The sequence below is a fragment of the Zavarzinia aquatilis genome, from assembly GCF_003173035.1.
Lineage (GTDB): Bacteria > Pseudomonadota > Alphaproteobacteria > Zavarziniales > Zavarziniaceae > Zavarzinia > Zavarzinia aquatilis.
Window position 1 is genome coordinate 54,053 of record NZ_QGLE01000005.1, and the last position, 57,104, is coordinate 111,156.

Below are 57,104 nucleotides of genomic sequence, written 5' to 3' on the forward strand. Positions count from 1 at the left end.
GTCGCCTCGTCCACGATCACGGCGAGATTGCTGCTCTCGATCGACAGGCCGAGTTCGGTTTCCGGCGCGGCGCCCCGAATGTCGCGGAAGTCATATTCCCAATGGACTTCCGTCCGCCAGTCCTCGGGCGGCGCACCGCGCAGGAACGGCAGCAGACTGCGCCCGTCGCAGGTCAGCGGCACCTCGAGACCGAGGAAATCGAGCACGGTCGGCGTCACGTCGACGGATTCGGTGAAGGCCTCGACGATGGCGCCGCGCGTGCCGTCGGCCTCCGCCCGCGGATCGCGGACGATCAGCGGGATGTGAAAGCTCTGGTCGAAATAGCCGGATTTGCCCAGCAGCCAATGGTCGCCCATCTGTTCGCCATGGTCGCTGGTGAAGACGATCAGGGTGCGCTCGTATTGGCCGCTGGCCTTCAGGGCGGCGATGATCCGGCCCAGCTGGTCGTCGACCTCGGACATCAGGCCGTAGTAGGTCGCCTTGAACTGGCGCATCGCGACATCGTCCCCGGGGGCGCGAAATCCGGTGCGGTTGGTCTGGAACGCCAGCCAGGGGTGCTGCTCGCCCTCGGCCTCCCGCGTCTCGCGGCGGATGAAGCCGGGCACTTGTTCAGCGTCATACATCGTGTTGTAAGGCTCGGGCGCGATCCAGGGCGGATGCGGCCGCAGCCACGACAGATGGATGAACCAGGGCTCGTCACCCTTGTCCTCGATGTAGGACAGGACTTCGCCCGCGAGGAAGGCCGTGCTCGAGTCCTCGGCGCCGTAGATGGGCGGCGGATAGCTCGGACCCTTGCCCTCCGCCCCGGCATAACCGTCGACCGGCAGATAGATGTCGAAAGGCTCGGCCGGGGTCTCGATGCCCTTCGCGCGCAGCCATTTCAGCCAGGCCTTGGGGTCTTCCGGCAGATAGACCGCGGCGTCGAAGCCGGGCAGGACATTCTCGTAGGTCGCCAGTGCCGGGTCGGTCGCCGGCCGCGTGCGCGGGTCGAGCGCCGTGTCGGTATAGCCGAACAGCGCCGGGGCATAACCGATCTTCCGCGCCTCGAGGGCGATATTGGTGAAACGCGCGTCGAGCGGCGTGCCGTTGGTGCCCGAGCGGTGGTTCATCAGATACATGCCGGTCAGCAGGCAGGCCCGGCTGGGGCCGCAGGGCGCGGCGCTGGCGAAATGGCGCCTGAACAGCACGCCGTCCGCGGCGAGGGCGTCGAGGTTCGGGGTCCGAACCATATGGCCCAGCCGGCCGAGGCATTCCCCGCGCCACTGGTCCGCGGTGACGAACAGGATATTGGGGCGGGGCGGCAGGGTCATGGGGGCGTTACTCGGCAATGGTCACGCCCCTATGTAACCCGGGCCTATTTCTCGACGAAAGCCTTCTCGATGGCGTAGTGCCCGGCCTTGGAGAAGCTGGCCTCGGCATAGCCGTTGTCGTTGAAAAATTTCACCATCTCGGCCAGCATTTCCGGGCTGCCGCACAGCATCAGCCGGTCGTCGTCCTGCGACAGGGGCGGCAGGCCGATGTCCGAGAACAGCTTGCCCGACTTGATCAGGTCGGTCAGGCGGCCCTGGTTGCGGAACGGCTCGCGCGTGACCGTCGGGTAATAGATCAGCTTCTCGCGCACCAGTTCGCCGAAGAATTCATTGTCCGGCAGTTCATGCTCGATCAGGTCGTGATAGGCGAGTTCAGCGACTTCGCGCACGCCGTGGACGAGGATGATCTTCTCGAACTTCTCGTAAACCTCGGGGTCCTTGATGATCGACATGAAGGGCGCGAGGCCGGTGCCGGTGGACAGCAGATAGAGATGCTTGCCCGGCAGCAGGTTGTCGGCGATCAGCGTGCCCGTGGGCTTCCGCCCAACGAGGATGGTGTCGCCCACCTTGATATGCTGAAGGCGCGAGGTCAGCGGCCCGTCCGGCACCTTGATCGACAGGAATTCGAGGTGTTCCTCGTAATTGGCCGAGACGACGCTGTAGGCGCGCAGCAGCGGCCGGCCGTTCACCTCGAGCCCGATCATGGTGAACTGCCCGTTGATGAAGCGCAGCGAAGGGTCGCGCGTCGCCGTGAAGGAGAACAGGCGGTCGGTCCAGTGGTGGACGCTCAGCACCCTCTCCTGATTCAGATTGCTCATCGGGCCCTACTCTCGATCGGGCGGCGGGGGCCGCCGGAAAAACCGGGTCTTGGCATAGCCATATCCGGAGGGCCACGCAAGATTTCCCGGGGGCGGCGAATGAGCGCGGCGCGGCCGAAAGTGACGGAAGGTTCTTGCTGAGACAGGATGAAATGCGGTATATGGCTATTTATGCAGGATTTAATCCTGTTGAATAAGAATATGCCGGAAAAATGTAAGTACGCCCGCTGGCCGGTACTTCATGTCAATATCGCAACGGTGATGTGAAAAAATGCTCGACGATGTGGATCGCGCCCTGATCGGGCTGCTGCAGGCCGACGGAAGGGCCGGGGTCGCCGATCTGGGACAGGCGGTCGGACTGTCGCCCTCGGCCGCGAACGAGCGGGTGCGCAAGCTGCTGGCGCGGGGGGCCCTGCGCGGCATCGTCGCCCTGGCCGATCCGCTCATGCTTGGCCTCGGCATTGCCGCCTTCGTCACCGTCACCCTCTCGCCCGGGGCGGACGAGGCGGGATTCGTCGAAGCGGTGCTGGCCGATGGCGCCATCCTCGAATGCCATCATGTCACCGGCCCCGCCAATTACCTGCTGAAGGTCCGGGTCGCCGACATGGCCGGGCTGGAAGCCCTGCTGCGCCGCCTGAAGACGACCGGCGCGCTGATGCGCAGCGAAACCCAGATCGCCCTGTCCAGCCCGAAGGAGACGACCGCCCTGCCGGTCGGTGGCGCGTGATGCCCGATATGTCCCTGTCCCTTTTCGCCAGCGCCTTCGCGCTCGGCTTCTTCATCGCGATGCCGGTCGGGCCGATTTCCCTCCTCATCCTGCGCCGCACCGTCGCCGGGGGCATCGCGGTCGGCATCGCCACCGGTCTCGGTGCCGCCGTCGCCGACGCGACCTATGCCGCGCTGGCGGCCTTCGGCCTGTCGGCGGTCACCGCGCTGCTGGTCGAGGAAGCGGCGCTGCTCGGCATCCTTGGCGGTATCGTGCTGATCTGGCTCGGCATCGGCGGCTTCCGTTCGGCCGGCCGGCGCGGCGCGATGATGCCGGAAGCGGCGGGCGGTGCTGCCATGGCCAGCGTCGGTGCTGTCGGGCCGGCGTTCCTGACCGCGGTCGGCCTGACCCTGACCAATCCCCTGACCATCATTTCCTTTGCCGGCGCCTTCGCCGGCATCGGTCTTGCCGCGTCATCCGGCACCGGCGCCGCGCTGTCGACCGTGATCGGCCTTGGTCTTGGCTCCGCCTGCTGGCAGTTGGCGATCGTGGCGGCGGCGGGGGGCGCCCGGCATCTGCTGTCGGCGCGGGTTCTGGCGGCGATCGACCGCCTGTCCGGCCTCGTCCTGATCGTCTTCGGTATTCTGGCCCTGTGGCGCGCCCTGCAATGAATTCTTAACGCTGGCGCCGTTAACTCTGGGCGTCCGTCATGGGGCTGATGCGGGGGGTCGCCATCCGCCGCGGCGCCGTGGTAAGGGCAATGCGGGACGACGGCATTTCCGCCGCAACGGATTCGGAACAGCATGAGGCGTTTGGCGGTTCTCTTCCTCATTGTGGCTGCGGCCGTCCCGGTCGGTGTCGGCGGAGTGTTGCCGGCCCTGCTGATGAGCCGTTTCCGCAGCGAAGTGCCGCCACTGCCCGCCGATATTCCCGCCGCCCGCGTCAGCTTCCGCTCGGCCGACGGCGTCGACCTCGTCGCCTGGGCCGCCGAAGCGGAAGAGCCGAAGGCGACGGTGATCCTCGTCCATGGCGCCTCGGGCACGCGGGGCGATGCCTATGTCGGCCTCTACGGCATGATGCGTGACCTGCTGGGGCGGAATTATTCCGTGCTCGCGCTCGACCTGCGCAATCACGGCGAGTCGGGCGCCGGCCCGCGCGGCCCCAGCTTCGGCCCGGACGAGGCACGCGACGTGATCGCCGCCGCCGACTGGATCAAATCGCGCAGCGCCGGGCGTCGCATCGCCGCCTATGGCATTTCGATGGGCGGCAATGCCGTGCTCTATGCCGCCGCCGCCGATCCCCGGATCGAAGCCCTGATCACGCAGGATACCTATACGGTCGCGCCGCCGGTGATGCGTCGCGGCCTGATCGCCTCGACCGGCCTGCCGGAATTCGTCGCCGACGCCGTGCTGTGGTCGGCCCGTCACTTCTGGGGTCTCGCCGACGAGGCGGGGCGGGGCATCGAAGTCACGGGCAGCCTCGGCGCGCGGCCCTGGCTGGTCATCCAGTCCGCTGCCGATCCCATCGTCCCCGCGGGTGAGGGCGAGGCGCTGGCGGCTGCCGATCCGGCCGCCCGCCTGTGGCTGACGCCTGCGCCCGCCGCGGATGATCCGCTGCTTCTCGAAGCCGGGGCCTGGGGCAGCCATGCCCGCGACTATCTCCTCGCGCGGGAGGCCTGGGTCGACCGTGTCGCCGACTTTCTGGACGGCCAGTTCGCCGTCATGTTCGGGTGAGCGCCATGACCCCCGCGGCCGATGACGCCAACGCCGAAATCCGCCTGAGCCCGGGCTTCGACAGCCGCATTCTGTCAGTCAGCCCGGCGTTCTCGACCCTGACCGGCTGGCCTTCGGCCGAAGCGTCGGGCCAGACCCTGGCGATCCTGTTCGGACCCTGGAGCGACCGGGCGACCGCCGAGCGGCTGACCCGCGCTGTCGAACGGGGCGAGACCCTCGAAGCCCAGCCGATCAAGCTTTATAACTACGCTGGCAGTGCCTTCGATGCCTTCGTCGAAGTCGCTGGCGACGGCGAGGGCAACGCCCGCTGCATCCTGCGTGGGGCCGGGGGCGCGGCGCCCGCCGCCGTTCAGTCGGTCGCCCTGGGCGAGAAAAGCCGTCAGGTCGTGCCGCCGACGCCCGACCGCGTCCTGCCCGTGCTGATCGAGGCGCAGCGCGACGGTGTCATCGTGGTCGACGACACCGACCATATCTCCATGGCCAATCAGGCCTTCCTCCGCCTCGTCGGCCTGCAGCGGGAAGAGATCATCGGGCGGCCCCTGGCGGCCGTCGCCGAACTGCGCTTCCCGCCAGGCGATGGTGACGGCTCTATCGGCGCGGCCACCATCCTGACGCCCCAGGCCCTGGCTTCTTCCGCCGCCGTCAGCATGGGGCGCGGCGCGGACAATCGCGGGAATGGCTTCCGGGTTCTGTCGTTCCGGGCCAGCGCGGCGGCCGCCAACGGCGGACACCGCCAGACCGATCCGCTGGAGGCGCGGCCGGAGTTCTTCGAGACCGCCTTGATGCGCCGGCTCGGGGTCGACCAGCGACCGGTCGCGGTCGGCCTCCTTGAGATCGTGGCGGCGGAGGATCTGGCGGCCGATCTCGGCTCGATCTGGCGTGACACGCTCGAGCGCGTGCGCCTGACCACCGCGGCGGCCTTGGCCGGGGAGTTGCACCCGGGTGAATTGTTCCTCGCGCTGCGCAGCGATGTCTTCATGGTGCTGCTCTATGCGGCGCCGACCCTTGGCCTTGCCATCGACCGGATGCAGGCCATCGCCCAGCTGACCCGCCACCGCCTCGTCGACGAGGGCGGCGCCCTCGCCAGTTTCGAGGTTTTCGGCGGGGCGCTGATCTTCGATGGCGCCGAACCCGCGCTGTCCCCACTCGAAGGGCGGGGCACCGGGACTCTGGCGTCCGCCCTCGCGGAGCGCATCCGTAACGATCCGCACAGCGGCTACCGCACCGATTCCGTGATCGCCGATATCCTCGACGAGGGGACGGCCGAGATGCATCCGGTGCGCGGCCGCGACCTCGGTCCGGCCCGTCAGTCGCTGGTCCGTTTCGACGAACGCTCGTCGCGCTGGCTGGCCTGGCTGGCCCGTCGTCACCGCATGACGCCGGGCATGGCCCGTGAATTCGATGTCGCCCTGCTGGGCCGGGTGGTCGAGGCCATGCACCATGGCGCGACTCAAGCAGGCAGCGTGCTTGTCCCCCTGCAATATCCGAGCCTCGCCCACGCGCCGACGGCGGATCGGATCACCACGCTGGTGACCAGCCTGCCCCTGCAGTCCCGGGTCCGCCTTGGCGGTCTGGTGCGGGAATTGCCGCCGGATTTCGAGGGGGAGCGCCTGTTCGGCTTCCTGCGCCGGGTTGCCGTCGTCGGGCGCGGCGTCTGGCTGGTGTTCGACTCGCTCGACATGCGCGGCATTTCCGGCCGGCACGAGGGATTGCTCGGCATCGCCTTCGACCATGCCCGACTGAACTCCATGATCGAGCGCGATCCGATGCGGGTGAAGCAGTTCATCGAGCGCCTGCGCGCGGCCAATCAACCCGTGCTGGTTTACGGCGTCGAGCGGCCGGAGCAGGCGGCCCTGCTGTTCAACACTTTCAGCGTCACCCTGGTCGAAGGCCCGGGCTGCGAGCGTCTGGCGACGGCGCCGCGGCCGCCCCCCATGCCGGCCTGATCGGGGCCGACCCGATTACAGCGGCAGGGTGACGGTCGCCGTGGTGCCGAGATCCGGCCCCGCGCTGGCGAAACTGACCTTGCCCTTCAGCTGGGCGGCGAGACCGCGGATCAGCCTCATGCCCAGGCTCTTGGCCTTCTCCGCCGGATTCTCGCCGTCGGACATGCCCAGACCGTCATCGGCGATGACCAGGGTCAGTTGCGACGCGGTACCCTGCAGCGAGATGCGGATGGTGCCGCTGCGGCCTTCGGCGAAACCGTGCTTCAGGGCATTGGTCAGCAATTCGTTGGCGATGAGGGCGAGAGGGACCGCCCGGTCCATCGGCAGCGAGATGGTGCCGAGATCGAGTTCGAGGCCGACCCGGCCCCGCGCGGCGCCTTCGCCGGTCAGGCTCTCGCCGATCGAGCGCAGGAAGGCGCCGCAGTCGACGGTGGCGAATTCGCCGCCCTGATAAAGCTGTTCGTGCAGCTGGGCCATCGCCCGTATGCGATTCACCGTGTCGGTGAAACCCTGGCGCAGGATGGGATCGCCATATTGCCCCGCCTGTAGCGACAGCAGACTGGAGACGATCTGCAGGTTGTTCTTGGTGCGGTGGTGCATTTCCTTGAACAGGAGGGTGCGCGAGGCCAGCGCCTCTTCGAGTTCCACCGTGCGCGCGGCGAGATTGTCCTTGGCCTGGTCCTCCCGGTCGATGGCGCGCAGGCCGAAGAGGGTCAGGCCACCGACGAGCAGGCCGGAGCCAAGCACGAACAAAAGGCCGATGCCCGCGTTCTCGCGCCAGTTCTGCAGGGCCGCGTCGCGGTCGATGGTGGCGAGGGTGACGAGGGGCAGGCCGTTCATCCGCCGATAGGCGATGACCGAGGGGGTGCCGTCGACGATGGCCGGCGCCTCGACCGCCGCTTCCTCGCGACCGCCGGACAATTGTTCATGAAAGAAGGGCGTGTAGAGAAAATCGCGGCCGACCATGTCGTCGTTGATCGGCCAGCGCACCACGAGCCTTCCGTCGGTGCGGAACAGCTCCAGCGCCGTGGTCGAGGGCACATGCAGGCCGCCGTGGAACTGGGCGAAATAGCGCATGTCGATGGCCGCGAGGACGACGCCGGCGAAGCGCCCGCCGCGTTCCAGCCGGCGGCTGACGCTGAAATAGACGGCGTCGGTCAGGCGGCTGCGGTTGGCCGGGGTGATGTAGAATTCCTCGCCGCTCTGATGCGCCTGGAAGAAGTCTCGGTCGGCGAATTCGGCCGGCGGCCGGCGGCCCTGACTGGTGGAATAGACCACCCGGCCCTTGTCGTCGAAGAACCACAGCGAGCCGATCTGCGGCAGCAGGCGCGCCATGCCGATCAGACGCAGGCGTTTCGCCTCGGTCGAGAATTGCGGGTCGAGCCCGTCTTCGGCGACCATCTCCACGGCCTGACGCAGCACGAGGTCCGAGCCCTTGATGGTCCATTGGAAATGTTCGTCGACGACGCGGGACAGCAGCCGCGCCTCGGCGATGGCGGCGTTGAGGGCGCGGGTGTGGTTGGACCAGGTCAGGCCGAACCAGGTCAACAGGCCGACCCCGAGCAGGATCGAGATGATCGACAGCAGAATCGTGCGCGGCTTGCGCCCGGCCCGCTCGATATCTTCGAGCAGGGCATGGCCGCGCCGCGAGAATGCGTCCGGGCGCGGCGCGATGCCGCCACCCACCTCGGGGGATACGCTCAACCTTCCAGCCTTCCCGAATCCTAGCCGATCACGATGCGCGGCGCCGGGCGGCCATTGTCGTCGCTCTGGCGAAGCCGCGCCAGCACCTTGCGGGCAAGGGCGTGATAGGGCGCGGCCTGCGGGCTATCGGGGGCGGTGGCGACGATGGGCCGGCCCTCGTCCGAGGTTTCGCGGATCGCCATATGCAGCGGAATCTCGCCGAGGAAGTCGACCCCAAGCTCGTCCGCCGTCCGGTGCGCGCCGCCATGGGCGAAGATGTCCGACCGCTCGCCGCAATGGGGGCACAGGAAATAGCTCATGTTCTCGACGATGCCGAAGACAGGCACCGCCACCTTTTCGAACATGGCGAGGCCCTTGCGCGCGTCGATCAGGGCGATGTCCTGCGGCGTCGAGACGATGACCGCGCCCGACAGGGGCGCCCGCTGGGCAAGGGTCAGCTGCGCATCGCCCGTGCCCGGCGGCAGGTCGATGACAAGGACGTCGAGCGGCGCCCAGGCGACGTCGTTCAGCAACTGGCCGATGGCGCTCATCACCATGGGGCCGCGCCAGATCACCGCCTGATCCTCGGGCACGAGGAAGCCGATCGACATCGCCTTCAGGCCATGGGCCTCCATCGGCACCAGCTTCTTGTCCGCCGTCGTCTTCGGCTTGCCCGAAAGGCCGAGCAGGCGCGGCACCGACGGGCCGTAGATATCGGCATCGAGCAGCCCGACCTTCAGGCCGAGCGCCCGCAGGCCGAGGGCGAGATTGACCGCCGTCGTCGACTTGCCGACGCCGCCCTTGCCGCTGGCGACCGCGATCACCTTGTCGACGCCGGGAATGGCGACGCCCTGGGGCGCCGGCGAAGGGCCGGCCGCGCGGGGCGGCGGGGGCGGGGCGTCGCGATGGGCGGTCAGCACGGCGTTGACGCTGATCGTGCCGGGCAGGGCCATCACCGCCTTTTCGCAGGCGGCGCGCAGCGGCTCGAATTCGGCCGCCTTGCGCGGGTCGATCTCGAGGCCGAAGGCGACATGGCCGTCGCGCAGCATCAGGCCCTGCACCCGTCCGGCGTCGACCACGCTGCCGCGTTTTTCGGGGTCGGGAATCCGGGCGAGGGCGGCCAGAACGTCGTCGCGGGATAAGCTTGTCATTGCCTTCGTCCTTGAATTACCCGGCATTTCGCCCACATTGCGAAGGGCGACGGAAGGGTGCGGCTGAATCAGGGAATAGACCGGCCCCGCCTTGCGTATGTCTGGGGTATAGCGCATCGCGCTCCGGCACCCAACTGCCGGACGGCGATGCGGGTCTTTGTTGGGAGATTGCGACAGGATGCCATGGCAGAACAATGGCGGCCCCTGGGGTGGCGGCGGTAACGGCGGCAACCGCGGCCCCTGGGGACAGGGTCCAAGGGGTTCGGGCGGCGGACAGCCCCCCAATCTGGAAGATCTGCTGCGGCGCGGTCAGGATCGGTTCAAGGATATCGTGCCCAATGGCAGCTGGGGCAAGCGCGGGCTGCTGCTCGCCGGCCTCGTCATGCTGTTCGGCTGGGCCGCGACCGGCATCTACCGGGTCGAGCCGAACGAACTCGGCATCGTCACCCGTTTCGGCAAATGGGTGGAAACCACCGAGCCGGGCCTGCACTATCACCTGCCCGCCCCGATCGAGCGGGTGCAGACCCCCTCCGTCACCAGCCAGAACCGGGTCGACGTCGGCCTGACCACCTCGCTGGACGGCACGCGGAGCGTGCGCCGCGACAGCGCGGATGAAAGCCTGATCCTGACCGGCGACGAGAATATCGCCGACGTCGCCTTCTCGGTCTTCTGGGTCATCGACGACGCTGGCAAGTTCCTGTTCAACGTGCAGGATCCGGCCGAAACCGTCCGCGCCCTGTCGATTTCCGCGATGCGCGAGGTGATCGGCCGCTCCCGCCTGCAGGATGCCCAGACCGAGGGCCGCGAGAAGATCGCCCGCGAGGCGCGCGAGTTGATCCAGCAGGTGCTGAACACCTATGGCGCCGGCATCCAGGTCACCCAGCTGCAGCTGCACCGGGTCGATCCGCCCGCCGCCGTGATCGAGGCTTATCGCGACGTCCAGGCGGCGCGCGCCAATCAGGAACAGTACCGCAACGAGGCCGAGGCCTATTACAACGACAAGGTGCCGCAGGCCCGCGGTCTGGCCGAGAAGATCCTCCAGGAATCCGAAGGTTACCGCCAGCAGGTGGTGGCGGATGCGCAGGGCCAGGCCTCGCGCTTCCTGTCGGTGCTCAAGGCCTACAACATGGCCAAGGACGTCACCGTCCAGCGCATCTACATCGAGACGATGGAAGGCATCCTGCGCAACATGAACAAGATGGTGCTCGACGCCGGGACCAATACCCAGGGCGTGCTGCCCTATCTGCCCCTGCCGGAGATCGGCAAGCCGGGCGCCGGTCAGGCGGGAGGCGCGCCATGAGCAATCGTATCGCCATCGGCCTGATCGCCGCCGCCGCCGTCGCCTTCGTCGGCCTGTCCTCGGTCTTTACCGTCGACATGACCCAGCAGGCGATCGTGCTGCAGTTCGGCGAGCCCAAGCGCCAGATCAACGAACCCGGGCTCTATTTCAAGACGCCGCTGTTCCAGAACGTCGTCTATGTCGACAAGCGCGTCCTGAACGTGAACGCCCCGGCGGAAGAGCTGATCGCCGCCGACCAGAAGCGGGTGGTGATCGACGCCTTCGCGCGCTGGCGCATCGTCGATCCGCTGCGCTACTACCAGCGTCTGCGCACCCAGGACATCGCCGAGCGCCAGCTGGCGACCTTCATCTCCTCGACCCTGCGCGACGTCGTCGGCCGCGAGCCGCTGACCGCCCTGCTCATCGACCCAAGGGCCGAAGGCCATGCCGGCGGCCGCCGGGCCGAGCTGATGCGCAACATCAGCCAGCTCGTCAACGAGAAGGCCAAGGAGAACGGCATCGAGATCGTCGACGTCCGCATTCGCCGCGCCGATCTGCCCGACGCCAACAGCCAGGCGATCTTCCAGCGGATGCGCACCGAGCGCGACCAGGAAGCCAAGCTGATCCGCGCCACCGGTCAGGAAGCGGCCCAGAAGCGCCGCGCCGAGGCCGACCGCGAAGCGACCGTGATCATCGCCAACGCCAAGCGCGACAGCGAGATCAAGCGCGGCGAGGGCGATGCCGAGGCGATCAAGATCTTCGCCGATGCTTTCGGCTCCGATCCGCAGTTCTTCGCCTTCTATCGCTCGATGCAGGCCTACCGCGAAGCCCTGAGCGACAAGACGACGACGATGGTGCTGTCGCCCAACAGCGATTTCTTCCGCTATCTCGACAATATCGCGGGGGCGGTCAAGCCCGCGCCGGCCGCGCGCTGATCCGCTCTGGCCGGCCGCCGGGCGTCTTCGCCCCGCAGCCGGCCGAAAGCGGCCTTATTACCTCCACATTCCCCGCCTAAATCGCGACTTGGGGCGGCGGAAGCGACCCGCTGCTTCTCGAATCTATTGCAGGACGGGCTGGGACAGCCAATCCTGCAGGGCGCATTTTCAGGAGCCGTCTGGTGATGGAACCGATTCAATCAAGCGGCCGCTTCCGGGCCGAAGCCGCCCGCACCCTGGTGCTGGCCCGGGCCGGCAGTGATGCCGTGCATCGCCGTCTCTTCGTCATCTTCACCGCCCTGCTGATGCTCGCGGTGATGCTCGGCAGCCGTATCGCCGAAGCGCGCGGCGCGCCCGAGAGTTTCGCCGACCTGGCCGAGAAGCTGAGCCCCGCGGTGGTCAATATCTCGACCACCCAGACGGTGACCGGCGCGACCGAAGGCGAAGACGGCGAAGTGCCGATGCCGCAGTTCCCGCCCGGCTCGCCCTTCGAGGAATTCTTCAAGGACTTTCTCGAGCGTCAGGGCCGCGGCAACGCCGAGCCGCGCAAGGTCACCTCGCTCGGCTCGGGCTTCATCATCGACGCCTCGGGCGTGATCGTGACCAACAACCACGTCATCCAGGACGCGGAAGAAATCACCGTCACCCTGTCGGACGGCACCAAGCTGCCGGCCGAGCTGCGCGGCAAGGATCCGAAGACCGACGTCGCCGTGCTCGTCGTCAAGCCGTCGAAGCCGCTGCCCTTCGTCAATTTCGGCGACAGCGACAAGGCCCGCGTCGGCGACTGGGTGCTCGCCATCGGCAATCCCTTCGGCCTTGGCGGCTCGGTCTCGGCCGGCATCATCTCGGCCCGCAACCGCGATATCAACGCCGGTCCCTATGACGACTTCATCCAGACCGACGCCGCCATCAACCGCGGCAATTCGGGCGGTCCGCTGTTCAACATGGACGGCGAGGTGATCGGCATCAACACCGCGATCTATTCGCCTTCGGGCGGTTCGGTCGGCATCGGCTTCTCGGTGCCGTCGGCGCTCGCCCGTCAGGTCGTCGCCCAGCTGCGCGAATTCGGCCAGACCCGGCGTGGCTGGCTCGGCGTGCGCATCCAGTCGGTCACCGACGAGATCGCCGAAAGCCTGAACCTGCCCAAGGCCTCGGGCGCGCTCGTCGCCGGTGTCGACGAAAAGGGTCCGGCGGCCGAAGGCGGCATCGTCGCGGGCGATATCATCCTGACCTTCGACGGCAAGCCCGTCGCCGACATGCGCAGCCTGCCCCGCGTCGTCGCCGAAACCAAGATCGGCGCCACGGTCGATGTCGTCATCTGGCATGACGGCAAGGAAAAGACCGTGCAGATCAAGGTCGGCCAGCTCGACGAGGCGGCGACCGAAGTCGCGGATTCCGGCGGCAAGGGCAGCGCCCCGACCCCGGCCAAGACCCAGGTCGTGCTGGGCATGAGCCTCAGCCCGCTGTCCGACGATCTGCGCGGTCGCCATTCGGTGCCGGAAGACGTGAACGGCGTCGTCGTCACCGACGTGAAGAGCGACAGCTTCGCTGCCGAAAAGGGCATTCGCCCGGGCGACGTGATCGTCGAGGTGGCGCAGGACAAGGTGACCAGCCCGGCCCAGATCGCCGACAAGGTCAAGGCCGAGAAGGAGGCCGGCAAGAAGTCGGTGCTGCTCCTGCTCAGCCGCGCGGGCGACCTGCGCTTCGTTGCCGTCCGCATCGACAAGTAAGGCCGTCTTCGGCCCCTGATCGGGCGCCGCTCCCCATGCGGGGGGCGGCGCCTTTTTCTTTGGCTCAGGCGCTCTTCGCGGGTTTTTGTGCTCGTTCGAGGGCGGCTTCGAGTTCGGCCAGCGCGTCCGGCATCAGCGACATCATGAATTCGATGTCGGGCACGGCCTCGCGGTCGGCGGTCAGGCCGATGGCGATTTCGCTGCGGTAGGACATGATGGTGATGTTGAGGCCGATGCCCTCGACCGCGAGCGAGATCGGGTAGGAATGCAGCAGCTCCGCCCCGGCGAGATAGAGCGCGAAGGGCGGCCCCGGGACATTGGAAATGATCACATTGTAGGGCGGCCGGTGCAGGTCGGCGACCTTGTAGCGGGAATAGAGCCGCGCCGCCTGCGCCGCGACGAGCGGGGCGGCGAAGGCCGACCAGTCGGTCAGGGCATTGGCGGGCAGCGCCTTGTGCGCCTCCTTGGCATCGACGGTCGAGGCGCGAATGGCCGCCAGCCGCTCCAGCGGGTCGGATATGTCGGTCGCCAGCGACACGAACATGGCCGAAACGGCGTTGGACGCGCCGCTGTCCGTCCCCTCCGCCCGGACCGAGACCGGGCAGACCGCCAGCAGCGGCTTGTCCGGCAATTCCCCGGCATGGTCGAGGTAGCGGCGCAGGGCGCCCGCGCACATGGCAAGGACGATATCGTTGACCGTCGCCCCGGTCGCCTTGCGCAGGGCCTTCACCCGGTCGAGCGAAACCTCGCCCACGGCATAGCGGCGGTGGGGGGTAAGGGCGCGGTTGAACGGGGTGCGCGGCGCCTGGAACGGCGCGGTCGGCACTGGCTCGCGCCGGGCCAGCGCCCGCCGGCCGAAAGCGACCCCGGCGGCGACCACGCGCGGCAAGCGGCGCAGCGAGCGCAAGGGGGTGACGATGCCCCGCACCGACGCGCGCATCAGGATTTCGGCATCGGTCGGCGCCCGCTCGGGCACCCAGGGCTTGTCGGGCGGCGGGACTTCGCGCGGCTCGGGGCTGAAATCCAGCAGCGAGACCATCATTTCCGTGCCGGAGATGCCGTCGATGCAGCAATGGTGGATCTTGATGTAAAGCGCCACCTGATCGTCGGGCAGGCCCTCGATCACATACATTTCCCACAAGGGCTTGGTGCGGTCGAGGGCGCGGGAGTGCAGCCGGGCCACGAGTTCCAGCAGCTTGTGGCGGTCGCCCGGCGGCGGCACGGCGATATGGCGCAGATGGAAGTCGAGGTCGAAATCCGGGTCCTCGATCCAGATCGGATGGTCGATGTCGAGGGGAACCGGAATCAGCCGCCGACGGTAGGTCTTCGACAGATGCAGCCGGCTCTCGATCAGGGATCGCACGGCGGCGAAATAGCCGGTGCCGATGTCCGCCGGTTTCTTCAGCACCCACAACATGCCGACATGCATGTGGTTGCTGGGGGTTTCCATGTAGAGAAAAGTGGCGTCGATGCCCTTCAGGCGCTCCATCGGCGTGTCTCCGCGGCTTTGGGTCTGTCGGCAACACGTCACAGGCCGATGTCGCGGTGCAATCTATCCGGGGACCGGGGGGCGCGGATCGACCGAATGGACTAGCGACGTCACGCGCCGATGCTAGACTGCGGGGAACGAAGGCGGGGAGTGTGAAGACGGGGAGTGTGATGGTCAGTCGCGGCTTGGCGTCGTTTTCCGGGGGGGCCCGATGACGGAAGCTCCCTTCGGCTGGGGGCCGCGCGCCTATGAAGCGGCCGAACTTCGCGCCGACCGCATCGTTCACGTGGTCGGTATCGGCTTCGCCCTGCTCGGCAGCCTGTTGCTCATTGTCCTCGTCGGCCTGCGCGGCGATGGCGGGGCGATCTCCGCGACCTTGCCCTATGTCGCCGGGCTCAACGCCATGCTGCTGTGTTCGGCCGCCTATAATCTCACCCGGCCGTCGGCGCGGCGGGAATTCCTGCGCCGGCTCGATCATGCCGCGATCTTCGTCATGATCGCCGGCACCTATACGCCTTTCACCACCCGCTATCTCGACGGCGCCTGGGCCATCGCCATCACGGCGACGATCTGGGGCATCGCCGCCATCGGCGTCTATGTGAAGATCGCCTTTCCCCGGCGGTTCGAGAGGACATTTTTCGGCATCTATCTCGCCCTCGGCTGGATTCTGGTGATCCCGCTGCGTCAGCTGCTCGACGCGCTCGAGACCTCGACCTCGATCCTCATCGGGGTTGGGGGATTGCTGTTCACCATCGGCACCCTGTTCCACGTCTGGAACCGGCTGGCCTTCCAGAACGCGATCTGGCACGGCTTCGTGCTGGCGGCGACGGTATGCCATTATGCCGCCGTCATGCGGGCGATGGCCTTCGGTCTGGGGGCGGGCGTGGCTTAGGTGCAAAATGCCCCGATTTGGGGTTATTAGCGCCGCGGCCTCGCCTCGTCGTTTAAATTTATTAACCAATACCGGGTCAAATTGAACCTGAAACGGTGTGAACGCGGTCTGAGTTGGGAATAGTGTTGCGGCGTTCGCCAGTGGGGTCGGTTCGATGGTTGCATCCATGACATCGGGGAGTGTGCACGCGCGGTCGGGCGGGTCCCGTTCCAAAGGGGAGCGCGGTGCCGCGGCTCTCATCTTCGCGGTGGTTCTGCCCATCCTCTTGCTGATGGTCGGTTTCGTCGTCGACTTCGGCTATGCCCGCTACGAGAAGCAGCGGCTGCAGGATTCGCTCGATCTTGCCGCGCTGGCGGCGGCGCGTCAGCTGGACGGGACGGCGACGGAGCGCAGCGATGCCCGCACCGCCGCCATCACGGTCATGGCGGACAACGGCTTCGATGCCGAGACGATCAAGGCCATCGAATTCGGCAGCTATAACCGCAGCCGCGCGATCCTGGAGCGTTTCGTCGCCGAAGGCGCGTCGGGCTCCGCCTCGCCGACGGCGGTGCGGATCACGGGCAGCGATCTGTCGCCCCGCTTCTTCTCCCGCATTATCGCGACCGATGCCCTCGACGTCGCGGCACGCTCGACCGCGGTCACGACCGGCCGCTACACCACCGTGCGTATCGGCAGCGGCCTCGCCGGGCTCAGCAACGGTCTCCTCAACGCCATTCTTGGCGCCCTGCTCGGCAGCAGCGTCAATCTGACCGCGCTCGATTACAACGGCCTGCTCGGCGCCAATGTCGATCTGCTCGGTTTCCTCGATGCCTACGCCGTCCGGGCGGGGTTGCAGGTCGGCGATTACGACAGCCTGCTCGGCGCCGATGTTTCCGCCCTCGGCGTGATCGGTCTTGTCGCCGATCTGGCGCAGAACGCGGCAGGCGGCGATCCGTCCGCGCTCGGTCTCGGGCTTGGCCTCGGCGACGCTTTCCCGGGCATTTCCAAGCTGCCGCTGGTCAACCTCAGCGACGTTAACGTGAAGCTCGGCGATCTGCTGGGCGTCGGGCTCGGCACGGTGCAGAGCGGCCTCGCGACCACGCTCAACGTCTTCGACCTCGTCACGGCCGGCATTTTCGCCGCCTCGCCCAACGACACCACCAATGCGACCGGCGAACATGTGATCGCGGTCTCCCTCGGAACCTTCCTTGGCGCCAATCTCGACATTTCGGTGGTCGAGGGGATGCAGCAGCGCGTGGTGACCGAGCGGGACATCGCCAATGGCGACAATCTGCTGCGCACCGCGCAGGTCCGCGTGCTGCTTCAGATCGACCTCGGCGGCCCGCTCGGCGGCGTTGTCCATGGGCTGAACACGGTATTGTCCCTGCTGCAACTGATCGGCCTGCATCTCGAGTTGCTGCCCGGGGGTGACAATCTCTCGGTCGGGGTCGATGTCGCGCCGGCGGAAGTGCGGGTGACCAAGCTTGGCTGCGAGCCGCCGGCGCAAGCCGACCGCTATGTCCGCATGAACATCGACACCGGCCTGTTGACCGCCATGGTCGGCCAGATCGACCGCACGGCGTTCCTGTCGAACAATCAGGCTGCGGTCTCGACCCCGCTCGACATCCTCTCGCTCGATCTCTTCGGCGTTCCGCTGCTCGATCTCGCGCTCGGGGTCAATCTGCCGGTCGCGGCGCCGACCTATACCGACACCGACCTGAAGTCGGGCGATGCGACCGACGAGGCGGCTTTCCCCGATCTCTACGCCAGTTTCAGCGAGGACGGCCACGGGCCGGACAATGTCGAATTCCCAAGCAGCATTCACGTCGGCACCAAGCAGATTATTTCCAACCTTGGCCAGGATTTGCAGTCCAAGCTCGGCTTGCAACTCGACGGGTTGCTCGGCGGCCTTCTGTCCGCGATCCTCAGCCCGGTGCTGGCCATCGTCGAAGGGTTGCTGGCGATCCTCGGGCCGATTCTCGATGGCATCGTCGATCTGTTGCTCAGCACCCTCGGCATCCGGGTCGGCACGGCCGACGTCGCGGTGATCAATCTGGAGTGTGGTAATGCGAAACTTGTTCCCTGATCGCTGGCGTCGGCGCGCCCGGGCCGCGGGCGAGCGGGGCGTCGCCATGATCGAATTCTCGATCGCCAGTGGCATCATGGTGCTGATCCTGCTCGGCACCTTCGCCTATGGCGAAATCCTGAGCAATTACATCGAGCTGAAATACGCCGTCGGCGAATTGTCGCGTCAGGTCGCGGTCGGCCAGGACGCGGCGGACAGGCAGAACCGTTTCGACGCCGCCCGCGCCCAGGTCTTCGGACCCGACGGCATGGACCCGGATTGCGTGACGGTCGCGACGCCCAGCTTCGCCTCCGGTCAGGTGGTGGTGACGGTCACCTATAATTTCAACACCGCCGGGTGCCGTCTCATGCCGAGCTTCTTCCTGCCGACGCCGGACCAGTTGACGGCGACCAATACGTTCAACGTGCCCTGAGCCCGAAAGGCGCGCCGCACCATGACGATCAATGCTTCATGCAGCCGGACCGGCCGGCGCCACGGGGGAGAGCGCGGTGTCGCCGCCCTGCTGCTGGCCGCCTCCTTGGTCGCCCTGCTCGGCATGGTCGCCATGGTCGTCGATCTCGGCTACGCCTATTTCGAGCGCCAGCGCCTGCAGGATACGCTCGACCTCGCCGCGATTGCCGGCGCGCGGGAACTCACCGGGCAAGGGGCCGCGGCGGCAGCCTATGGAAAGGCCTCTGCCGTGCTTTCGGAACGTGACAACGGCGGTCGGGTCCTGCCCCTCAGCTATGGTTGCGCGCCGCCGACGGTCGCCGGGACCGTGAACATCTGCTTCGGCACCTACAACGCGGACAAGGACGAGTCCGGCCACCGGCTAGCGTTGGCCTCCCGCTTCCAGAATCCTTCGATCAACTGCAACGGCTGCAATGCGGTCCGGCTTTACGGCAGCGTGCCTTCGCCCAGCTTCTTCGCGACATTGTTCGACATCGCCTCGCTCGATGTCGCGGGGCAGGCGACGGCGGTCAGGGCCGGTTCCCCCCTCGCGCAGCTGACCCTGAAATCGACGCTGGCGACGGTCGACAGCAGCAAGTCGCCGCTGTTGAACGCCTTGTTCGGCAGTCTGCTCGGCGGCAACGTCAATCTGTCGGCGGTCAGCTGGAACGGCCTCGTCGGCGCCAATGTCAGCCTGCTCGATTATCTCGACGCGCTCGCGGTCGATCTCGATCTCGGCGTCGGCAATTACGACAATGTGCTGAATGCGCCCATCCATGTCGGCGAGTTGCTGGGCGCGATGGCCGATGTCCTCGGCCAGGGCACGCCGACCTCGATCGAGGCGGATGCCATCGCCGGCCTCGTCGCCCTTCAGGCCGTGGTGCCGGCGGGCTGGACCCTGCCGCTCGGCTCCATCCTGGACGTCGCGACCGGCACGGGCGCCGCCGGCCTCGACACGTCCCTCAACGTCTTTTCCCTGATCCAGGCCGCGATCGAGGCAGCGAACGGCCGTCACGGTGTCGAAGCCGGTATTCCGATCTCGGTCCCCGGGGTCGGCACGGTCACCCTGAAACTTTCGGTGATCGAGCCGCCGCAGCTTTCGGCCATCGGCAATCCCGCGCTGGCCAAGGCCGATCCACTGGGCGCCAACCGGATCTTCGTGCGCTCAGCGCAGGTGCGGGCAGTGGTCTCGGTCAATCTGCCGGCCCTGTCGTCCGTGGTCGGCCTCGTCAACGCCGTGCTCAATCTCGCGGGGCCGGTGACGACGCTGCTGAACGACGTCCTTCATCTCCACCTCGTCTCGGCGCTGACCGGGTTGCTCGGCTCCCTCGTCGGCATTCCTTACGAGGTCACCGATATCCAGGTGGTGCCGGGCAATCCGATCCGCATCGACGTCAGTCTCGACGTCGCGGCGGGGCAGGCTTGGGTCACGGACTACAATTGCCCGGACACGCCGTCGGGGACCAAGACGCTCAGCGTGTCGGCCCGGACTTCGGCCGCCAATCTGCGCGTCGGGCGGATCGACCTCGCCTCCGTCTTCTCGTCGACCAGCGTGCCGACGGTCAGCCCGATCCCCCTCGTCGATTTCGGCGTGAAGACCTGCCGTGTCTTCCTGCTCCTCGTCTCGACCTGCGATGCGCGCCGCGCGTTCGAGGGGGGCGGCATGGGGCTGGCGGTCAATACCGATGTGGCGGGCTCGGATCGCAGCCTGTCCTATGCCGATCCCCATCTGCCCGAAATCGGCGAGACCCCCTACGAACAGTCGACCGCGACGTCGAACATCGTCTCGAGCCTGTCTTCGACCCTCGCCCATGTCACCATTCAGTCCTATGGGCCGACCTCGCCCGTGGGCGGTTTCGCGGGATTGCTCAATCTGGTCGGCTCGGCGGTCAACACGGTGGTGGGGCTGCTGCAGACGGCGATTGCCAATCTGCTGTCGCCGCTGCTCGATCCGATCCTGAACTTCCTGCTCAATTTCCTCGGCATCGACATCGCCAAGATTTCGGTCGGTGCCAATCTGAGCTGCAACGCGGGGGCGCGCCTTGTCAATTGAGACCACCCGTACAGCGGACAGGGGCGGCGCGCCGCGCGAGCGGGGCGCCACGCTGATCGAATTCGCGCTGATCTCCAGCCTGATGTTCACGCTGCTGTTCGGCGTGCTGTCCTATGCCGAAATTCTGGCGGATCAGGTCCAGCTGCGGCATCGGGTCTCGGAAATTTCCCGCCTGGTCTCGCTGGGCGAAGGGGCGGCGGACCGGCAGACGATTTTCAACCAGATCAAGGACGACCGACTGAGCGGCTTCATGAGCCTCGATGGCTGCGCACCGGAGTTCGAGGCCGATGGCTTCACCGGTCCGTCGATCACCATCACGGCGCGCTACAGCTACCAGGCCGATGGCCGTTGCCGGATCATGCCCGAAATCATCAGCGGCCTGCTGCCGGAGCGCATCGGGACCCAGAGCAGCTTCTCGGTGACCAACTGACCCCGGCGGGGCGCGTTTCCCGGCGTTAACGGCTTATCCATCTAAAAAGCCTTCAATTCGGTGACACCGTGGCCGCGAGATGGCGGCCCCGGCCCCGGAGCGAGGGTGTGGAATGCCAATGGCGAGGAATCCGCGATCGCCCGGCGAACGTGGTTTGGCCGCGCTGCTGCTTGTTGCCAGCCTGATCCCGATCGCCGGCATGATCGCCCTGATCATCGACGCCGGTTTCGCCTATTATTCGAAGCAGCGTCTGCAGGACACGCTCGACCTCGCCGCCATCGCCGCGGTCGCCGAACTGAAGGGCGACGCCGGCAGCGAGGCGGCGGCAATCGGGGCGGCGCAGGCCGTCATCGACGCCAATTACCCCGATGCCAGGGAGCATCTGGCCGTGGCCACGGGCTGCGGCGGCGGCGCCGTGCCGGGGCAGGTGCAGCTGTGTCTCGGCACATTCGCGGCGCGCGACAGCAAGGGGGTTCTGAAGCCGCTTGACCAGCGCTTCACCGCCAATGGCGCCAATGTCAACGCCCTGCGGGTCGAGGCACGCAGCCAGTCTCCCGGTTTTTTCAGCCGTATCTTCGACATCGACAGTCTCGACGTCGCCGGCCGCGCGACGGCGGTCAAGGCTGGCTCGCCCGTGGCGCAGCTGACGATCAGCAGCACCTTGCTGAAAACCCACAAGGGGCTGGTCAACCAGGTGCTCGGCGTTTTGGGCGGCAACGCCAGCCTGAATTTTCTGGGCGCCAACGGCATTGCCAATGCAAACGTCAACATGCTCGATTTTCTCGATGCCCTCGCCCTGTCGGTCGGCGTGACGGCGGGCGACTACGATGCCGTGCTGGACACGCCCATCAGCGTTGGCGAATTCCTGACCGTCGCGGCGACGGCGGTGGGCGCGAACACGACGACGGGCCTTGAATTGTCGGGCCTCAACGGTGGCAGCGGATTTTCAGCCTTCGTGAAAGCCCTGCAGTTTCGGGTCTCGGATCTCGTCTCGGCCCAGACGGGCATGAACGCGGTCGGCCTCGACTTCGACATGAGCCTGTTCGAGCTGGTCTATTCGTCCCTGCTGGTCGCCCATTCCAATCATGCGGCCAGCGGCGCCGTGGAAATCGACCCGGCGACGGTTTCCGGCTTTCCGTTCCTGAACATGGGCGGCGCCAACGCCACCATCTCGATCCGCTTCGCCATCGTCGAGCCGCCGCAGATTTCCGCGGTCGGCAATCCGGCGGTGGTCGAGACCCTGTCCGACGCCGACCGGAAGGACATTTCCCGCGGCGGCATCTTCGTGCGCACCGCCCAGATCCGGCTCTACATCCGCATCGACATTCCGGCGCTGGCGACCCTGTCGAAGCTGCTGACCGACATGGCGGCCATGGCTTCGCCCCTGGCGCCGGTGCTGACCTCGGCTGTCGGGCTCAATTTCGTCGGCTCCGTGCAGGCGCTGCTCAACCTGCTGAGCAATCTTCTGTTCATCGGGACCAAGACCGAACAGCGCGAGGTGCTGGATATCCAGCTCCTGACCCGCTCCGCCGGGGACGGTCGTCCGCCGGGCCTCGACATCGTGGTCGATGTCGGCGGTGCCTCGGCCTATGTCACCAGCTACAGCTGCCCGCCGGCCGACGCGACCAAGAGCCTGAACGTCCAGATATCCTCCCAGGCGGCGAGCCTGCGGGTCGGGGATATCCCCGATGAAAGCGCCATTTTCTCGTCGACGGCCGCGCCCCACGTCCTGCCTTTGTCGCTCATCGACTTCGGCTCCAAGCTCTGCACGACAACGAAGACCTGCCTCAGCGCGCTTCTGTGCACGCAGACTTATACTTGCGGCGATCGGGTCGCCCTCAAGGGTGGTGGGCTCGGGCTTTATCTCGATACCGACATTCTCGGCACGTCCTATCCGGCCGATGTCTTTACCGATCCGCCCGATGTCGGCTCCGATACCGCGGGCACCTGCTACAAGGGCAACGCGCCGCCGCCACCCTATTGCGAGCATCCCCGCAAGAACGAACAGGACATCATCGCTTCGGTGAAATCGACACTGGCCGGTGCCCGGTTCCACAGCTACAAACCGGATGGCCACGGTTCGGTCCTCAGCGTGCTGATTTCGGGCGCGGATTCCATCATCAGCACGACGGTGACCAATTTGCAGCCGATCCTGGCGTCGGTGTCGGGTTTCATGGACCCGCTGGTCAATCACCTGCTCAACGCCTTGGCCATCGGCGTGGCCAATGTCGATGTCGGGGCGCGGTTGACCTGCACGACAGGAGGCAGGCTTGTCCACTGACGAGGGGCGGAGGCCGATCTGGAGAGGCGAGATGAGTGCAAGGCTTATGAACGACGAGGTGGAAGCAGCGCGAGGCCGGGGCGGTGAACGGGGCGCCACGCTGATCGAATTTGCCCTGATCTCGACCCTGATGTTCACCCTGCTGTTCGGTGCGCTGTCCTACGGCGAAATTCTCGCCGACTATGTCCAGCTGCGTCACCGTCTGTCGGAAATCGCCCGCCTCGTTTCCCTCGGCGAGGACGCGACCGACCGTCTGCAGATCTTCAATGACATCAAGGACGATCGGGTCGCCGGCTTCATGAATATTCCGGGCTGTTCGCCCGCCTTCGAGGCGACGAGCTATGTCGCGCCGAATAGTGCCCCCATCCCGAACAGCGTGGTCGGGCCGAGCATCACCATCACCGCCACCTACAATTTCGGCGTGACCGGCAATTGCCGGGTGATGCCCGAAGTCTTTGTCGGCCTCCTGCCCAATCGGGTGCGGGCAAGCACCAGCTTCTCGGTCACGAACTGATCCTGCCAGCCTCGACCGCCTCGAGGCTGGCGGCGATGTCGCGCCAGCAGGCGGTCAATCGTTCGGCCCAACGCGCCTGGCCCGCTTCATTACCCACGCCATCCTGTCGCATCTCGATCAGGACATGCAGCAGGCCGCGGCCTTCGCCATAGACCGGCATGGCGTAATCGCCGGAATCGGTGACCGCATAGGGCAGATTGTCGCCGACGCACAGGTCCGGGAACCTGCGCTCCAGCGTCTCGATGAAGGCCCCGGCCAGACGCCGGTCGCGGCCATAGGTAATGCCGATATTCCAGGGCCGGGGCGCGCCGAGGTCCGGGGTGAACGAATGGATCGCCAGCACCACGCTGCGCCGCCCCGCCGCCCGTCGCCGGTCGAGCAGGCGGGTGATCGCGCCGTGATAGGGCTCGAACAACGCGCTTTCGCGGGCAAGACGCGCTTCCGCGTCCAGCCCTTCGTTGCCCGGGACGCGGACACCGCCCGTCACTTCGGGAATCGAGGTCGGCACGCCGCGGGGCCGGTTGCAGTCGATGGCGAGTCGGGAATAGCCGGTCAGCACCAGCGGCGCGTCGATCGCCGCCGACAGGTGACGCGCCACGGCCGCCGCGCCGATGTCCCAGCCGATGTGCTCCAGCCGCTGCGCCTCGCTCAGGCCGAGGTCGCCGAGCCGGCGGGGCAGGCGGGGGCTGGCGTGGTCGCACAGCAGCACGGCGTCGCCCGCACCCGACTCGTTGACGATTTCGACCGCCGACGGCTCGTCGGCAAAAAGTAGCGACATAATATCCTACCCACATCGGGACGAATGACGGGCTCCGCATCACCAGCTTTACCAACGGGTTGCGTGGCTGGGCAACGGGAACTGCGGGATTCGGACTACATATTGTGGCAAGTCAATGCGCCATGTCCCTACCGGTCCTCCCGAACCCCCGGCGAATGCCGGTGGACATGATTATTTCGGTTTGTTACACCGGCTGGGCAGGGCGAATTGGCAGATGGCAGGGGGCAACATGGTGGCGCGTGCAGGGCGGATCGGTCGTGGCGTTGTTGCGTCTCTGGCAATCGTCATTTCGCTTTCCGTCATGTCTCCCGCCAAGGCCATCGAGTGTGTCCCCTATGCCCGTCAGATTTCGGGCGTGCAGATCTCCGGCGATGCCTGGACCTGGTGGGGTCAGGCCCGCAGTGAAGGCTACACCACCGGTGGCCGTCCCAAGGCCGGTTCGGTCATGGTTTTCAAGCGCGCGAACGGGATGCGCCGCGGTCATGTCGCCGTGGTCCGCAATGTGGTCAACGCCCGCGAAGTGGTCATCGACCATGCCAATTGGGCGACCCGCCGCAGCGGCCGCAAAGGCAAGATCGACCGGGGCGTCTCGGTGATCGACGTCTCGCCGCGCAACGACTGGTCCATGGTGCGCGTCTGGTATCCGGTGGTGGACGATTACGGCACCTCGGTCTATCCGCTCTACGGTTTCATCTACGGCGGCGACGGCAAGGGTCGCGATGACAACGATGTCGAACAGGTCGTGGCCAGCGCCGATGACGCGCCCATCCGTTCGGTCGATCCGCGTCCCGCCAATGCCGGCCTGGTTCCCGTTTCCGCCCCCGCGCGGGCCGCGCCCGCCGGCACGCTGAATGCGCAGATCACTGGCGCCACGGTGCAGTATCGCGCCGGCAAGCCGGTGGTGGTGGGGCGTCCGGTCGCCTCGGCCGGCGATCCCGGCGTGCCGACGGCTGACGTCGCGCCCACGCGCCGCCCCACGGAGCGCGCGGACGAAGCACGGACCCCGGCGCCGAAACGCAGCGTGGTCGAGGTGTCGGGCGCGCCGGTGCGTCTCGTCGCCCTGAAGCCGGCCAATGCCGGTCAGACCGGTGGCGCTGAAACCATCAGCCGCCCGCCGGTGTTGCCGACGCTGAAGCCTGTGCCATAACAGCCCACTTCGCTGTCTTTACCGACGCCGCCAATGACCTGGCGGCGTCGTTGTTTTATGGTCGTCTGTCGGTTGCGTATCGCTGTTGGAAAACACTCGAACGCGGGGGATGGCGCCCATGCATCAATTGAGCGGTCTCGATCAGGGCTTTCTGCATCTCGAGACCGGTAATTCGCCGATGCATATTGCCGGCCTGTGCTTTTACACGCCGGCCACCGATTCACGGGCCTTCAGTTTCGAGGCGATCCGCAGCGGCATCGAGGAGCGGCTGCACCTCGCCCGTACCTTCCGCCAGCGCCTCGTCGAGGTGCCGATGTCGCTCGACCGGGCCTATTGGATCGAAGACCCGGATTTCGATCTCGATTACCACCTGCGCCATGTCGCGGTGCCGTCGCCGGGCGACTGGCGCTCGCTGGTCACCATGGCCTCGCGCATCCTGTCCCACCCGCTCGACCGCAGCCGGCCCTTGTGGGAATTCTATGTCATCGAGGGGCTGGACGGCATCGACTGGTTGCCGCCGGGCAGTTTCGCCACCCTGATCAAGATCCATCACGCCGCCATCGACGGTGTCTCGGGCAACGACATCCTGTTCGCCCTGACCGACCTCACGCCCGAAGGCCGCAACATCGAGCCGCCGCGCCGCCGCTGGGTGCCCGAACGGGTGCCGACGGCCGGCAGCCTGCTGCTGCGCACGGCCTTGGCCAATGTTGTCGCGCCCTTCAAGCTGGTCGAGGGTGGGGCCAAGCTGGCCTCGACCGTCATCGGCACGGTGGCCCGCCTCCCGAAATATCGCGAGGACCCGCCGCCCGCGCCGTTTCAGGCGCCGCGCACGCCGCTGAACGTGCCGATCTCGGCCCAGCGGGTGTGGGACGGCACGGTCTTCCCGCTGGAGACGGTCAAGCGCATCCGCAAGGCGGTCGACGGATCGACGGTGAACGACGTCATCCTGACGGTCTGCGCCGGGGCGCTGCGCCGCTGGCTCGACAAGCATCACGCCCTGCCCGAAAAATCGCTGATCGCCTTCGCCCCCATCTCGGTGCGCGCCGAGACCGAGAAAGGCAAGCTGGGCAATCAGGTCTCGGGGATGCTGGTCTCCATCGCGACCGATGTCGCCGATCCGCTGGCCCGCCTCACCGCCGTGCACGACAACACGGTGAAGTCGAAGAGCCTGACCAACGCCATCGGCGCCCGCACCCTGACCGACTACACGAAATATGTGCCTTCCGCGACGGCGGCGCTGGCGACGAGGCTCTATACCCGCATGAAGGTGGCGGAGAGCCACAATCCGATCTTCAACTGCGTCATCACCAATGTGCCGGGGCCGCAGATCCCGCTCTACAGCCTCGGCAACAAGCTGGTCGCCCAGATCGGCTATGGTCCGATTTTCGACGGCATGGGGCTGTTGCTGGCGATTTTCAGCTACGACGGCACGATCTCCATCGGCGTCTCGTCGTGCCGGCGCATCATGCCGGACATCGCCGATTTCGTCGATTTCCTGAACCTGTCGCTGGAAGAGCTGCGCGTTGCCGCGGAAGCCGTGCTGGACGGGGCGGTGGTGGACGTCGCGCCCGAAGCCGCACCGACCAAAGCCGCGCCGCGGCATAAGCCACGCCACGGCGCCGAGATTCCCCCGGTCGCCACCGTGATCTGAAGGCGAGGAAGGACCTGAGGGCGAGGGGCCGGCACCTCATGCCGCCGCCGCATGGCTGATCGTCGCTCGCCGCCGCCGTCGCTGGCGGCGAAGGGTCAGGCGTATTGGTCGATCTGCTGGCCCATGCCTTCGGGCGGGCGGGGCATGGCGTCCATGGTCGCGAACAGCTCGGCCACCACCTGACGCTGGAAATCCGCATTCTGCTTGACCGCGGCGAGGGAAACCTCGTTCCGCGTCTGCAGCGAATTCATGGTGACGGCCAGCGTGGCAAGGTCGGACATGGCAGGGGCCTCCTTCTGTCACCATAATCTGTGACCGTCTAACAACACATTAATACATTGTGTTTATGTGATAGGTTTCACACTAATTAGATATTGCGTGAAAGAACCTATTCCCCATATCGTCCGCAACCCAATCCGGCAGTTATCCGTTGATGGCGCCGGTGAATGGTCTCTGGTTACGAGGTGGCGATGCTGCCCCTGGCACTCGATATGACCCGTCTCGCGGTCGCCGTCGTCGGCCGGGGCGAGGTCGTGTCGAAGCGGCTGGCCCTCGTCGATGCCGCGGGCGCGGTCGATGTCGCGGTCTACGCCCCCGGGGCTGGCGCCGATCTGCGCGCGCTGGCGGGCCACCGCTGGCGCGATGGATTGCCGGACACGGCGGCACTGGCGGGGGTTCGTCTCGTCATCGTCGCCGGTCTCGACCGGCCCGAGGCGGAGGCGGTGGCGGTGGCGGCGAGGTCCGCCGGCGCCCTGGTGAATGTCGAGGATGTGGTCGATCTGTGCGACGTGCATTTGCCCGCCCTGGTCCGGCGGGGCGATCTGACGATCGCGGTTTCGACCGGCGGCAAGAGTCCGGCGCTGGCGCGCCGCCTGCGCCGTCATCTGGAACGAGCTTTCGGCCCCGAATGGGCTGGCCGGCTCGAAGAACTGGCCGCCATACGGCGGCAATGGCGCGAGCAAGGGCTGACCCCCGGGGAAGTGTCCCGCCGGTCGGACGCATATCTGGACGAGAAGGAATGGCTGGCATGAATGCCCTGGCGGCCGATCGCAAGCAGTGGGCGCGGGATCACGCGGCCGCGCTGCGCAATCTCTACGGCTCGCTCGACGGTGAGGGGCTGGTCAAGGTCATGACCCAGCTGGAATTCCGCGGCCGGATCGCGCTCGTTTCGTCCTTTGGCGCCGAGTCGGCGGTGCTGCTTCACCTCGTCGCCAAGGTCGATCGCACGATCCCCGTGATCTTCCTCGATACCGACAAGCTGTTCGGCGAGACCCTGCGTTATCGCGACCGGCTGACGAAGCTGCTCGGCCTGACCGATGTCCGCACCATCGAACCCGATCCGGTCGCCGTGGCGGAACGCGATCCCGACGGCGTGCTTTGGCGTGACGATCCCAATGCCTGCTGCCGCCTGCGCAAGGTCGAGCCGCTGAACCGCGCGCTTTCGGGTTTCGATGCCTGGATCACCGGCCGCAAGCGTTTCCAGACCAAGGAGCGGGCCGAGCTGCCCAACCTCGAATCGGCGAATGGCCTCGTGAAGGTGAACCCGCTGATTTCCTGGGATGCCGAGGCGCTCGACGCCTATCGCATCGCCTACGACCTGCCGGCCCATCCGCTGGTCGAAGACGGCTATCTGTCGATCGGCTGCATGCCCTGCACCGACCGGGTGGCGCCGGGTGGCGAGTATCGGGACGGCCGCTGGGCCGGCTCCGAGAAGAAGGAATGCGGCATCCATCTCGAAGCCGACGGCTCGGGCATCTGAACGCGGGGGAACACACGCCGCGCGCGCTGTGTTAGGTCATGGGGCCCAATTTGATGGAGCATTTCCCATGCGCCTGCGCCTTCCCCTGATTCTGATTCCCGTCCTCGCCGCCGGTCTTGCCGCCTGCGCGGGCAGCCGCCCGCCGCTGACCGCGACGCCGAACGGCTATACCGTCGCCATCGACGACGATGTCGACGAACTCGCCAAGGCGACTGAAAAGGCGCAGATTCACTGCGCGCAATACAGTCGCGCCGCCCGTCTCGACACCATTGGCGAAATCGACGGCAAGCGCATCGCCAGTTTCTCCTGCACCTCGAACTGATCCTGCAAAGAGTGCTTGCCTCCCCCGGCCGAGTTTGCTACTACCCCCGCCTGCCCGGAGCGGTCGTGGCGGAATGGTAGACGCGCAAGCTTGAGGTGCTTGTGGGGTAACTCCCGTGGAAGTTCGAGTCTTCTCGACCGCACCAAACTGAAAACCCCGGATGGCCAGGCCATCCGGGGTTTTTCATTTTCCGCGCATCCGCCCGGCCGCCATCCGGTATTCCGGGATTTCGCTTCCCCGCACCGCGTGTCCTCCACATCCGTGTTTCCTCCTTCGGCGTAACAGCCCCTGGGGGACGCGACAGAGAACGCCCCTGCCTGCGGAACGCCGCGGGCCGCGAACAACATTCCCGGAGGGGCAAATGGCGATCTTCAACGGCATGGCGGGGGACGACACGCTGACCGGCACCAATGATGCCGACCAGTTCAATGGCGGCGCCGGCAACGACACCATCACGGGCCTGCGGGGCGACGACACCGCCAGTGTCGACGCGGCGACCGACGGGGCGGACAGCACCGACCTCGGCCTCGGCAACGACTCGGTCCTGGTCACCAGCAGCGCGGGCGCGGGCGAAATCCGTCTGAGCTTCACCAGCGCCGAAGTCGGCAACGGCAACGCGCTCGACGCCGGCACGCTGGCCAATCAGGATGGCGGTCTCGCCGTCCGCTTCCAGCGGGAAGATGCCACGGGCACGCCCATGGGCGATCTGTCGCGCTATGACGACGAAGGCATCACCTTCGTCTCGCAGACCCCGGGCCTGACCTTCGACGTGCGCGATCTGGTCTCGGGCACCCAGCGCGGCAATCTGTTCGATGTGGTCGGTCTCGGCACTTTCCGCAACGACCGGCTGATCGACCAGGGCAACCGCACGAATTACTTCAACGCCGGCCAGGGCGACGATTGGGTGACCGGCGGCAATGCCGACGATTTCCTCGTCGGCGGTGCTGGCGACGACATGCTGCGCGGACGCGGCGGCGACGACCGCTTCATCGGCGGGACCGGCAACGACACGATCTACGGCAGCATCGGTAACGATATCGCGATCTTCAACGTCTCGACCGACGGCAGCGACACGGTCGACCTCGGCACCGGCAGCGACCTCGTCAACGTCGCCGCCTCGGCGCCCGGGCAAATTCGCCTCAGCTTCACGTCATCTCAGGTCGGCAATGGCGATGCGAACGACAGCAACACCATGGCCAATCAGGACGGTGGCCTTGCCGTCCGCCTGCAGGCCGAGGATGGCGCCGGCCAGTTGACCGGCGCGGTCAGCCGTTTCGACGACGAAGGCATTACCTTCGTCGCGACCACGGCGGGCGTGACCTTCGACATCCGCGATCTCGTCTCCGGTACCGCCCGGGGCGACATGTTCGGCGCCGCCACCCTCGGCACCTCGGATGCCGACATGCTGACCGCCGTCCTCTCCGGCAAGGCCTATTACTTCAACGCCGGGCAGGGCAGCGACATGGTGACCGGCGGCGACCTTGCCGACTTCCTGGTCGGTGGCGCGGGCGACGACAGTCTGAACGGCGGCCTCGGCGACGACAGTTTCATCGGCGGCACCGGTGCCGACACGATCATGGGCGGGGATGGTAACGATACCGCGATCTTCAACGTCTCGACCGATGGCGCCGACAGTGTCGATCTCGGCGCCGGTGCCGACCGGGTGAATGTGGCGGCTTCCGCCCCCGGCCAGATTCGCCTGTCCTTCACCTCGTCGCAGGTCGGCAACGGCAACGCGAACGACAGCAACACCATGGCCAATCAGGACGGCGGCCTTGCCGTCCGCCTGCAGGCCGAGGACGGCACGGACATGCTGACCGGCGGTATCAGCCGCTTCGACGACGAGGGCATCGCCTTCGTCGCGACCACGGCGGGCGTGACCTTCGACATCCGCGATCTCGTCTCCGGCACCGCCCGGGGCGACATGTTCAAGGCGGCCGTTCTCGGCACCTCGGCGCGCGAATCGGTATCGACGCTGGTCGCCGGCAATCACTACTTCAACCTCGGTGGCGGTAATGACACCGCGCGCGGCGGCGACGGCGACGATTTTCTGGTCGGCGGTCTCGGCCGGGACTATCTGTTCGGTGGCAATGGCGCCGACAGTTTCATCGGCGGGGCGGATAACGACAGGATCTACGGCGAGGGGGGCGCGGATCGGGCGATCTTCAATGTCTCGACCGATGGCGCCGATCTGATCGACCTCGGTGACGGCATGGATACGGTCACGGTCAACGCGGGCGCGCCGGGACAGGTCCGCCTGACCTTCACCTCGTCGCAGGTCGGCAATGGCAACGCGAACGACAGCAACACCATGGCCAATCAGGACGGCGGCCTTGCCGTCCGCCTGCAGGCCGAGGATGGCGCGGACATGCTGACCGGCGCCGTCACGAGGGTCGACGACGAGGGCATCACCTTCGTTGGTGGCGCGGGCGTGACCTTCGACGTGCGCGATCTCGTCTCGGGCGCGGCCCGGGGCGACATGTTCGGCGCCGTCGCCCTCGGCACCTCGGCGCGTGACGCCATGGCCGCCGATCTCGCCGGCAAGGCCTATTATTTCAACGCGGGGCAGGGTAACGACATGGTGACCGGCGGCACGGGGGCGGACTTCCTGGTCGGCGGTGGCGGTGACGACATCCTGCGCGGCGGTCGCGGCGATGACAGCCTGCTGGGGGGCGGCGGCGCCGACCGCCTGGCGGGCAGCTCCGGTCTCGACCGCTTCATCTACACCTCGACGGCGGACAGCGGGATGACGGCGGCGACCCGCGATCTCGTCACCGATTTCGGCACCGGCGATCTTATCGTCCTGACGGCGATCGACGCCGACAGCACCACGATGGCGAACGATGCCTTCGTCTTCATCGGCACGGATGCCTTCGGCAATGTCGCCGGTCAGCTGCGCCAGTTCGACGATGGCACGGACACCTTCATCGAAGGTGACGTGAATGGCGATGGCATGGCCGATTTCCAGGTTCAACTGGCGGGCAATCTCATGCTCGCCGCCACCGACTTCCTGCTCTAGGGAAGTCGGTCATCGCCCCCGCCGGCCCCGCCCGCGGGCGGGGGCGATGTTCCCCACCCCCCACCCCCCCCAGAATGATGGCTTTCGCCGGCCCAGGATTTGCGGGCATTCTGCGGGCGGCGTCCGGATGGGGGATCCCGGCCGTTCAGATCAGGGGCGCGACCGGGCCCTGAGAAATCACGTCAACAAGCAGGTGGCCGCGCTCGCGAAATTGTGCAGGGAGCACGAGAGCGATGGCGCTTGTCTGGCGTTTGGGTGTCCTGACCATGGTCGGGATGAGTGGATTTCATGGGGCGCAACCGGCACTGGCCGCCGGCGGTATTCTGATGACCAGCGTGGGGGCCAAGGAAAAGGGCATGGGGGGCGCCGGTCTCGCGCTGCCTCAGGATGCGGTGGCGCCGATCAATAACCCGGCCTCGACGGTCGAGGTCGGCGATCAGGTCTCCTTCGGCGGGACGGTGGTCCTGTCGCAGCCGGCGATGAATGTCGAGGGGACGGGCGCCGGGCCATTCCCCCTCGCGGAAGGCAAATGGGACGCGGCAGAGCGTTATTTCACCGTGCCCTATCTCTCGGCGACGAAGCGGATCGACGATCGCTGGTCGGCCGGTTTTTCCGCCTACGGCCTGTTCGGCCTCGGTGTTTCCTACCCGGCCGAGGCGCGGCCTGGCTGTCCGGCGGGTTTGCCGGGGACGGGGCCGCTCTGCGCGGGCAAGACCACGCTCGACACCTCGGCCCTGTTCATTTCGCCGACCATCGCCTACCGGATCACGCCGCGGACCTCGGTCGGCCTGTCGCCTTCGCTGGTCTATGGCCAGTTCAGGGCGCGCGGCTTCGCTGCTCTGGCCGCCTTCGGCGCGTCGAGCGATCCCGCGCATGTCACCGACCTGCGCAGCGACGAATCCCTCGGCTTCGCCGCCAAGATCGGGCTGCACCATCAGGGCGAGAGCTTCTCCTTCGGCCTGACCTACCAGACCGAGGCGGACATGCGGCCTTATGGCAAATACCGCGGCCTGCTGCCCGAGGGCGCCAATCTCGATCTGCCGGCGGTCCTGGCCGGGGGCATCGCCTGGCGCGTGGCGCAAGGGCTCGACCTGGTCGCGGACGCGAAATATGTCCTCTATTCGGGCGTGCCGGCCTTCTCGAACCGCTTCGTCGTCCCGCTGGGCGGTGGCCCCCAGCTCGGTACCGACGAGGCTGCCGGCTTTGGCTGGAATGACCAGTTGATGCTGCATTTCGGGGCCCAGCAGCGCCTCGGCGACGGCATCGCGGTCCGCGCCGGCTACAGTTACACCGACCGGCTGTCTCCGGCCAGCGAAGGCCTGCTGAACGCGCTGGCGCCGGCAACATTCCGCCATGGCTTTTCAGGTGGTTTCAGCGTCGATCTGGCGCAGGCGCTGACCCTCGATGCCGCCATCGTCTGGTCGCCGCCCGTCGCCGCCGATGGGCGCAACGGCCTCTCGCCCGGGCAGACGGTCTCGATGACCAATGCGGCGACCGAATTCGCTTTCGGTCTCAGCTACGCCTGGTAGGGCGTGGCGGCCACGCCCCCTGGCAGCAAGGGGCGTGCCTCCGAATTCGGAACGAGGCACAATCCCGCGCGATTCTGCCCGGACGGGCCAAGACAGACGAGGGAGCGGCGATGAGCGAGGTTGTGCACTATGGCCGGCAGGGCCGGGTGGCGGTGATTTCGATCGACAGCCCGCCGGTCAATGCCCTCGGCCAGGCGGTTCGTCAGGGCCTCCTGGACCTAATCGCCCGGGCGCAGGGGGACGATGAGGTCGACGCCGTCGTGCTGACCGGCAAGGGCAAGGCCTTTTCCGCCGGCGCGGATATCCGCGAATTCGGCAAGCCGGCCCTGCCGCCCTCGCTGCCCGACGTGATCAACGCCATCGAAGCCTCGGGCAAGCCGGTGATCGCGGCGATCAATGGCGTGGCGCTGGGCGGTGGGCTCGAACTCGCGCTCGGCTGCCACTACCGGGTGGCGGGGCCCTTCGCCAGCCTCGGCCTGCCCGAGGTGAAGCTGGGCCTGATCCCCGGCGCGGGCGGCACCGTGCGTCTGCCCCGTCTCGCGGGCGCCAGGGCCGCCATCGACATCATCACCGCCGGGGATCCCCTGAAGGCCGAGGCGGCGGAAGCCGCCGGCATCGTCGACCGGATCGCGGAAGGCGACGTGGTCGCCGCCGCGCTGCAGGTGCTGGAGGAAGGCGTGACCGGCCGGCGCACCCGCGATCTTGCGGTAGACGCAAAAGCCGAGACCTTCGCCGAGGCGCGGGCGGCGATCGCGAAGCGCAGCCGCGGCCTCGTCTCGCCGCTGGCCTGCGTCGATGCCATCGAGGGCGCGGCCACGCTGCCCTTCGACGAGGCGCTGGCGAAGGAGCGCAGCCTGTTCCTGTCCTGTCTCGCCTCGCCCCAGCGCGCCGGCCTCGTCCATGCCTTCTTCGCCCCGCGCGAGGCGGCCAAGGTGCCGGGCATCGGTCCCGACGTTAAGCCGCGCAAGGTGGAGACGGTCGGCGTCATCGGCGCCGGCACCATGGGCGGCGGCATCGCCATGTGTTTCGCCAATGCCGATATTCCGGTGACCCTGCTCGAGATGAAGGCGGAGGCGCTGGAGCGCGGCCTCGCCACCATCCGCGCCAATTACGAGGCCACGAGGGCGAAGGGCCGCATGACGGCGGAGGAGATCGAGACGCGCATGGCGCTGATCCGGCCCAGCCTCGATTATGCCGATCTCGCCGGTGCCGATCTGGTGATCGAGGCGGCCTTCGAGTCGATGGCGGTGAAGCACGACATCTTCGGCACCCTCGACCTTGTGTGCAAGCCGGGGGCGGTGCTGGCCACCAATACCTCGACCTTGAGCATCGACGAGATCGCGGCGGCGACCGGCCGGCCGCAGGATGTCGTCGGCATGCATTTCTTCAGCCCGGCCAACGTCATGAAACTGCTGGAGAATGTGCGCGGCAAGGCGACCGCGCCCGACGTGCAGGCGACGGTGATGGAGGTGGCGCGGCGCATCGGCAAGGTCGGCGTGATGGTCGGGGTCTGCTATGGCTTCGTCGGCAACCGCATCCTCCATGCCCGCAACCGCGAGGCCATCGCCCTCGTCAACGAAGGCGCCAGCCCGCAGCAGGTGGACAAGGCGCTGACCGATTTCGGCTTCGCCATGGGGCCTTTCGCCACCTCCGACCTCGCCGGGCTCGATGTCGGCTGGCGCATTCGGGAAGAGCGGCGGAAGGCCAATGATCCGGAGGTCGACGCCCCCAACTGGCTCGACACGCTGGCCGAAAAGGGCCGCTTCGGCCAGAAGACCAGGGCCGGCATCTATCGCTACGAGGCCGGCAGCCGGGCGCCGATCCCTGACGCGGAAACCGATGCGCTGATCGCCGCTTACCGTGCCGCGCAGGGCATCGCGCCCCGCGCCGTCGACGAGACGGAGATCGTCGAACGCTGCATGTTCATGATGGTGAACGAAGGTGCCCGCATCCTCGAGGAAGGCATCGCCGCGCGGGCTTCCGATATCGACGTCGTGTGGCTGAACGGCTACGGCTTCCCGGCCTTCCGCGGCGGGCCGATGTTCTGGGGCCAGCAACATGGCCTCGACAGGGTGCTGGCCGGGATCGACGCCTTCCATGCCCGGCTGGGTACGAAGCCGTGGCAGGCGGCCCCGCTGTTGCGCCGGCTGGTGGCCGAGGGGCGGGGCTTCTGACGCCATCCCCGACATGACGACGCCCCGGGAGAGCCTGTCTCCCGGGGCGTTTCCTTGGGCTTCCTCGGTCCGGTCTGGCGCCGGATGTCAATGGCCGGATGTCAATGCAGGCGGGCGATCAGCGCGGCGGTCAATTCCCGGGTGGTGGCCTTGCCGCCCAGGTCGCCGGTGCGGACCCGATCCTCGTTCAGGGTGCGGTCGATGGCGACCTTGAGCTTGGCCGCGAGGTCCTGCCGGCCGACATGTTCCAGCATCAGACCGGCGGCCATGAGGAGGGCGAGGGGGTTGGCGATGCCCTTGCCGGCGATATCGGGGGCGGAGCCGTGCACGGCCTCGAAAATCGCCGCCTTCTCGCCGATATTGGCGCCCGGCGCCATGCCGAGGCCGCCGACCAGGCCGGCGATCTGGTCCGACAGGATGTCGCCGAACAGATTGGTGGTGACGATCACGTCGAACTGCCAGGGGTTCATGACGAGTTGCATGGCGCAGGCATCGACGATCCTCTCGTCGACCGCGACGCGGCCTTCGTATTCCCGGGCGATGTTGCGGCCGATTTCGAGGAACAGGCCGGTGATCGCCTTCAGGATATTGGCCTTGTGGACCAGGGTCACCTTCTTGCGGCCATTGGCGACGGCATATTCGAAGGCGTAGCGGACGATCCGCTCGCAGCCGATGCGTGTCGTCACGCCCTGGCTGACCGCGACCGCCTTGGGATCGTCGCCCACGGGAATGAAATGTTCGTGGGCGACGTAATAGCCCTCGAGGTTCTCGCGCAGGAGGACGAGGTCGATATTCTCGAACCGGCCGCCCGGGATCAGGCTGCGCGCCGGCCGGACATTGGCGTAGAGCTTGAACGCCTCGCGCAGGCGGACATTCACCGAACGATAGCCGCCGCCCGACGGCGTGGTCAGCGGGCCTTTCAGGGCAAGGCCGGTGCGGGCGATGGAATCGAGGGTGGCCTGGGGCAGGGGATCGCCCGCCGCCTCGATCCCGGCCATGCCGGCGTCCTGGGTATCGAAGGCGAAGGGCGCGCCCAGCGCGTCGAGCACGGCAACGACGGCGTCGACGATTTCGGGGCCGATGCCGTCTCCCGGTATGAGGGTTGCCGGTATCAGCGTCGTCGCGGCCATGGCCGAGTCTCCCGAAATGTAAGCGGTGCCCGGCTCATAGGCTCTGACCGCCACTTTGTCGATTCCGACCAAAGGCGAAGGTAACGCCGCGTCGGCCTCGCATTTCCCCGGGTCCGACGTCCTGCCGCCTTCGCTAAGCGATGGCTATTGCCGAAACGGGAACAAGCGACATGCAAGAGGCGCAATGGTAGCCGGGGGGTTCCACTGCTATCGAGGGACATGGCGCCCATCGACATTGCCCTCGTCCTGCTCGTGAACCTGATCTGGGGGTTCAATTTCGTCGCCGCCAAGGTCGGGGTGAGCGAGCTGCCCCCCATGCTGCTGACCGGCATCCGCTTCTGCGCCATCGGTCTCGTGCTCTCGCCGCTGATCCTGCGGGTGCCGCGCGACCAGATCCGGGCGGTGCTGTGGGTCGCGCTGACCGCCGGCCTGTGTCACTTCGGACTGCTGTTCATCGGCATCGGTCTTGTCGGCGACGTCTCCTCGGCGGCGGTGGCGATCCAGCTGAACATTCCCTTCGTCACCATCCTCAGCGTCGTCATCCTGAAGGAGACGATCCGCTGGCGCCGTATCCTCGGCATCGTCATCGCCTTCGCGGGCGTCATCGTCATCGGCTTCGATCCGCGGGTGTTCTCCTATCTCGACGGGCTGCTGCTTTGCGTCGCCGCCGCCTTCTCGATGGCGGTCGCCATGATCATCATGCGGCGGATGCGGGGGGTCGGCGTCTTCACCCTTCAGGCCTGGATGGGGCTCGTCACCGGGCCCAGCATGTTGCTGTTCTCGGCCCTGTTCGAGACCGGGCAGGGCGCGGCGGTCACCAATGCCTCGCTGCTCGCCTGGGCCGCCGTCGCCTATACCGCCTTCGGTTCCTCGCTGATCGCCCATGCCGCCAATTTCCGCCTGCTGCAACGCTATCCGGTGACGACGACGGCGCCGCTCATGCTGCTTTCGCCCGTGCTCGGCATCGTCTTCGGTGTCCTGCTGCTTGACGACGCGCTGACCTGGCGCATGATCGGGGGCAGTCTGATGACCCTCGCGGGAGTTGGCATCATCATGCTGCGTGAGCGGAAAATCGTCGGGGCGGCACCGTGAACCGGATCGTCAACCAGCCCTCGCCCAATCACGACAGCCGGGATGGCGCGCCCGTCTCGATCCTGATGATCCATTACACCGGCATGAAGACCGGGGCCGAGGCGCTGGCCCGCCTGCGCGACCCAGAAGCCAAGGTTTCCAGCCACTACCTGATCGACGAGGACGGCACCATCTATCGGCTGGTGGCGGAAACCGAGCGGGCCTGGCACGCCGGCAAGGGCAGCTGGCGCGGCATTGACAACATCAACCTCCGTTCCATCGGCATCGAACTGGTCAATCCGGGCCATGAATGGGGATATCGGCATTTCCCGCCAGCCCAGATGAAGGCCCTGGCCGACCTCGCCCGGGGCATCGTCGCGCGCTGGACCATCGACCCCTTCGATGTCATCGGTCATTCCGACGGCGCGCCGCTGCGCAAGACCGATCCGGGCGAATTGTTCGACTGGTCCTATCTTGCCCAGCGCGGCATCGGCTTCTGGGCCGAGGGGGTCGATCCGGTCGCGGGCGGGCGGCTCGGTCCCGGCGAATCGGGCACGCTGGTCGAGGCGTTGCAGGCCGACCTCGCCGACTTCGGTTATGGCCTGCATGTCCATGGCCGCTACGACGACGAGACGCGGGCGGTGGTCGCCGCCTTCCAGCGTCACTGGCGTCCCGCCGTTGTCGATGGCATCGCCGACGCGGGAACGCGCGGCCGGCTCGCCCGGCTCTTGCGCCTGCGGGCCGAAACCGCTAGGCCTTGAGCCGTCAGATGGCCGGGTGACCGCCGCCGCGTTTCGCGGGGGAGGAAAGTCCGGGCTCCACGGAGACAGGGTGCCGGGTAACGCCCGGCGAAGGTAACTTCAGGGACAGTGCCACAGAGAGCAGACCGCCGGAACGCCGGGCGAAAGTCCGGCCGGCCGGCAAGGGTGAAAGGGTGCGGTAAGAGCGCACCGCGCTGACGGTAACGCCAGCGGCATGGTAAACCCCACCCGGAGCAAAACCAAATAGGGGCGGCAGGCGGGCGCGAGCCCGCGGGATCTGTTTCCGGTCCGTCGCCCGGGTCGGTTGCTTGAGACGGCCGGCAACGGTCGTCCTAGAGGAATGGTCACCCGTCGCGGGCAACCGCGGCGACAGAACCCGGCTTACAGGCCATCTGACATCCTGCCCCAAAAAAGCTCGGCCCCGGGCGGCGGGGAAACCGTCCGGGGCCGTGGGCACACCGCCTGGGGGAGCTAGGCGGCGCGTTTGACCTCGATCTTCCGGGACTCCGCCATCGCCCGCGCCGGTTTCGGCACGGTCACGGTCAGAACGCCCTTGTCCATCATCGCCTTGATGGCCGCCGGGTCAGTGCCGGCTGGCATCTCGATCGTCCGGGCGAAAGCGCCGGTGGTGCGCTCGATCATATGGGCGGTCTCGCCCTTGTCTTCACGTTCCACCTTCTTTTCGCCGCGGATGGTCAGGACATTGTCCGCCAGCGTGACCTCGACGTCCTTTTCCTCCATGCCCGGGAGTTCAGCGGTCAGCGTGATCGCCTCGGCGTTCTCGACCATGTTCATTCTGGGCAGCGCCTCACCGAGACCCAGATCCATGGTCATGTCATTGAACAGCCGGTCGATCTCCTGCCGCAGGGCAACGAAGGGGTTGTCTGTCATGGCGGCCGGGGTGCGGGCGCCATTGGTCATGAGAGTCCGGAGTTTCATTTTACGGCCCTCCTTCTTTCTCGACTGGGGGCATCAAAGCCTCGCGGTCACCTTCTTTATAGGAGCGTCGCCGTCACCGCTCCTTGAGGCGGATCAATCCCGCGAAAAAAGCCGTGGCAATCGACGCCGGCATCCCTAGATTCTCCGTCATGAACCGGTCCCTCGGCACAATCCTTCGCGCCGCGCTCGCCCTCGTGGCGGCGATGTTCTGGTTCGCGGCGCTGCCGGCGGCAGGCATGGCGGCACCCGCCGCCGCGCCGACCGTCGAGGCGCCGTGCCCGGACCATGCGGACAGCCAGCCCGCGCAGGCCCCGGCGAAGACCGGCTGCTGCATCGGCGCCGCCTGCGCCCTGCATTGCCTGCCGGTGAATGCCCTGCCGGCCGCGACCGATGCGCCGCGACTCGGGCCGCGTCCGCTGCCGATACCGGCCGCTCTCGCCCTGACCGGGCTGCCCGGGGCTGTGCCGCCTCCCCTTTACCGCCCGCCTCGCGCCCTCGCCTGAAAGCCGCTTCCCAGCCTTTTCAGACGAGAGAGAGACCATGACCTTCCATCTGTCGCGGCGCCAGTTCGTGGCGACCGCCGCCCTCGCCGCAACCGCCCCGGTCTTCGCCCGGGCCGCCTTCGGCACCACGCCCAAAACCCTGACCGCCGAGCGCCGCAGCCTCGACATCAAGGGCAAAGCCGCCTCCGTCCTCGGCCTGCGCGGGCCGGACGGGGCTTCCGGCCTCGTGCTTTCGCCGGGCGAGGCCTTCCGCCTGCGGCTCGAGAACCGCATCGGCGAGGACACGATCATCCATTGGCACGGCCAGACCCCGCCGCCCGATCAGGATGGCGTGACCGACACCCTCTATGTCCGGGCGATCGCGGATGGCGGCTTCGCCGACTACGATTTCGCGCCGCGCGGCGGAACCCACTGGATGCATTCCCATCAGGGCCTGCAGGAAATGCGCCTGCTGGCCGCGCCGCTGATCGTCCGCACCAGGGAAGACCTCGCGCGCGACGCGCAGGAGGTGACGGTCCTCCTCCACGATTTCAGCTTCAAGGCGCCGGAAGAACTGGTGGCCGGCCTTGCCGGCGGCATGATGAACCATGGCGGCATGGATATGGGGGGCATGTCGATGCCCGGCATGGACATGTCCGGCATGGATCATTCGGCCATGGGCCACGCCATGCCCGCCATGGATCACGGCATGGCGGGCATGGACCTGAACGATGTCGAATTCGATGCCTATCTCGCCAACGACCGCACGCTGGACGATCCGCAGGTGGTCGCGGTCGAGAAGGGTGGGCGGGTCCACTTGCGCCTGATCAACGGCGCGGCGGCGACCGCCTTCTGGCTCGACTTCGGCGGGTTGACCGGCACGGTGATGGCGGTCGACGGCAATCCGGTGAAACCGGTCGAGGTGACGAAAGTACCGCTCGCCCAGGGCCAACGCATCGACGTCCTGCTGCAGCTGGGGCCGGACGGCGCCGCCGTGCCGGTGCTGGCCCAGCGCGAGGGCGACCGCGCCCGCACCGGCATCATCCTGGCGCCGACCGGGGCGAGCGTGCCCCGCGTCGCCGACAAGGCGGCGGAGGCCGCGCCGCCGGTCGACCTGTCGCTGGAGGGGCGGCTGACGGCCGAGGGCGTGACAGCGCGCCCGGCCGAGATCACCCGCCGCATCCGCCTGACCGGGTCGATGATGCCTTACGTCTGGACCATCGACGACCGCTCATGGAGCAACCGGCTGCCGGTGCAGGTGAAGGCCGGCCAGCGCGTCGCGGTCGAGATGGTGAACGAGAGCATGATGGCCCATCCGATGCACCTGCACGGCCATCACTTCGATGTCGTCGCCTTGAACGGCAAGCCGCTGGCGGGCGCGCGGCGCGATACCGTGCTGGTGCCGATCAACGGCCGCGTCACCATCGCTTTCGACGCGGATAATGCCGGTCGCTGGTTGTTCCACTGCCACAACCTGCTGCACATGGCGACCGGCATGATGACGGAAGTGACCTACGCCTGAGACTTGCGGGCGGCGTGCATCGCCTTCGCCGCCCGCATCTCGCCCATCTGATAGCGGAGGAAAGCGCCGAAGATGCCGAGTTCGGGGCTCGGCGTGCCACCCTGGCCCAGGGTCTTCAGGTGGTTGGCGAACCAGCCCAAGGGACCGAAGCCGTTCAGCATCTGGATGATCTTCAGCGGCGAGGCCGGACCGAGCAGGCGCCCCGGGCCAAGGCGCAGGCGGTTCTCCCAATCGTCGAGCCGAGCGAGCCGGCCCGACAGCAGCGCGGCCGGCGCATCCGGCTTCAGGCACAGCGGCCGGGCGAGACCGATCACGTCGCAGGCGCCGGCCGCCAGCGCCTCGTCCATGGCGGCGCGGCTGCGGAAGCCGCCAGTGACCATCAGCGGCGTCTTCACCGCCGCGCGCATGGTCTTGGCATAATCGAGGAAATAGGCCTCGCGGGCCACGGTCGAGGCGCGGCGCGCCTGCTTGGCGCCGGCATCGGTCGACATATCCTCGTTGCCCATCATCATCGGCCGCTCGTAGGTGCCGCCCGAAACCTCGAGCAGGTCGATGCCTTCCGCTTCCAGCCAGCGGGCGACGGTGGTCGCCTCCTCGTCGCCGAAGCCGCCCTTCATGAAGTCGGCGGAATTCAGCTTCACGCCGACGCCGAAGCCGGGACCGGCGGCGGCGCGCACCGCCCGCACCACTTCGAGCAGCAGGCGCGCCCGGTTTTCCAGGCTGCCGCCCCAGCGGTCGGTGCGCTGGTTGGAGCGGGGGCTGAGGAACTGGCTGATCAGGTAACCATGGGCGCCGTGCACCTGCACGCCGTCGAAACCGGCCTCCTTCAGGGTGGCGGCAGCGAAGCCGAAGCGGGAAATCACATCGACGATTTCCCCGTCGGTCATGGCGCGGGGCGTGCCGAACTGCTTGCCCGGCAGGGGCAGCGGAATGGCTGAAGGGGCCTGCGGCGTCTTGTTGACGGCGATCGGGGTCTGCCGGCCGGCATGGCTGATCTGGGCCCACAGGCGCGTGCCATTGGCCGTTCCAGCCCTGGCCATGGCGGCGAGGGCGGCCTTGGCCGCCTCGTCCATGCCTGGGGCGACGACGACATTGCCCGGCCGCTCCAGATTGTCGGGATGAACCTGCATGTTGCCGGTGATGAGAAGGCCGCAGCCCCCCTCGGCGAAACGCCGGTACAGCTCGCACAGGGCCGGGGTCGCGCGGTTGCGCGGATCGGCCAGCCCTTCGGTCATCGCCGCCTTGGCCAGACGGTTCTTCAGGGTCTGGCCACAGGCCAGCGTGAAGGGCGCTGCAATATCCACCACCGACGTTTCCTCTTCCGACGTTTATCGTGTCGCTTTGACATTTTGTCGGAAAGTGTCGGGGGGCATAGCCCCCCCGTCAACACCAACGACGGGGGGGCGGGTCGCCGGATCAGCCCGCGATGGCGATCTGTTCGAGGACGTGGGCCGGATCGGAAATGCTCGGCTTGCCCGTCTCCAGCCGGCCGGCGAGGCGGCGGCTGAAGCCATCGAGGCCGGTCACCGTCACGGTGTAATCGTACCAATTGCCCTGATCGGCGAGGGACAGGCGCAGCGGCTTGCTCGCCCCGGCGGCAACCCGCACCTCCTGCTCCAGCTTCTCGTAGGCGTTGGCCGTCACCTTGAAGGTGCAGGTCCGCGCCCCGTTGTTGGCCAGGGTCAGGTTCAGGCGCTGATTGGTCTTGTCGTAGGACGCGGTGACCTCGGGCGCCGCCTTGGCCGTCGAGGCGACCACGGTGTTGCCGGTGAAGTGCCGGTGATAGCCGTTCGGCCCCAGCACCCAGAGGTCATAGGCGCCACCATCCGCCTTCAGATCCCAGGTCGCGGCCAGCACCTTGCCCGCCTCGACCATGTAACGGTGCGGGATACGGTCGAGGTGCAGCCGGTCGTAGACGTGATAGACCGCGCCGACGGTGCCGGTGTTGCGGAAGCGCAGGCGGATGCTGTCGCTGCCGGCCGTCGCCTCGATGTGCAGTTCGTAAGGCAGCGGCCGCGACGGGCGGATGCCGATGTCCTGCTCGGGCACGGTCTGGTCCGCCTCGGCCGGGATCTTGACCTGCAGGCGCAGGGCCTGCGCGACGCGGATCGAGTCGGCCGAAATCTTGCTGCGGGTCGGCAGGGTGGGCACGCTGGTGTTCGGATTGACGAAGTCGAAGCAGGAGGTCAGGTCGCCGATGATCGCCCGGCGGTAGGGACTGATGTTGCTCTCGGCGACGCCGAAGCGCGCCTCGATGAAGCGCAGGACCGAGGTGTGGTCGAAGGTCTCCGACGCGACCCAGCCGCCCCGGCTCCACGGCGAGATGACGAAGCAGGGCACGCGCGGCCCGGGGCCATAGGGGCGGCCGTCCGGCGCCGGCTGGCTGGTCGCGCCCTCGATCGCCGGATGGGTGAAATATTCGCTGCCCAGCAGGTTTTCCGCCATGGTCGTGCCGCCGGCCGCCGTGCCGTCCTCGTTGCGCGAGAACACGGTGGGCGAGGGGACGTGATCGAAGAAGCCGTCGTTCTCGTCGAAATTGACGATGAGCACGGTCTTCGACCAGACCTCCGGATCGGCGGTCAGGATTTCCAGCGCCTGCTGGACATACCAGGCCCCCTGCACCGGGCTCGACACCGCCGGATGCTCGGAATAGAGCGTGGGCGCGACGATCCACGAGACCTGCGGCAGCTTGCCGTTCTTCACGTCGAGTTCGAGCTGGCCGAGCAACCCGCCCAGCGGCATGGTGTTGCCGACGCCCTTGTAGAGCGGCTGCTTCGCGTCCATCGCCTCGACATAGGGGATCCACGGCAGGCCGAGGGGGGTATTGCCCATCGCCTCATGGGCGGCGCGATACTGGCGGAAACCGGCCAGCGGATTGTCGCCGAAATTGTCCGGCAGGTTCTGGTAGACCTTCCAGGTCACGCCCGCTTCCTGCAGCCGCTCGGGATAGGTCTTCCAGGCGTAGCCCTTGGACTTCGAGCCGAAATTGTCCATCTCGTTGATGACGACGGCATTGCCGGTGCCGGTCGGGCCGTTGGTGCCGGTCCAGTGATAGACCCGGTTCGGGAAAGTGCCGGTATGCGTCGCGCAGTGGTAGTTGTCGCAAAGCGTGAAGGCATTGGCGAGGGCGAACTGGAAGCCGACCTCGGCCTCCTTGTAATAGCCCATCGACTGGTTTTCCTTGTGCAGCGGCCAGTCGGTGATGCGCCCGTGGTTCCACACCGCCTGGGCATCGGGCCAGGTGTGCGGCGTGCCGGTGACGCGCTGGGCGTTGCCCTTCTTGGAATTCAGATGGTAGGGCAGGATGGTCCGCTCGCCGTTCCACTGGTGGAACACGGTGCGCCCGTCGGCGCGCGGAATGGTGAAGCGGTCGCCGAAGCCGCGCACGCCCGGGAAGGTGCCGAAGTAATGGTCGAAGGCCCGGTTTTCCTGCATCAGCACGACGATGTGCTGCACGTCCTTGATCGACTTGGTGCCATTGGCGGCGTCGATGGCGAGGGCCTTGCGGATCGTGTCGGGAAAGACGGTGGCGGCGGCGGCAGTCCCGCCGAGGGCGGCGGCGGACTTCAGGAAGTCGCGTCTGTTGGTATCGGTCATCTCGGGCGTCCGGTCATGATGCGTGAATGGACCTCCCGGCGCGAAGCCGGGAGGTTGCGCTGGTCGGCGTTACCGCTCAGCCGGCGTTGGCGATCTGCTCGAACACCGAATGGGGATCGGAGATGCCGGGCTTGCCCGTCTCCATCCGGCCAGCGAGGCGGCGGGTGAAGCCGGCGAGATTGTTCACCGTCACGGTGTAATCGTACCAGTTGCCCTGGTCGGAAATGTCGAGACGCAGCACCTGACGCGCGCCGGCCTCGACCCGGACGTCCTTGGTGTATTTCTCGTAGGCATTGGCCGACACGGTGAAGCGGCACGGCCGCGCGCCCGTGTTGGTCATCGCGATGTTGAGGCGCGACAGCTCGGGATCGTAGGAGACCGCGATTTCCGGCAGCATCTTGGTGGCACCGACCAGATCGCTGTCGCCAGTGAAGTGGCGATGGAAGCTGTTCGGCCCGAGAACCCACAGATCGTACTGGCCGGCGTCACCCGCGCTGTCGAAGGTCGCGGCCAGCTTCTTGCCGGCCTCGACCATGAAGCGGCGGGGAATGCGGTCGAGGTGCAGCTTGTCGTAGACATGGAACACGGCGGCCGATTTGCCGCTGTTGCTGAAGCGCAGGCGCACCGCGGCGCCCTCGACCGTGGCATCGACCGACAGTTCGTAGGGCAGGGCGCGGGACGGGCGGATACCCGCCTGCTGCTTGGGCAGGGACTGGGCGTCGACAGCCGGCACCGGCACCTGATCCTTCAGATCTTGCGAGACGCGGAGCGCGTCCGCCGACAGCTTGCTGCGCTTCGGCAGGGTCGGCACGGCCGCGTTCGGATTGACGAAATCGAAGCAGGAGGTGAGGTCACCCGAGATCGCCCGGCGATAGGGGCTGATGTTGCTTTCGGCGACGCCGAAACGGGCCTCGATGAAGCGCAGGACCGAGGTGTGGTCGAAGGTCTCCGATGCGACCCAGCCGCCCTTGCTCCACGGCGAGACGACATAGCAGGGCACGCGCGGGCCGGGGCCATAGGGGCGGCCGTCCGGGCTCGGCTGGCCGGTGGTGCCTTCGGGCGCCGGATGGGTGAAATATTCGGCGGCGACGAGATCGCTCTTCATCGTGGTCGCGCCGGCGGCGGAGCCGTCCGGGTTGCGCGAGAACACGGCGGGCGAGGGGACGTGATCGAAGAAGCCGTCGTTCTCGTCGAAATTGATGATCAGCACGGTCTTGGACCAGACCTCCGGCACGGCGGTCAGGGCCTTCAGGGTCTCCTGGATGTACCAGGCGCCCTGCACCGGGCTCGACGGGCCGGGGTGTTCGCTATAGGTGTCGGGCGCGACGATCCACGACACTTGCGGCAGGATGCCCAGCTTCACGTCGGTCGCGAATTCCGCCAGCAGGCCACCGAACGGCATGGTGTTGGAAATGCCCTTGTAGAGCGGGGCCTTGTCGTTCAGCACCTTGGTGTAGGGCAGCCAGGGGAAGCCGGACGAAGTGTTATAGACCTCGTTCGCCTTGCGGTATTGGCGGAAGCCGGCCAGCGGGTTGTCGGTGAAATTGTTCGGCAGGTTCTGGTAGACCTTCCAGTCGATGCCGGCTTCTTCCAGCCGCTCGGGATAGGTCTTCCAGGTGTAACCGTTGGCGGAGCTGTCGAGGCTGTCCCATTCGTTGGTCACGGCGGCGACGCCGGCCGCGCTGGCGCCGCTGCAACCGGTCCAGTGATAGAGACGGTTCGGGTTGGTGCCGGCATGGATGCCGCAGTGGTAGTTGTCGCAGAGCGTGAAGGCATTGGCGAGGGCCCACTGGAATTCCAGCTCGGCCTTCTCGTAATGACCCATCGACTGGTCCTGCTTGTAGGTCGGCCAGTTCGCCATGCGGCCGTGGTCCCAGGCGGCCTGCGCGTTGTCCCAGGAATGCGGCGTGCCGCTGACACGCTGGGCATTACCCGCCGACTGGTCGAGGTGATAGGGGGTGATGATGCGGGTGCCGTTCGACTGTTCCCACACGCTGCGCCCGCCCGCCAGCGGAATGCTGAAGCGGTCGCCGAAACCGCGCACGCCCGGGAAGGTGCCGAAGTAATGATCGAAGGCCCGGTTTTCCTGCATCAGGATGACGATATGTTCGACATCCTTGATCGACTTGGTCGCGTTGTTGGCGTCGATCGCCAGTGCCTGCTGGATGGCGGAGGGAAACACCGTCGCCGCGGCGCTCGCCCCGGCCAGCGTCGCCGTCGTCTTGAGGAAATTGCGCCTGCTCTCGTCGATCATGACCTGCCCCTATGGTAATCGTACAGTGGTCGTCGGCCTGTTCCGGCCGCTTGTGGTGCGCCGGAGGATTGCTGACTTTCATGTCAGCAAGGTTTCAGTCTAGCGACACGGCAGGGTTTAATTGCGCCAGAAATGAACCGAATCCCGGGTGAATCCGGTGCAGTCGGGAACAATCCGGGGCGATGGGCCGGGAAATCTAGCCAAAGAGGTCGAGGGACGGCACGAGACCCGCGAGCACGGGCAGGGCGGCAAGGGCGAAGCCGGGGCCGAGCGGAACGCCGCGTGGCCCGTCGGCGTCGTCGCCAAGGCGGAAACGATCGAGCAGCGGCGCCAGCGCGAGCGCGGCGACCGAGCCGAGCAGCAGCAGGTGGAACACGGCGAGCACCCCGCCCCAGGCCCCGACGGCGGCGACCAGTTTCCAGTCGCCCCGGGCCAGGGCCTCGTGCCCCAGACGCAGGCGGGCCATGGTGCCGACCAGGGCCATGACCAGCCAGCCGGTGGCGGCACCCGCGATGGCGTCGCCCGGGGCGATGGCGTCGAGACCGCAGGGGCCAAGCGCCGAAGCCAGCAAGCCGGCCCACAGCAGGCCGAGGGTCAGCGCGTCGGGCAGATAACCCGACCGGGCATCGACCACGGCGAGGACATAAAGGACGCTGGCGACCAGCACGAAGGCGACCGCCCGGTCGGCCGGCGCCGGTGCCAGCAGGGCCGCGGCGAGGACGAAGACCACGCCGCCCAGCTCGACCAGCGGGTAGCGCGCCGGCACCCGCTGCGCGCCGCAGGGGCAATGCCCCCGCAATGCCAGCCAGCCGATCAGCGGCATCGCCTGTGCCCAGGTCAGCGGCCGTCCGCAGGGCGGGCAGCGCGACCCCGGATACCACAGGGCGCTGGCCGGCATCCGGCCTTCGATGATGGCGGGCCAGCGTTCCATGGCGACGGTCGCGAAACTGCCGATCATCAATCCCCACAGCGCCGCCGCCAGCCAGCCGACGAAGGCGGGCAGCAGGGCGCCGAACAGACGGAATTCCGTCAGAATGTCATCGAAACCGTCACAGATCGCGGGCATCATGGCCCCCGAAACGATCATGGAACTCTCGTCTCTCGTCCTCGCCTGCGCGATCAAGGCCGCGACCGCCTACGGGCTGCCGCCGACGGGAATCATTGCCATCCTGGAAGCGGAAGGCGGCCGCATCGGCGAAGTCAGCGAGAATGCCAACGGCACGCGCGATATCGGTCCGATGCAGGTGAACAGCCTGTGGCTGGAGCCGCTGGCCCGGAAATGGGGCGTGACCCCCGACGAGGCGGAGGCGGCGCTGCGCGACCGGCCCTGCACCAATATCGCCGTCGGCAGCTATATCCTCGCGGACTGCATCCACAAGCGTGGCGGCGACTTCTGGGCGGGCGTCGGCTGCTACCACGCGCCGTCCGATCCTGAACGGGCGCGCGCCTATGCCGACCGGGTGGCCGGCAAGGCGGCCGAGCGTTTCGGCCTCGAGGTCTTCCGGCCCGAGCGTTAGGCGCGTCTCTCCCATGGCCGGCTCCCTGTCCTCGTCACGTCGGCGAAAGCCGGAGCCTTGGCGCGACAGAGGCGCATCCGCCGGCACGAAATCCCGGCCTGCGCCGGGATGACGATGGGGAGCCGTGCCGCCGCTCAGGGGCGCAGACCTTCCGAAGGGGCGGCGGGCAGCGGCTTCACCGAGCGGATCTTCTCGCGCAATTCATCGGTGATGCGCTGGGCATCCGCGGCATTCCGCACCACGCGCGGCGTGAGCAGGATCAGCAGTTCGGTCCGGTCCTTGGAATCGGTGGTGGTGCCGAACAGCGGCCCGAGGAAGGGCAGGTTGCGCAGATAGGGCAGCCCCGAATTGTCCGACTGATTGGTCTCGGTGATCAGGCCGCCGAGAGCGATGGTCTGACCGTCCTCGACCGCGACCGAACTGGCGACCCGGCGCTGCTGGATGGTCGGCGAGTCGAGGGCCGACGTGGTCGTCTTCACCACGTTGCTCACCTCCTGCGAGATGTCGAGCAGGACGACACCGCTGTCATTCACCCGGGGCGTGATGCGCAGGATGATGCCGGTGTCGCGATATTCGATCGAATTGACGATGCGGGCGGTCGAGGTATCGGTGCTTTCCGCCGACTGGGTGGCCACGGGGACCTGGTCGCCGACCTGCAGCGAGGCGGTCTGGTTGTTGAGCACCAGGAGCTTGGGCGCCGAGACGACGTTGATGTTCGTCACGCCGGCGAGGGCATTCAACACGCTGGTGATCGAGTCCCCGTTCGAGACCAGATAGGAAAAGCCCGGGAAGACCTGGCCGATGGCGCCCGACGCGAATTCGCTCAACGAGAATTTGCTGTTGCCGGTCTGGAAGAACCATTGCACGCCGTAACGCAGGTCGTTGTTCAGCGTGACCTCGGTCACCGCGGATTCGATCATCACCTGCAGCGGCAGCACGTCGAGCTTGCGCAGGGCGTCGGCGACGATTTCATACTGCTGCGGCTTGGCGTGGATGACGATGGAGTTGGAAATCTCGTCGGCGCTGATGTTCACCGCGCCTTCCGCCTCGCCGAGGTCGACGCTGAGGCCGGTGGCCGCGCCGCCGCCCTGACCGTCGATGCCGGGCATGGTCGGCGGGGTGGGCAGGCTGCCGTCGGTCGCGCCGGTCTGGCCGAGGCCGCTGGTCGAGGCGGTGGAGGTGCCAAAACCGCCGAGGCTGGCGCTGCCCGCATTCGACGACGGACTGGAAGCGGCCGCGCTCGTGCCGCCGTCCTTGCCGGCGCCGAAGGCCGACGCCAGCACCTTGGCGAGGTCGCTGGCCCGGCCGTTCTGCACCCGGTAGACGAAGAGCCGGCGGCGCGAGCCCTGGGCTTCCCGGTCCAGCATCTCGACGAGGGTGCGCACCCGGTCGAGATATTCCGCCCGGTTGGAAATCGCCAGGATGCCGTTCACCTGCTGCACCGGCACGAAGCGGATGGTGCCGGCGGTGGGCACGCCCTCGGCGTTCAGCAACTGGGTCAGTTGCTCGACGAGGTTCCGGCTGTCGGTCCATTGCGGCACGATCAGCGCGAAGGAGACGCCGCGCAGCCAGTCGACGTCGAATTGCTGCGCGAGCTCGCGCAGGCTGCGCCGGCTGACCGAACTGCCGCTGACCAGCAGGATGTTGCGCGCGGCATCGGCTTCGATCCGCGCCGTGTTGGGCACCATTTCGGCCAGCAGATCCTTCAGCGCCGTCGCCGAGACGAAGCGCAGGGGAATGGCTTCGGTCCCGGTGCCGGGGTCGTTCGGGCCGAGCAGGCCGATGGAGCGCGGCTCGCCGCCCGCCGGCATGATCGTGTAGAGATTGCCTTCGCGGATCAGGATCAACTGGGCCGCCTGCAAGCCGGCCTCCAGCGTCGGCAGCACCCGGTCGCGGCGGATCGGCTGGGCGGTCTCGATGGTGATCTGGCCCTGGGCCTCGGGGTCGACGGCGTAGGTCAGGCCGAGGATATCTCCCAGCACCGCCTTGGCGACGTCGCGCACCTCGGCATTGGTGAAGTTCAGGCTGACGTCGCCGCCGGCGGTGTCGTCATTCGTCGCGGCGGGCGCGCCCAGCACTTGTCCGGTGCCCCTTATGATGCGGGTCTGGGTGCCGAGCGGCTGATAGCCGTCGTCTGGCCGGCCGGGGGCGATGCCGGGCAGGGGGCGCGGACCCGCGGGCACGGTGTTGCCGACGACGGTGGCGCCCTGCACCTCGGTCTGTGGCGTCCCCGTGGTGTCGCAGCCGGCGAGGGCCAGCGCGAGGGCGGTGAGGGTGCCCAGGGCCTTGCGACTGGTCATTTCTCGATGAACCTCTCGATGCCGGGCATGTTCTGCATGGCCGGCGGCAGCCAGGATTTGTCGGGACGCGGCGCCGTCGCCGGATCGGTCGCCCGGTCCGAACCCGGCGGCATTTCGCCCGCTGTCGGAGGGGCCCCGGGGCGATCGTCGCCGGTCAGGTCGTCGTCGGGCAATGTATCCATCTCGGCCGGGCGAGGGTCCGGCTCGCCCGACCCGGTTGACGGCGCGGCGGGGGCGGCGCCCAGCGTCAGGCGCAGGCTTTCGCCGTCTCGGGTCAGGGTGACGGCGTCGGGCAGGATGGCGTCGACGGTCCAGCCCTCGACCTCGTCGCCGGGGCGGATGCGGCGGGTGTCGCGTTCCCCGATGCGCAGGAGCGCCGTCGCCGATTCCGCCGTCGTGCCGATGCCGATCACGGCGAAATACTCGGCCGTTGTCGTATCGGCGGGGCCGGCAGCAGGCCGACGGTCGGGCGAGAACAGGGGTCTTGCCTCGATCTCCGGAAATTCGGGTGCCGCCGGTCCCTCGACCAGCGCCGGTCGCCGCGCGGCGAGGCCGGCGTCGTCGGCCGGCAGGTCACCGGTCGGCAGCATCACCTGAAGCGCGGCCAGTCCCGCCAGCAGGAGGCAGGCAAGCACGGCGGGGAGAAAGCGAAGCATCATGCGGACCCGGCGCCGGCCCGTATCGGACGGCGCGGCACCGCGGTCCCTCGACCTTCGCCTCGCAATGTCATCACGTTGCCTTCTCCGGCCGACGCTCTACCAACAATTGTCGGAGCCGCAACGGTATTCCGTTCGCGCTCCGCTCACGAGGCATCTAATCGAAATCGGCCCCGGGCGCCAAAACCTTCCTGCGGCTTTATCAAAAATTCACATTCGCGGGCGGCCGTCAGACCGCTTCGCCCGCGGCATGGCCGCTCGACCACGCCCACTGGAAATTATAGCCGCCGAGCCAGCCGGTGACGTCGACTGCCTCGCCGATGAAATGGAGACCGGGCACCTTGACCGCGCCGAGGGTGCGGGACGACAGGTCGCGGGTATCGACCCCGCCCGCCGTCACCTCGGCCTTGGCGAAGCCCTCGGTGCCGGCCGGGATCGGGCGCCAGCGGTTGATCCGCTCGGCGAGGGCGGTCAGGGCCTTGTCGCCGGTCTCGCCGATGGGGCGGGGCTGGTCGCTGGCCAGACCTTGGGCGAGGCGGGCGGGCAGAACCTCGGCCAGCACGGTCTTGACCTCGGCCCTCGGCCGCTCGGCCTTGCGCGCCTTCAGGAAGGCGGCGATGTCGGTATCGGGCGCGAGGTCGAAGTCGATCGCCTGTCCCGCCCGCCAGTAGGACGAGATTTGCAGCACCGCCGGGCCCGACAGGCCGCGATGGGTGAACAGCAGTTTCTCGCGGAAGCTGGCCGGACCGAGGCGCGCCACCGCCTCGACCGAAACGCCGGACAGCGGCGCCGCCAGCGCGAGGTCGTCGCCCCCGAGGGTCAGCGGTACCAGCGCCGGTCGGGGCGTGACCACGCGCAGGCCGAACTGCCGGGCGATGTCATAGGCGAAGCCGGTCGCGCCCATCTTCGGGATGGACGGCCCGCCGGTGGCGACGACGAGGCTGCGGCCCAGCACCTCACCCCGGTCGGTGCTGACCCTGAAATGGCTGCCATCGTGGCCGACCTCGGTAATGCGCGTCCCGGTTTCGATCCGCACCCCGGCCGCCGCGCATTCGCCCAGCAGCATCTCGACGATCTGCCGGGCCGAGCCGTCGCAGAACAGTTGGCCCAGCGTCTTTTCATGCCAGGCAATGCCGTGCCGGTTCACGAGGTCGATGAAATCGTGCTGGGTGTAGCGGCTGAGGGCGGATTTGCAGAAATGCGGGTTTTCGGAGAGGAAGCTCTCGGGTCTCGCGTCAAGATTTGTAAAATTGCAGCGACCACCACCGGAAATGATGATTTTGGCCCCGGGCTGATTGCCGCCTTCCAGAACAAGGGGGCGAAGATTTCGATTTCCGGCTGTAATGGCGCACATCAATCCCGCTGCGCCTGCGCCTATTACTATGGAATCAACTATCAATGATTTTCTCCCTGTATCTAATATACTTTAGTTGATTTGGAAATGTCCGATAGAAATTCGACGGTCTGATTGACCGCCAACAATACAGACAATAACTTCATGCGCGAAACATGCCTCGGAAGGGGGCTTGCCCGCAGCTGATTCGTGGTGACGCGACAACGCGGGGGTGGGCCGCAGGCATGGTTCGTTCTTTGTAAATTCAGGACTTACCGGGGGGTAAGATCATGTCCAGAATGAATAGCGCCGGGCGTCGCCTGGCGGTTTCCGCCATTTCGCTCGCCATCGCCGCCGGTTTCGGCATCGGTTCCGCCTTCGCGCAGGCCGCCATCGTCGACAACGGCACCGTTGCGATCGGCGTCAATCCGGAAGGCAATCTGATCACCGGGGGCGTCGGCCTGACCTTCCTCGACCTGCCGGCCGGGGGGCAGGATGCCCTGGAACCGGGCTGCGCCTGCGAAGCCTGGGGCGTCGCCGATTTCACCACCCGCGATGATGCCGCGCCCTTCTTCGGCAATGCCGGCGAAGCGACGGGCGACCGCAATCTGTTCGATGCCACGCTGACCGTTTCGGGCACCGGCACCGATCCGCGCTCGACCGGCGACAGTGCCATTTCGACGGTGAACGTTGGTGCGGCCGGCTCGGATCGCCGCCTGTCGGTCACCCACGACTATCACCCCAGCGTCGACTCCCGCCTCTATCAGGTGGATGTCTCGATCACCAACAACGGCACGACCGACATCGGCGAGCTGCGCTATCGCCGCGCCATGGACTGGGACATCCCGCCGACCGAATTCAGCGAATTCGTGACCATCCAGGGCCTGCCGGCGACCAATATCGTCGCGACCAGCGACAACGGCTTCGCCAACGGCAACCCGCTGGAGCCCACGGGTAATCGCGGTGCCCCCGAGAACGAGAATTTCGAGGACAACGGCCCGGCCGACCACGGTGCCACCTTCGACTTCAACTTCGGCAATCTGGCCGTCGGCGACACGCGCGAATTCGTCATCTTCTACGGCGCCGCCGCCAATGAGGCGGAAGCGCTCGATGCCCTGCGCGCGGTCGGGGCCGAGGTCTATTCGCTCGGCCAGTCCTCGGGTGACGGCGGTCCGACCGACGGTACCCCGGCGACCTTCATCTTCGCCTTCCAGGGCGTGGGCGGCACGGCCATCGGCGGCCAGCGGGCGAGCTTCACGCCGCTCTTCGTCGATATCCCGATGCTGGTGTCGGAGAGCCATTTCCGCAACGTCGGCCTGCGCCTGTCGGGCAAGATCGGTGGTGGCGAGACCAGCACCCTGTCGACCGTCGCCTCGATGATGGACGGCGCGCCGGCTGAAATGGGTGCCGCGGCGGGCGACACGATGGCCGACAATGTCTTCGGCGTCGAAGGCCTGCGCGCCTTCCTGACCGGGTCCTACAACGGCTCCAAGTTCAGCAGCCAGCCCGGCCTCATCGGCAGCGATACGGACGGCTTCTCGATCACCGGCGGCGCCGACTACGAACTGATGAAGGGCGAAGGCGCGGTCGACAGCCTGATCGTCGGTCTCGGCCTTGGCTGGTCGGGCTTCTCGTCCGATATCCATGACGCCGGCTCCAATGTCGATGGCACGGGCATCACCCTGCTCGCCTATGGCGCGGCCACCGTCGCCAAGAACCTGAACATCGACCTGACCGCCGGTTACAGCTGGATCGGCTACGACAGCACCCGCGTCGTTGGCCTCGGCAGCGCCATCGCCGATGTCGATGCCCGCGACTTCAGCGCCCAGCTCGGCATCGGTTACGACATCGCCCTCGCCAGCGACGTGCCGCACACCGCGCTGATCGTCACGCCGTTCCTCGAGGTCGGCTATTCCAATGCCGAGGTCGACGGCTATCAGGAAACCGGTACCTCGCCGCTGACCGTCGATGGTTTCAGCACGGATTCGCTGACGACCGAGGTCGGCCTGCGCGGTGCCTTCACCATTCCGTCGCCGGTGTTCTCGGACACCATGATCCTGCGTGTCTCGGGCGGCTGGGTGCATGAGTTCCTCGACGACGGCTACACCATCCAGCAGCAGCTGGGCGCGACGACCCTGACCGCCCGCACCGGCGATCCGGATCGGGACTATGCCCGTGTCACCGGCGGCCTCGCCTTCCCGGTGGCGCCAGACTTCGCGATGGGGATCGACTATGACGGCATCTATGGCAACAGCGACTTCAGCAGCCAGATGATCTCGCTGCGCAGCCGCGTCGCCTTCTGATCGTAAGCGCACCGCCTGTAACAAGGAAACGCCCGGGTTTTGGCCCGGGCGTTTTTCTTTGATGCGATGCGCGATGTCTCAGGGCGCCGTCTTGCTGCCCAGCAGATGGGCGGTCAGATTGGCGTCCGGGATCTGGTGCACACGCTCGAACAGGCGGGAATAGGTCGCCTTGCGGATCAGCCAGCGCCCGTCCAGCTTCACGTATTTGTCGACATAGAACGAGCTGCCCTCGACCACGGTATTGCCGAAGGCGAGGCTCATGGTCCAGTCGATCAGGGTCCAGTGGCCGTCGGCGGTGTCGTCGTCATGCACCTCGATGATCGGGTGATGCACCGTGTGGCTGCTGACGAGCTGCGGGTTGAAGGCCTCGCGGATCGCCTGCATGACATTGTCCCGCCCGACATAATGGAAGCGGTAGATGCCACCCTGGTAATCGACCTCGGCATCCGGGGTCAGCAGGGATTCGAGCAGGGCGAGGTCGCAGGTGTCGATCGCGCGGCAGTATTTGTACTTCAGCTGTTTGATCAGTTCGATGTCTTCGAGGCGCAGGGCCATGGTCTCTTTCCTCCCCATCAGGCGGGCATGTATTCGCCGCCGTTGACGTCCAGCGTCGCACCCGTCACCTGGACGGCGTAATCGGACAGCAGCATCAGGGCCGCGCGGCCGCATTCCTCGTCCGGCGGAATCTTGCCGAGGGCGATGCGGGCGGCGGCTTCGGCGACGGCTTCTTCCTTGGTCTTGCCCATGGTCATGGCGCGCCATTCGAAGAACATGTCGGTGGCGGGGCCGCCCAGCCAGCCCATGGTGGTCATGTTCACCCGGACGCCCTTGGGGCCGAGTTCCAGCGCCAGCTGGCGGGTCAGCGAGGCGAGGGCGCCCTTGGCGAGGACGTAACCGCCTTCGCCCGCCATGGGCTTGCGGTCGGCCATGGTGCCGATGTTGACCACCGACCCCTTGCCCTTGGCCTCGAAGCTGGGCAGCACGGCGCGGATCATGTTCAGCGCGCCGCCCACGATCACGTCGAAGGCCATGCGCAGGTCGTCCGCGTCATTGTCGAGCAGCGGCACCATGGGCGGGTGGTAATAGGCGGAGTTGATCAGCCCGTCGATGGTGCCGAAAGCCTCGATGGCCGTGGCGGCGACCCGGGCGCAGTCTTCCGGCTTGGTCACGTCGCCCAGCACCGAGACGGCCTTGCCGCCCGTCGCGAGAATATCCTTCAGCACATCGCCCATGACGAAATCGGAGCGCGACATCATGACGACGCGGGCACCGGCAAGGGCGGCGTCGCGCGCCATCTTGGCGCCCATGCCCGGGCCGATGCCGGTGACGATGACCACCTTGTCCTTGAGCAGCATGGTTTCCCCCGTTTTTCAGTTCTTCAGGAAGGTGTCGATATAGAAGGCGAAATCCGCCTCC

General features: G+C 67.2%; 47 protein-coding genes, 1 tRNA gene and 1 other RNA gene (2 of these 49 running past the window's edge). 30 read left to right on the forward strand and 19 right to left on the reverse strand.

The window, feature by feature from the left end; translation table 11 throughout:
- Both DKG74_RS10105 and DKG74_RS10110 read right to left on the reverse strand, forming a co-directional pair.
- Positions 1–1,310: the 5' portion of an alkaline phosphatase family protein gene (locus tag DKG74_RS10105; RefSeq protein ID WP_109905324.1), read on the reverse strand. The gene continues 208 nt to the left of window position 1, outside the view; the window shows 1,310 of its 1,518 coding nt (coding positions 1–1,310); its start codon is at positions 1,308–1,310; its stop codon lies beyond the left edge, outside the window.
- Between the two features lie 44 nt (positions 1,311–1,354).
- Positions 1,355–2,128, reverse strand: coding sequence for a ferredoxin--NADP reductase (locus DKG74_RS10110; RefSeq protein WP_109905326.1), 774 nt, complete (start codon positions 2,126–2,128; stop codon positions 1,355–1,357).
- Between the two features lie 271 nt (positions 2,129–2,399).
- Here DKG74_RS10110 and DKG74_RS10115 point away from each other — a divergent pair, with 271 nt between their 5' ends.
- The 4 genes from DKG74_RS10115 (at position 2,400) to DKG74_RS10130 (ending at position 6,513) form a co-directional block, all read left to right on the forward strand.
- Positions 2,400–2,855 carry an Lrp/AsnC family transcriptional regulator gene (locus tag DKG74_RS10115; RefSeq protein ID WP_109905327.1) on the forward strand — a complete coding sequence of 152 codons (456 nt, stop codon included), beginning with the start codon at positions 2,400–2,402 and terminating at the stop codon, positions 2,853–2,855.
- On the forward strand, positions 2,855–3,505 hold the full coding sequence (locus DKG74_RS10120) for a LysE family translocator (protein ID WP_109905329.1): 651 nt from the start codon (positions 2,855–2,857) through the stop codon (positions 3,503–3,505). The genes DKG74_RS10115 and DKG74_RS10120 overlap by 1 nt, the downstream gene beginning before the upstream one ends.
- 132 nt (positions 3,506–3,637) lie before the next feature.
- Positions 3,638–4,567, forward strand: coding sequence for an alpha/beta hydrolase (locus tag DKG74_RS10125; RefSeq protein ID WP_109905331.1), 930 nt, complete (start codon positions 3,638–3,640; stop codon positions 4,565–4,567).
- Positions 4,568–4,572: 5 nt separating this feature from the next.
- Entirely contained in the window at positions 4,573–6,513 is a 1,941-nt protein-coding gene (locus tag DKG74_RS10130) for a PAS domain-containing protein (RefSeq protein ID WP_109905333.1), read from the forward strand.
- A gap of 15 nt (positions 6,514–6,528) precedes the next feature.
- On the opposite strand, the gene DKG74_RS10135 is transcribed toward DKG74_RS10130, so the two are convergent.
- Both DKG74_RS10135 and DKG74_RS10140 read right to left on the reverse strand, forming a co-directional pair.
- Positions 6,529–8,217, reverse strand: a complete 1,689-nt coding sequence (locus DKG74_RS10135) for a sensor histidine kinase (protein WP_133251555.1) — start codon at positions 8,215–8,217, stop codon at positions 6,529–6,531.
- Between the two features lie 20 nt (positions 8,218–8,237).
- Complete coding sequence (locus DKG74_RS10140; protein ID WP_109905337.1) at positions 8,238–9,347, reverse strand: Mrp/NBP35 family ATP-binding protein; 1,110 nt, start codon at positions 9,345–9,347, stop codon at positions 8,238–8,240.
- Positions 9,348–9,525: 178 nt separating this feature from the next.
- On the opposite strand from DKG74_RS10140, the gene hflK reads away from it, so the two are divergent.
- The 3 genes from hflK to DKG74_RS10155 all read left to right on the forward strand — a co-directional run bounded on the left by hflK (position 9,526) and on the right by DKG74_RS10155 (position 13,291).
- The gene (gene hflK, locus DKG74_RS10145) at positions 9,526–10,647 is read left to right on the forward strand and encodes an FtsH protease activity modulator HflK (protein WP_109905339.1); all 1,122 of its coding nucleotides are present in this window, start codon (positions 9,526–9,528) and stop codon (positions 10,645–10,647) included.
- Positions 10,644–11,561, forward strand: a complete 918-nt coding sequence (hflC, locus tag DKG74_RS10150) for a protease modulator HflC (RefSeq protein WP_109905341.1) — start codon at positions 10,644–10,646, stop codon at positions 11,559–11,561. Before hflK ends, hflC begins: the two co-directional genes overlap by 4 nt.
- Positions 11,562–11,746: 185 nt before the next feature.
- Positions 11,747–13,291 (forward strand): DegQ family serine endoprotease, encoded by a 1,545-nt coding sequence (locus DKG74_RS10155; RefSeq protein WP_109905343.1) that lies wholly within the window; start codon positions 11,747–11,749, stop codon positions 13,289–13,291.
- A gap of 64 nt (positions 13,292–13,355) precedes the next feature.
- Here DKG74_RS10155 and DKG74_RS10160 read toward each other — a convergent pair whose 3' ends face one another.
- The gene (locus DKG74_RS10160; protein ID WP_109905345.1) at positions 13,356–14,780 is read right to left on the reverse strand and encodes a WS/DGAT/MGAT family O-acyltransferase; all 1,425 of its coding nucleotides are present in this window, start codon (positions 14,778–14,780) and stop codon (positions 13,356–13,358) included.
- A gap of 211 nt (positions 14,781–14,991) precedes the next feature.
- Here DKG74_RS10160 and trhA point away from each other — a divergent pair, with 211 nt between their 5' ends.
- From trhA to DKG74_RS10195, 7 genes are all read left to right on the forward strand, one after another.
- Positions 14,992–15,672: a PAQR family membrane homeostasis protein TrhA gene (gene trhA / locus DKG74_RS10165; protein ID WP_109905347.1), complete on the forward strand. Its 681-nt coding sequence runs from the start codon at positions 14,992–14,994 to the stop codon at positions 15,670–15,672.
- 166 nt (positions 15,673–15,838) lie between these two features.
- On the forward strand, positions 15,839–17,737 hold the full coding sequence (locus DKG74_RS10170; RefSeq protein ID WP_165837625.1) for a pilus assembly protein TadG-related protein: 1,899 nt from the start codon (positions 15,839–15,841) through the stop codon (positions 17,735–17,737).
- Positions 17,718–18,149, forward strand: coding sequence for a TadE/TadG family type IV pilus assembly protein (locus DKG74_RS10175; RefSeq protein ID WP_109905351.1), 432 nt, complete (start codon positions 17,718–17,720; stop codon positions 18,147–18,149). Before DKG74_RS10170 ends, DKG74_RS10175 begins: the two co-directional genes overlap by 20 nt.
- Positions 18,150–18,170: 21 nt before the next feature.
- Positions 18,171–20,219, forward strand: a complete 2,049-nt coding sequence (locus DKG74_RS10180) for a pilus assembly protein TadG-related protein (RefSeq protein ID WP_109905352.1) — start codon at positions 18,171–18,173, stop codon at positions 20,217–20,219.
- Entirely contained in the window at positions 20,209–20,649 is a 441-nt protein-coding gene (locus DKG74_RS10185) for a TadE/TadG family type IV pilus assembly protein (RefSeq protein WP_109905354.1), read from the forward strand. Before DKG74_RS10180 ends, DKG74_RS10185 begins: the two co-directional genes overlap by 11 nt.
- A 154-nt stretch (positions 20,650–20,803) precedes the next feature.
- Complete coding sequence (locus DKG74_RS10190; RefSeq protein ID WP_165837626.1) at positions 20,804–22,930, forward strand: pilus assembly protein TadG-related protein; 2,127 nt, start codon at positions 20,804–20,806, stop codon at positions 22,928–22,930.
- A 31-nt stretch (positions 22,931–22,961) separates the two neighbouring features.
- Positions 22,962–23,444: a TadE/TadG family type IV pilus assembly protein gene (locus DKG74_RS10195; RefSeq protein WP_109905358.1), complete on the forward strand. Its 483-nt coding sequence runs from the start codon at positions 22,962–22,964 to the stop codon at positions 23,442–23,444.
- Here DKG74_RS10195 and DKG74_RS10200 read toward each other — a convergent pair.
- On the reverse strand, positions 23,434–24,222 hold the full coding sequence (locus DKG74_RS10200) for an N-formylglutamate amidohydrolase (protein ID WP_109905360.1): 789 nt from the start codon (positions 24,220–24,222) through the stop codon (positions 23,434–23,436). The two genes, DKG74_RS10195 and DKG74_RS10200, sit on opposite strands and share 11 nt — an antisense overlap.
- A gap of 229 nt (positions 24,223–24,451) precedes the next feature.
- Between DKG74_RS10200 and DKG74_RS10205 the strand changes: the two genes are divergently transcribed.
- Together DKG74_RS10205 and DKG74_RS10210 are read left to right on the forward strand one after the other, a co-directional pair.
- Positions 24,452–25,369, forward strand: coding sequence for a CHAP domain-containing protein (locus tag DKG74_RS10205; RefSeq protein ID WP_165837627.1), 918 nt, complete (start codon positions 24,452–24,454; stop codon positions 25,367–25,369).
- A gap of 118 nt (positions 25,370–25,487) precedes the next feature.
- Positions 25,488–27,020 carry a WS/DGAT/MGAT family O-acyltransferase gene (locus tag DKG74_RS10210; protein ID WP_165837628.1) on the forward strand — a complete coding sequence of 511 codons (1,533 nt, stop codon included), beginning with the start codon at positions 25,488–25,490 and terminating at the stop codon, positions 27,018–27,020.
- Positions 27,021–27,115: 95 nt separating this feature from the next.
- Here the strand turns inward: DKG74_RS10210 and DKG74_RS10215 are convergent, their stop codons facing one another.
- Positions 27,116–27,301, reverse strand: a complete 186-nt coding sequence (locus DKG74_RS10215; RefSeq protein WP_109905366.1) for a putative motility protein — start codon at positions 27,299–27,301, stop codon at positions 27,116–27,118.
- A 165-nt stretch (positions 27,302–27,466) separates the two neighbouring features.
- Here DKG74_RS10215 and DKG74_RS10220 point away from each other — a divergent pair, with 165 nt between their 5' ends.
- The 7 genes from DKG74_RS10220 to DKG74_RS10260 all read left to right on the forward strand — a co-directional run bounded on the left by DKG74_RS10220 (position 27,467) and on the right by DKG74_RS10260 (position 35,823).
- Entirely contained in the window at positions 27,467–28,051 is a 585-nt protein-coding gene (locus DKG74_RS10220) for a precorrin-2 dehydrogenase/sirohydrochlorin ferrochelatase family protein (RefSeq protein WP_109905368.1), read from the forward strand.
- Complete coding sequence (locus DKG74_RS10225; protein WP_341475855.1) at positions 28,039–28,779, forward strand: phosphoadenylyl-sulfate reductase; 741 nt, start codon at positions 28,039–28,041, stop codon at positions 28,777–28,779. Before DKG74_RS10220 ends, DKG74_RS10225 begins: the two co-directional genes overlap by 13 nt.
- Positions 28,780–28,846: 67 nt before the next feature.
- Positions 28,847–29,101, forward strand: a complete 255-nt coding sequence (locus tag DKG74_RS10230) for a hypothetical protein (protein ID WP_109905372.1) — start codon at positions 28,847–28,849, stop codon at positions 29,099–29,101.
- A 59-nt stretch (positions 29,102–29,160) separates the two neighbouring features.
- A tRNA-Leu gene (locus tag DKG74_RS10235) sits at positions 29,161–29,246 on the forward strand.
- A 216-nt stretch (positions 29,247–29,462) separates the two neighbouring features.
- Positions 29,463–32,120: a beta strand repeat-containing protein gene (locus DKG74_RS22030; protein WP_207779314.1), complete on the forward strand. Its 2,658-nt coding sequence runs from the start codon at positions 29,463–29,465 to the stop codon at positions 32,118–32,120.
- Between the two features lie 275 nt (positions 32,121–32,395).
- Entirely contained in the window at positions 32,396–33,649 is a 1,254-nt protein-coding gene (locus tag DKG74_RS10255; protein ID WP_279340869.1) for an OmpP1/FadL family transporter, read from the forward strand.
- 110 nt (positions 33,650–33,759) lie between these two features.
- Positions 33,760–35,823: a 3-hydroxyacyl-CoA dehydrogenase NAD-binding domain-containing protein gene (locus DKG74_RS10260; RefSeq protein WP_109905376.1), complete on the forward strand. Its 2,064-nt coding sequence runs from the start codon at positions 33,760–33,762 to the stop codon at positions 35,821–35,823.
- A gap of 101 nt (positions 35,824–35,924) precedes the next feature.
- Here the strand turns inward: DKG74_RS10260 and DKG74_RS10265 are convergent, their stop codons facing one another.
- On the reverse strand, positions 35,925–36,953 hold the full coding sequence (locus tag DKG74_RS10265; protein ID WP_109905752.1) for an isocitrate/isopropylmalate dehydrogenase family protein: 1,029 nt from the start codon (positions 36,951–36,953) through the stop codon (positions 35,925–35,927).
- A gap of 219 nt (positions 36,954–37,172) precedes the next feature.
- Here DKG74_RS10265 and DKG74_RS10270 point away from each other — a divergent pair, with 219 nt between their 5' ends.
- From DKG74_RS10270 to rnpB, 3 genes are all read left to right on the forward strand, one after another.
- A complete protein-coding gene (locus tag DKG74_RS10270) occupies positions 37,173–38,045 on the forward strand; it encodes a DMT family transporter (RefSeq protein ID WP_109905378.1) in 873 nt (290 codons plus the stop codon).
- Positions 38,042–38,785 carry an N-acetylmuramoyl-L-alanine amidase gene (locus DKG74_RS10275; protein WP_109905380.1) on the forward strand — a complete coding sequence of 248 codons (744 nt, stop codon included), beginning with the start codon at positions 38,042–38,044 and terminating at the stop codon, positions 38,783–38,785. The genes DKG74_RS10270 and DKG74_RS10275 overlap by 4 nt, the downstream gene beginning before the upstream one ends.
- A gap of 4 nt (positions 38,786–38,789) precedes the next feature.
- Positions 38,790–39,185: RNase P RNA component class A (rnpB, locus tag DKG74_RS10280), an RNA gene on the forward strand.
- Between the two features lie 71 nt (positions 39,186–39,256).
- Here rnpB and DKG74_RS10285 read toward each other — a convergent pair.
- Complete coding sequence (locus tag DKG74_RS10285; protein ID WP_109905382.1) at positions 39,257–39,724, reverse strand: Hsp20/alpha crystallin family protein; 468 nt, start codon at positions 39,722–39,724, stop codon at positions 39,257–39,259.
- A gap of 113 nt (positions 39,725–39,837) precedes the next feature.
- On the opposite strand from DKG74_RS10285, the gene DKG74_RS10290 reads away from it, so the two are divergent.
- Positions 39,838–40,227, forward strand: a complete 390-nt coding sequence (locus tag DKG74_RS10290; RefSeq protein ID WP_207779315.1) for a hypothetical protein — start codon at positions 39,838–39,840, stop codon at positions 40,225–40,227.
- Positions 40,228–40,264: 37 nt separating this feature from the next.
- On the forward strand, positions 40,265–41,728 hold the full coding sequence (locus DKG74_RS10295; protein WP_109905386.1) for a multicopper oxidase family protein: 1,464 nt from the start codon (positions 40,265–40,267) through the stop codon (positions 41,726–41,728).
- Here DKG74_RS10295 and DKG74_RS10300 read toward each other — a convergent pair.
- The 4 genes from DKG74_RS10300 to DKG74_RS10315 all read right to left on the reverse strand — a co-directional run bounded on the left by DKG74_RS10300 (position 41,719) and on the right by DKG74_RS10315 (position 48,666).
- Entirely contained in the window at positions 41,719–43,035 is a 1,317-nt protein-coding gene (locus DKG74_RS10300) for an NADH:flavin oxidoreductase/NADH oxidase family protein (RefSeq protein WP_109905388.1), read from the reverse strand. The genes DKG74_RS10295 and DKG74_RS10300 overlap by 10 nt on opposite strands.
- Before the next feature lie 109 nt (positions 43,036–43,144).
- Positions 43,145–45,325 (reverse strand): phosphocholine-specific phospholipase C, encoded by a 2,181-nt coding sequence (locus DKG74_RS10305; RefSeq protein WP_109905390.1) that lies wholly within the window; start codon positions 45,323–45,325, stop codon positions 43,145–43,147.
- A gap of 76 nt (positions 45,326–45,401) precedes the next feature.
- Positions 45,402–47,579, reverse strand: a complete 2,178-nt coding sequence (locus DKG74_RS10310) for a phosphocholine-specific phospholipase C (RefSeq protein WP_109905392.1) — start codon at positions 47,577–47,579, stop codon at positions 45,402–45,404.
- Positions 47,580–47,775: 196 nt separating this feature from the next.
- Positions 47,776–48,666 carry a prepilin peptidase gene (locus DKG74_RS10315; RefSeq protein WP_109905394.1) on the reverse strand — a complete coding sequence of 297 codons (891 nt, stop codon included), beginning with the start codon at positions 48,664–48,666 and terminating at the stop codon, positions 47,776–47,778.
- Between DKG74_RS10315 and DKG74_RS10320 the strand changes: the two genes are divergently transcribed.
- On the forward strand, positions 48,665–49,096 hold the full coding sequence (locus DKG74_RS10320) for a lytic transglycosylase domain-containing protein (protein WP_165837630.1): 432 nt from the start codon (positions 48,665–48,667) through the stop codon (positions 49,094–49,096). The two genes, DKG74_RS10315 and DKG74_RS10320, sit on opposite strands and share 2 nt — an antisense overlap.
- A 134-nt stretch (positions 49,097–49,230) precedes the next feature.
- On the opposite strand, the gene gspD is transcribed toward DKG74_RS10320, so the two are convergent.
- From gspD to DKG74_RS10335, 3 genes are all read right to left on the reverse strand, one after another.
- Complete coding sequence (gene gspD, locus DKG74_RS10325) at positions 49,231–51,396, reverse strand: type II secretion system secretin GspD (protein ID WP_109905396.1); 2,166 nt, start codon at positions 51,394–51,396, stop codon at positions 49,231–49,233.
- Positions 51,393–52,052 (reverse strand): hypothetical protein, encoded by a 660-nt coding sequence (locus DKG74_RS10330; RefSeq protein ID WP_109905398.1) that lies wholly within the window; start codon positions 52,050–52,052, stop codon positions 51,393–51,395. The genes gspD and DKG74_RS10330 overlap by 4 nt, the downstream gene beginning before the upstream one ends.
- A 229-nt stretch (positions 52,053–52,281) precedes the next feature.
- A complete protein-coding gene (locus DKG74_RS10335) occupies positions 52,282–53,406 on the reverse strand; it encodes a BaiN/RdsA family NAD(P)/FAD-dependent oxidoreductase (RefSeq protein ID WP_243404094.1) in 1,125 nt (374 codons plus the stop codon).
- A 269-nt stretch (positions 53,407–53,675) separates the two neighbouring features.
- Between DKG74_RS10335 and DKG74_RS10340 the strand changes: the two genes are divergently transcribed.
- Complete coding sequence (locus DKG74_RS10340; protein ID WP_109905402.1) at positions 53,676–55,688, forward strand: autotransporter family protein; 2,013 nt, start codon at positions 53,676–53,678, stop codon at positions 55,686–55,688.
- A gap of 78 nt (positions 55,689–55,766) precedes the next feature.
- Here DKG74_RS10340 and DKG74_RS10345 read toward each other — a convergent pair whose 3' ends face one another.
- The 3 genes in view from DKG74_RS10345 to DKG74_RS10355 are tightly spaced (at most 17 nt apart) and all read right to left on the reverse strand, a layout consistent with a single transcriptional unit that may run on beyond the window.
- Positions 55,767–56,243 (reverse strand): nuclear transport factor 2 family protein, encoded by a 477-nt coding sequence (locus tag DKG74_RS10345; RefSeq protein WP_109905404.1) that lies wholly within the window; start codon positions 56,241–56,243, stop codon positions 55,767–55,769.
- 17 nt (positions 56,244–56,260) lie between these two features.
- Positions 56,261–57,043, reverse strand: coding sequence for an SDR family oxidoreductase (locus DKG74_RS10350; RefSeq protein ID WP_109905406.1), 783 nt, complete (start codon positions 57,041–57,043; stop codon positions 56,261–56,263).
- 15 nt (positions 57,044–57,058) lie between these two features.
- Positions 57,059–57,104 carry the final stretch of a sulfotransferase family protein gene (locus tag DKG74_RS10355; protein ID WP_109905408.1) on the reverse strand. It continues 1,109 nt past the right edge of the window, so 46 of the gene's 1,155 nt are visible here — the last part of the coding sequence; its start codon lies off the right edge, out of view — the gene reads right to left on this strand; it ends in the stop codon at positions 57,059–57,061.

Excerpts from the sequence above, each read along its gene's own strand:
- DKG74_RS10110 (WP_109905326.1), bottom strand. The coding sequence starts at position 2,128 with ATGAGCAATCTGAATCAGGAGAGGGTGCTGAGCGTCCACCACTGGACC.
- DKG74_RS10115 (WP_109905327.1), top strand. The coding sequence starts at position 2,400 with ATGCTCGACGATGTGGATCGCGCCCTGATCGGGCTGCTGCAGGCCGAC.
- DKG74_RS10120 (WP_109905329.1), top strand. The coding sequence starts at position 2,855 with ATGCCCGATATGTCCCTGTCCCTTTTCGCCAGCGCCTTCGCGCTCGGC.
- DKG74_RS10125 (WP_109905331.1), top strand. The coding sequence starts at position 3,638 with ATGAGGCGTTTGGCGGTTCTCTTCCTCATTGTGGCTGCGGCCGTCCCG.
- DKG74_RS10130 (WP_109905333.1), top strand. The coding sequence starts at position 4,573 with ATGACCCCCGCGGCCGATGACGCCAACGCCGAAATCCGCCTGAGCCCG.
- DKG74_RS10140 (WP_109905337.1), bottom strand. The coding sequence starts at position 9,347 with ATGACAAGCTTATCCCGCGACGACGTTCTGGCCGCCCTCGCCCGGATT.
- hflK (WP_109905339.1), top strand. The coding sequence starts at position 9,526 with ATGCCATGGCAGAACAATGGCGGCCCCTGGGGTGGCGGCGGTAACGGC.
- hflC (WP_109905341.1), top strand. The coding sequence starts at position 10,644 with ATGAGCAATCGTATCGCCATCGGCCTGATCGCCGCCGCCGCCGTCGCC.
- DKG74_RS10155 (WP_109905343.1), top strand. The coding sequence starts at position 11,747 with ATGGAACCGATTCAATCAAGCGGCCGCTTCCGGGCCGAAGCCGCCCGC.
- DKG74_RS10160 (WP_109905345.1), bottom strand. The coding sequence starts at position 14,780 with ATGGAGCGCCTGAAGGGCATCGACGCCACTTTTCTCTACATGGAAACC.
- trhA (WP_109905347.1), top strand. The coding sequence starts at position 14,992 with ATGACGGAAGCTCCCTTCGGCTGGGGGCCGCGCGCCTATGAAGCGGCC.
- DKG74_RS10170 (WP_165837625.1), top strand. The coding sequence starts at position 15,839 with ATGACATCGGGGAGTGTGCACGCGCGGTCGGGCGGGTCCCGTTCCAAA.
- DKG74_RS10175 (WP_109905351.1), top strand. The coding sequence starts at position 17,718 with ATGCGAAACTTGTTCCCTGATCGCTGGCGTCGGCGCGCCCGGGCCGCG.
- DKG74_RS10180 (WP_109905352.1), top strand. The coding sequence starts at position 18,171 with ATGACGATCAATGCTTCATGCAGCCGGACCGGCCGGCGCCACGGGGGA.
- DKG74_RS10195 (WP_109905358.1), top strand. The coding sequence starts at position 22,962 with ATGAGTGCAAGGCTTATGAACGACGAGGTGGAAGCAGCGCGAGGCCGG.
- DKG74_RS10200 (WP_109905360.1), bottom strand. The coding sequence starts at position 24,222 with ATGTCGCTACTTTTTGCCGACGAGCCGTCGGCGGTCGAAATCGTCAAC.
- DKG74_RS10205 (WP_165837627.1), top strand. The coding sequence starts at position 24,452 with ATGGTGGCGCGTGCAGGGCGGATCGGTCGTGGCGTTGTTGCGTCTCTG.
- DKG74_RS10210 (WP_165837628.1), top strand. The coding sequence starts at position 25,488 with ATGCATCAATTGAGCGGTCTCGATCAGGGCTTTCTGCATCTCGAGACC.
- DKG74_RS10215 (WP_109905366.1), bottom strand. The coding sequence starts at position 27,301 with ATGTCCGACCTTGCCACGCTGGCCGTCACCATGAATTCGCTGCAGACG.
- DKG74_RS10220 (WP_109905368.1), top strand. The coding sequence starts at position 27,467 with ATGGTCTCTGGTTACGAGGTGGCGATGCTGCCCCTGGCACTCGATATG.
- DKG74_RS10225 (WP_341475855.1), top strand. The coding sequence starts at position 28,039 with ATGGCTGGCATGAATGCCCTGGCGGCCGATCGCAAGCAGTGGGCGCGG.
- DKG74_RS10230 (WP_109905372.1), top strand. The coding sequence starts at position 28,847 with ATGCGCCTGCGCCTTCCCCTGATTCTGATTCCCGTCCTCGCCGCCGGT.
- DKG74_RS22030 (WP_207779314.1), top strand. The coding sequence starts at position 29,463 with ATGGCGATCTTCAACGGCATGGCGGGGGACGACACGCTGACCGGCACC.
- DKG74_RS10255 (WP_279340869.1), top strand. The coding sequence starts at position 32,396 with ATGAGTGGATTTCATGGGGCGCAACCGGCACTGGCCGCCGGCGGTATT.
- DKG74_RS10260 (WP_109905376.1), top strand. The coding sequence starts at position 33,760 with ATGAGCGAGGTTGTGCACTATGGCCGGCAGGGCCGGGTGGCGGTGATT.
- DKG74_RS10265 (WP_109905752.1), bottom strand. The coding sequence starts at position 36,953 with ATGGCCGCGACGACGCTGATACCGGCAACCCTCATACCGGGAGACGGC.
- DKG74_RS10270 (WP_109905378.1), top strand. The coding sequence starts at position 37,173 with ATGGCGCCCATCGACATTGCCCTCGTCCTGCTCGTGAACCTGATCTGG.
- DKG74_RS10285 (WP_109905382.1), bottom strand. The coding sequence starts at position 39,724 with ATGAAACTCCGGACTCTCATGACCAATGGCGCCCGCACCCCGGCCGCC.
- DKG74_RS10295 (WP_109905386.1), top strand. The coding sequence starts at position 40,265 with ATGACCTTCCATCTGTCGCGGCGCCAGTTCGTGGCGACCGCCGCCCTC.
- DKG74_RS10305 (WP_109905390.1), bottom strand. The coding sequence starts at position 45,325 with ATGACCGATACCAACAGACGCGACTTCCTGAAGTCCGCCGCCGCCCTC.
- DKG74_RS10310 (WP_109905392.1), bottom strand. The coding sequence starts at position 47,579 with ATGATCGACGAGAGCAGGCGCAATTTCCTCAAGACGACGGCGACGCTG.
- DKG74_RS10320 (WP_165837630.1), top strand. The coding sequence starts at position 48,665 with ATGGAACTCTCGTCTCTCGTCCTCGCCTGCGCGATCAAGGCCGCGACC.
- DKG74_RS10315 (WP_109905394.1), bottom strand. The coding sequence starts at position 48,666 with ATGATCGTTTCGGGGGCCATGATGCCCGCGATCTGTGACGGTTTCGAT.
- gspD (WP_109905396.1), bottom strand. The coding sequence starts at position 51,396 with ATGACCAGTCGCAAGGCCCTGGGCACCCTCACCGCCCTCGCGCTGGCC.
- DKG74_RS10330 (WP_109905398.1), bottom strand. The coding sequence starts at position 52,052 with ATGCTTCGCTTTCTCCCCGCCGTGCTTGCCTGCCTCCTGCTGGCGGGA.
- DKG74_RS10335 (WP_243404094.1), bottom strand. The coding sequence starts at position 53,406 with ATGTGCGCCATTACAGCCGGAAATCGAAATCTTCGCCCCCTTGTTCTG.
- DKG74_RS10340 (WP_109905402.1), top strand. The coding sequence starts at position 53,676 with ATGTCCAGAATGAATAGCGCCGGGCGTCGCCTGGCGGTTTCCGCCATT.
- DKG74_RS10345 (WP_109905404.1), bottom strand. The coding sequence starts at position 56,243 with ATGGCCCTGCGCCTCGAAGACATCGAACTGATCAAACAGCTGAAGTAC.
- DKG74_RS10350 (WP_109905406.1), bottom strand. The coding sequence starts at position 57,043 with ATGCTGCTCAAGGACAAGGTGGTCATCGTCACCGGCATCGGCCCGGGC.